The organism is Rhodococcus sp. 06-156-4, from assembly GCF_002259345.1.
Classification (GTDB): domain Bacteria; phylum Actinomycetota; class Actinomycetes; order Mycobacteriales; family Mycobacteriaceae; genus Rhodococcoides; species Rhodococcoides fascians_E.
In genome coordinates, this window is sequence record NZ_NPGB01000002.1 from 1 (window position 1) to 54,804 (window position 54,804).

Consider the following 54,804-nt stretch of genomic DNA (forward strand, 5'->3'; position numbering starts at 1 on the left):
CAGACCTCGTCCGACACCGCGACCGCACCTGCCGCCACCCCGGATGCGACGTCCCCGCAGCCGGCTGCGAGATCGACCACGTCATCGCCTTCGACCACCGCAACCCCACCCGCGGCGGCTGGACCATCCTCACCAACCTCCACTGCCTCTGCAGATACCACCACTCCCTCAAGACCATGGGCGCCTGGACACCCACCATGCTCGCCGGAGCCGCCGAACACTGGCAATCGAACTCCGGCACCACCGCAGTCACCCTCCCCGGAAACACCTACGGAACAACCGACTTCGCCGCACAATCACTCATCCCCCACATACCCCGCAAACGCAGACCCATCACCACCACCAACAACAACACGGCAAACAACACCCACACCCCACCGACTAATGACACCGACGACCCTGCACCGTTCTGAACGGTGCAGGGGTTCGGATGAATCGGCGTCCATGGACTGTCGGTCAGCCTGTGTATCCGCTCATGTCGTACACGGTGACGCCATCGACGGTGGTGGCGGTGAAGTTCGCTGCGACCCACTCCGCGATGTCGGACGATGTGGACTGCGAGTCACCACCACCGGGCATGCCGCCGCCCATTCCGCCGCCTCGGCCACCGGAAATGTAGTACTTGACTTCGTGATTCGAGACGTAGGAGATGAACTGATCGAGAGTCGGCGCGGGATCACTGCTCCACCCTCCGATAGCGATGACCGCTGTGTCCGTAGCCAACTCGTAGGTCGCGGCTGTCTGCGATCCGTTCACCGCAGCGGACCACCTGGTGTCGGCCGACTCGAGCAGAGCGTTCACCTGATCACTGGAAGCGGAACCGCCACCCATACCGGGGCCACCACCAGCCATGACACCTGCTTCGTCTCCGGCCACCGGACTGTCCGGGACTTGGCCGGCGGCACCTGCACCATCGGTTGTTGCGGCAGCACCGGGCATACCACCCTCTGGGATCCCACCCGAGGGAACCGCGCCGTCAGACATACCGCCACCCGGCATACCTCCACCCGGGGTACCGCCGCCCATGCCGGAGTCCGAGACGGCACCGACGGGACCCGCGGTGGGGATGGATCCGCTGTGGACGGTGGACGAGGTGGCGATGGCATACGACGCACCGCCGCCGAGACCTGCGATCGAGCCGACGAGGGCAGCGATGACGGCGAGTACACGGAACCGACCCGCACCGAGGATCGCGACAGCGGCGACGACAGTTCCGAGCAACAGGATCCACTTCAGAGCGGGCAGCCAGTCAGCGTTGCGGTGCAACAGAACCCAGGCCCATCCGCCTGCCGCGAGCATCATCGACGCCAGACCGAGCCGCGCCCACACGGATTCGCGTGCGATCCACAACGCATAGCCGCCGGTCCCGACCATGCCTGCGACAGCCGGCGCGAGGGCCACCGTGTAGTACGGGTGGATGGTTCCGGACATGTAACTGAAGATCGAACCCGTCACCAGGAACCAACCACCCCACAGAACGAGCGAAGCGCGCAGCAGATCGGTGCGCGGTGCGCGTCCCCGAGCAATGAGCCCGAACACCAGTGCCACCAACGCGGCGGGGATCAGCCACGAGATCTGGATGCCCATCTCACTACCGAACAGCCGGTCCAGTCCCGTGCTGCCGCCGAAACTGGAACCCGCGGCCCCTCCCATTCCACCGCCGCCCATTCCGCCACCGGCATTGCCGTCGGATCCGAAGATGCGGCCGAGTCCGTTGTAGCCGAGCACCAGATCCATGACGGTGTTGTCCGTCGAACCTCCGATGTACGGGCGCGCATCGGCGGGCCAGAGCGCAACGGTCAGAACCCACCACCCGGCTCCGGCGACGAGCGCGGCGAACGCACCGACGAGATGCAGCAACCGAGCACCCAGACGCGCCTGCCCTGCAACCAGGTACGTCAACCCGAAGGCCGGGAGCACCAGCAGACCCTGGAGCATCTTGGTCAGGAACGCGAAACCCAGCGCGACGCCGGCGAACGCGAGCCACATCGCCGCTCGTCGACCGACAGACGTCTGCAGGGCGCGCACGACGAAGTATCCGCCGATCGACATCAGCAACACCAGCAGTGCATCGGGATTGTCGAACTGGAACATCAACGCCGCCGCCGGCGTCGACGCCAAGACCGCACCCGCCAGGAGCCCTGCCGTGGGCGCGGCGACCCGCTTGACTGCGGCGTAGACGACAGCGACCGCACCCACACCCATCAATGCCTGCGGCACCAGAAGGCTGGCGCTGGAGAACCCGAAGATCCGAGCCGACAATCCCATCACCCACAGCGATGCGGGCGGCTTGTCGACGGTGATGAAGTTCTCCGAGTCGAGCGAACCGAAGAACCACGCAGTCCAGTCCTTCGAACCAGCCTGCGCCGCAGCGGCATAGAAGGTGTTGGCGTATCCGCTGGCGGTCAGGTTCCACAGGTACAGCACGGCGGTCGCCGCAAGGAGCACGCCCAGCACTACGTGGTGGCGGTTCGGCGCATACCTCGCAGCCTTACGATGCCGAGGTTGCGGTTCCGCTGGTGTCGGCGGCAGAAGTGTTGTGGTCACGAAAAGGTCCTCCGTCGGTGGTGTCGAGGACCAGAGTGACCGGGCCGGGTTCGTCCCCGCTGGGAACAACCTCGAGAAATGCTGTGAAGGACCGCAGACAAGGTCGAACGCGTCAGACACCGTCCAGAGGGGTGGTGACCGCGATACGGCGAGCTCCATCGGCGTCGAGCACGATCTGGTAGGCGTTGCGCTCCACGCCGACGGAGTTGCCGTCGGAATCGAGGTTCTCGAGCAGCAGATGTCCCACCCAGATCCCGTTGCCCTCGATGTCGGTCACGATGTCCTTCGCTCGGACGCCCTGGATTCCGCGGGATCGGTAGAACTGCTGCCCCTGGCTGAAGAAGTCACGCGTCTGCTGTGGATCGGTGACGGCGAGGCAGCCGCGAGGCGACACCGCGAGAGCTGGATAGTGGTAGATGTCCGCGAGGGCGTCGATGTCGCCCGAGGACAGGCAACCGGTGTAGCGGTCGAAGAAGTCCTCTATCGATTCGGTGCTGGTGGAGGTCATGAACGGAGAACCTACGGTTGATTACCGCCACGCCGGTGACGGTAATCGGAAAGAATCTCCGATTGTGCCCCGCGAAACGAGCTCCGACTCACGCGACAACCACCTGACGCTGCGACGCGTGGTGCGTCAGCAACGTCTCATCGAAATCCTCGCCGACTCGCCACTGCCCGTACCGACGGAAGATCTGGCCGAGAAACTACAGGTCAGCGCCAGAACCGTGGAACGCGACCGCCGCCGTCTCGTCGAATCCGGCGTCCCGATCGTGTCGGTACCGGGAACAGGCGGCGGCAGCCGACTTCCCAGCCACGACAAGCCTGCTCCCCTGCATTTGTCGTTCGAGGAGATCGCCGCGTTGATCGCGGCCCTCGCCGCGCTCGGGCCGACGGAAACCGACAGCGCACAGTCCGCGATGACCGCCCTCGTCGCAGCAATCACCCCGTCGCAGCCTCGGGGACTGCGGTGACCGCCCGGCAAGCCCGACGTGTCGCCGTCAAGTACGGGGCATCGCTGATCGCATTGAACATCGCCGCTGCGGTGCAGGTGATCTTCGTCGTGGCGTTGCTCGCGAGATCCGAGACCGCGACGGTCGGCAGCATTCTGACCGACCCCGCATTCAGCGCATTCCGATGGATCGTCCCGCTCGGCATCACGGTCGGAGCCCTCGCAGGCATCGTGCTGATCCTGCCCACCCTGCGGTGGTTCGCACACGAGGACATCCCGACGGTCGAGCAATCGAAACGTGCGACACGGATTCCGCTGCACCACACCGCGTCGCACCTCGCGCTGTGGCTGGCATTCGGGTTCTCCATGGCAGCGTTGACGCACGACGCGGAACACGACGTGACGGTACTCATCGTCATCGGCACCGTGTTCGGTGCGGTCACCACCGCCGGAACCGGATACCTGTTGACCGAGAGGTCACTGCGTCCCGTCACCGTGCTGGCGTCGACGGGCACCCCGGCGCGACGTGAGCTGAGCGTGCTCGCACGACTGATCCTCACCTGGTTGGTGTGCACGGCCATTCCGGTGGCAGCGATCACGCTGATCGTCATCGTGCACTCGACCGGAAAGCCCGTCGCAATCCCCGCCCCGATCGAACTGCCCATCCTCATCGTCTCCGCAATCGCACTCGGCACCGGACTCCGCGGAACCATCCTCGTCGCACGATCGGTGTCCGAGCCGGTGCGAGAAGTAAGCCAAGGGATGACGGAGATCGAGAAGGGACGGACCGACGTAGCCGTCCCGGTCTACGACTCCTCGGAGATCGGGAACCTGCAACGCGGGTTCAACAGCATGTCGCGCGGACTCACCGAGCGTGAACGACTACGAGACCTCTTCGGCCGACACGTCGGCACCCAGGTCGCCTCGAGAGCACTCGAACAATCCGACTTCCCCCGCGGCGACGTCCAGTACGCCGCTGTCCTGTTCATCGATCTCGTCGGGTCGACGGCCTTTGCCGTCGACCATCCGCCCGAACGCGTCGCCGAAGTACTCAACGAATTCCTCGCCATCGTCGTCGACACCGTCGACGACAACCTCGGCTTCATCAACAAATTCGAAGGCGACGCCGCACTCGCCGTCTTCGGCGCGCCCCAACCCATCGACAACCCGGCTGCCGCCGCCTTGAAAGCTGCCCGACGCCTACGCCTCGCGCTCGGATCCCTCGACACCCGCAACTCCGCCGAAAACCCAGCCGGCTCCGCTCCCGCCACTTCTGGTCACTCCGCCGGCTCCGCTCCTGCCACCCCTGGTCACTCCGCCGGCTCCGCTCCTGCCACCCCTGGTCACTCCGCCGGCTCCGCTCCCGCCACCCCTGGTCACTCCGCCGGCTCCGCTCCTATGGACTTCGGGATCGGCGTTGCTGCAGGTGATGTGTTCGCCGGGGACATCGGAGCACTGCAGCGATACGAGTACACCGTCATCGGAGAGCCGGTGAACTGTGCAGCGAGGTTGTCCGATCTCGCCAAACTCGCGCCGGGCAGAGTGCTGGTCAGCAGCCGACTCGTCGACGACGCAGGCGCGGACGAAGCGCGTCACTGGCAGTCGACCGGGCCGGTGGAGCTGCGCGGATATCAGACGCCGGTCGAGGTCTCGGCGGTCTCCGACGCTTAGCGGTCCCGGCGGCTCCGCGGCTCAGCGGTCCCGGAAGCGCTGGAGGATTTCGCGCATCGTGTGCGGGTAGATACCCTCGTCGGCGAGCTGCCTGCGGGTCTTGCGACGGGTCAGCACGACGCCGGTGATCGCGACGATCCACACCGGGTACTGGACGAGGAACGCGACCCGGAAGCCCTCGAACGTGTAGCCACCGAACGCGTCGAGGATCCATCCGATCGATGCGATGACCAGAAGCGACGCGGTGAATCCGCCGATGTTGACCATGCCCTGCGCGGTGCCGAGGTTGGCGCTCGGATTGAAGGTACGTGCGTAGTCGAATCCGATGACCGAACCGGGTCCGCCGACGGAGATCACGACCACCAGGACGACCAGCAGCCACAGCGGAGCAGGACCGGGAAGTGCCAGCACGACTGCCCACATCGCCGCATTGCTGATCATGATGGCGAGCACCATCCACGACCGTCGCATCGGATACCGCCCGGTGAGGATGCCGAGCCCGACGCCGGAGAACACTGCTGCCACCACCGAGATCGACAGCAGCGCGCCGGCCGTCGACGACGACAACCCCTGCGCCGACGTCAGGTACGGGATACCCCACAACAACGCGAACACGGTGATCGAGAACTGCGTACCGGTGTGGGAGAAGAACCCGAGCCGCGTCCCGGGGCGCTTCCACACCTGCGCGATGGTCGCGAACGTCTCACGCACCGACGTCGCCTTCTCGGTGATCTCGGTGCCGGGAGGTGAATCACGAACCAGGGCGAGCGTCAGGACCAAGGCGACGAGTCCCAGCGACGCAGCGCTGCCGAACGCGACCGTCCACCCCGGACCGTTGAGCAGTACGAGGAACGGCACCGCGGACAGGATCTGTCCCATCTGGCCGAGCAGACCCGTCAGCTGGGACACGATGGGAACCTGCCTCGGCGGGAACCACTGCGGGACCAGACGCAACACCGAGATGAACGTCAGAGCATCCCCGACTCCGACGAACGCACGCGCCGTCACAGCCAGGGGAAGCGAATCGGTGAATGCCAGTACCAGTTGCGCGACGGTCATCAGCAGCGCGCCGAGTGCGATCATCTTCCGAGACCCGACGCGATCCAGCACCACACCAGCGGGTATCTGCATCGCCGCGTAGACGACGACCTGAAGAACGACGAACGACGACAGCAGTGACGGACTGATCACGAACCTGTCGGCGGCGTCGAGCCCTGCGACACCGAAGGCGGTGCGGTGCAGCACGGCGACGATGTATGCGAAGACACCGACACCCCAGACCACCCACACGCTTCTCACTGCCCACATTCTGCCCGGTGCCCTGTGCAAGGATCGAATCCGACAGGACGCGACGAAGACGAAAGTGAGCAAGCCCATGGCCGACCCCATCCTGGTGTTGAACGGACCGAACCTGAACATGCTCGGAACGCGTCAGCCAGAGGTGTACGGCCACGAGACGATTGCCGACGTCGTCGCACTGTGCGAGAAGACCGCCGCCGCGCACGGACGAACCGTCCGAGCCGAGCAGTCCAACCACGAGGGCCACCTGATCGACTGGATCCACGAAGCACGGGGGCGCGTGTCGGGAATCGTCATCAACCCCGGTGGCCTCACCCACACTTCCGTCGCCCTCCGCGACGCTCTGGTGATCCCGGAAGTACCGATCATCGAGGTCCACATCAGCAACGTTCACGCGCGAGAAGAGTTCCGTCACCACTCGTTCGTCTCCCCCATCGCATCCGGGGTCATCGCCGGACTCGGAATTGCGGGCTACGGATTCGCCATCGAACGGCTCGTCTCTCTCACCTAGTCCTCAGGTTCACCTGCATATGCTGGGTCGAGCATTTCGGCTGAACGAGGGATATCGGTGAGCAAAGACAGGGCGAGCAACAACAGCAAGAAGAAGGCACAGGCAGCTGCGGCGGCACTGCAGGGCAAGAAGGACAAACAGCGCCGCACCCTGATCCAGGTCGGCGTCGCCGTCGTTCTCGTGGCGCTGATCGCCGTCATCGGCTTCAACATCGCGTCGAAGAATTCCGACGACACCACCGCAACCCCGGCTGCCACGCCGTCGGTCGTCACCGAGGACGGTGCGATCCGCATCGGTGACCCGAATGCCTCCGTCGTCGTCACCGCCGTCGAGGATTTCCAGTGCCCAGCCTGCAAGCAGTTCGAGGCGATCTCCGGCGACACCCTCTCCGAGCTCGTGGCCGACAACACCATTGCCGTCGACTACAAGCCGATCGCAATCCTGGACCGAATGTCGTCGACGAACTACTCGACGCGCGCAGCCAATGCGGGCATGTGCGTCGCGCAGGCCGACATCTCCAAGTGGCCTGCATGGCACAAGGCCATGTTCGAGCAGCAGCCCGCCGAGGGCGGCGCAGGCCTCAGCGACGACGACCTGAACGGAATCGCCCGGACACTTCAGGTCGACGTCGGCAGCTGCATCACCGACGGCACCTACACCGATTACGTCGCCAGCCAGACGCAGAACGTCATCGACTCCGGCGTCACCGGGACCCCGACCGTCTCGGTCAACGGCACCGTCGTCGACGTCCCGACGCCGGACAACCTGCGGGCCGCGATCACCGCGGCACAGTAGAGCAGTGCCCACCAGCAAGGTCACCGCCTGGGTCCTCACGGTCGGCGGCGTACTCGGACTCCTCGCGGCACTGACCCTGACGATCGAACGATTCAAACTGCTCGAGGATTCGTCCTACGTGCCGTCGTGCAGCTTGAATCCGGTGTTGTCGTGCGGTTCGGTGATGACCACCGATCAGGCCGCACTGTTCGGGTTTCCCAATCCCATCATCGGGATCGTCGCCTTCACGGTGGTACTCGTCACCGGAATCCTGACCCTCGCGAAGGTCGCACTACCGCACTGGTACTGGCTCGGACTGTCGCTGGGCACCCTGCTCGGCGAGGTGTTCATCCACTGGTTGATCGACCAGAGCCTCTACGAGATCGGCGCACTGTGCCCCTACTGCATGGTCGTCTGGGCAGTCACGATGCCGATATTCGTCGTCACGCTGTCCCAACTCGTCGACCGCGAGCGCGCAGGCACCGTCCCGAGGCTGCTGCTCGAATGGCGTTGGACGATCCTCGCGCTCTGGTACGCCGTGGTGATCGCCCTCGTCGGCATCAGGTTCTCGGACTACTGGTCGACGCTCGTCTAAAGGGCCGCGACGGCGTCGATCTCGATCAGCAACTCCGGCATCGCAAGCCGAACGATTTCGACGACGGTCTGAGCGGGCCTGGTCTCGGGAAACAACTCACCGAGAACCGCGGTGTAGGTGTCGAGGTGTGCCATGTCGACGAAGTACACGGTCAGCTTGACCACGTTCTCCAAGGCTCCACCGGCTGCATCGACGATCAGGCGAATGTTCTCGAACGCCAGACGAATCTGCGCCTCGACATCCCCGATTCCCGCGAACTGACCGTCCGCCGTGATCGCCGTCTGGCCCGACAGATACAGCGTCGTCGACGCGTTCTCCACCGCAACACACTGAGACAACAACTGAGCGCCGGGATCCCACACGCTCACGGGTGACACCACTCGCTTGTCCATTCGTGTCTCCTCTCGTCCGCACCGCCAACCTACGCACCGCCAACCTACGCACCGATGCCGCAATGGAAGATGCGACGCGTAGGTTGCGTCCGCGCATTCCGAACCACGGAGCGCCGTCGCAGGGCATGATGATGTGAGCCACCTCACGCGGGGATGAGTGGGCATGGAAGCATTTTGGGGAGAGACGCACAGCACCAGGAGTTGTTACATGGCAGGCGATCCGATCGCAGTCATCGTGGCCGTCATCGTGTCCGCAGCGGGGGCGGCAGCAGGGACCGACCTTCCCCCACCGATCCAGGACGGAGCTGCGGGCGTCGCCGAATCCGCGGAGAACGCCGCACCCGGTCTGCAACAGCAACTCGACGACCTTCTCGGGGCCCTTCCCGACGATCAGCGCGACGACGCCTCCGCCATGCTCGACGATGCCGCGGCCGCGATCGAATCCGCGGCCGACCCGATGCTTCCGGACGAGCCGGACACCGAAAAGACCGAGGAGACCGAACCGGCGGACGCGGGCGCCGCGACGGACGCACCGCCCACACCGCCTCTGGCGCAGGTGCCCGTCGCCTCGGTGACGAGCTCGCCCATCACATCGCTCGGAGCCCTGATACCGAGCGCGAGCGGCGCCCTGCAGTTCGGTACGTCGACGTATTCACTGGGCGATCTGGTGTCCCAGACTGCGTTCATGCCCGCCGCCGAGGCACTTCGGCGTGCGCTGTTCCCCGGGGTACCCGCCACGTTCACCGGAGTGTCCGCGTCGCCTATCGGTGCGATCACCGCGTTCGTTCCCTGGCTCATGAAGGCCGGGGCCATCTGCGACGGCGTGGGGGCACCCGTCATTGCCGCGCTGTACGCCGCGGAGAACGGGTTCCGGCACGGTCCGACGGCCCCGGTGTCCTCGAGTGGGGCACGTGGCCCCGGGCAGTTCATGCCGGGAACGTGGGCGACCTACGGCAAGGACGCCGACGGTGACGGTGTGGCCGACATCAACGGAATCGCGGATTCGGTGATGGCGTCGGGAAACATGTTGTGCGACATCCACAGTCAGGTCTCGCAGTGGAAGTCCGAGGGCAGGGTCAGTGGTGACACCCTCGACTTGACCATCGCCGGGTACAACGCGGGTGCGGGCGCAGTCCTTCGTTCCGGCGGGATGCCCTCCGGTACACCGGATTACGAGAACCAGACGAAGCCGTACGTCGCGAAGATCCGGGCGACGGAAATGCAGTTCTCCGCGATACTGAACCCGTTCTCCGCCCTGGACATTGCCGGTGCAGGCGCGAACGCCGTACGGTCCGCCATGAACTATCTCGGCCTGCCGTACGTGTGGGGCGGCGGCAACATCAACGGACCGTCGGGCGGCGGGTTCGACTGCTCCGGTCTGACGTCCTACGCCATCTTCAAGGCGTCCGGCGGCAAGGTGACCCTCCCGCGGACGTCGGAGACGCAGTGGAACGTCGGCACCGAAATCCCGCTCGGGCTGGCTCAGCCCGGCGACCTGCTGTTCGGCAACTGGCAGGCGGGTGGTCCCGGGCACGTCGCAATTTACGTCGGCAACGGGCAGATGGTGCACGCGCCCACCTTCGGCGACGTCGTCAAGATCGGGCCGGTGTTCGACGGAATGAAGGCGCGCCGGGTCCTGTGACACGCTCGGCCGGGTAGGTTCGTTCACCATGACCGACGGAACCAGCGCAACGCAGCGGAGCCCCGAACCTGTCGGCTTCGACGACCCTCTTGCTCCGGCGCCGGCCGACGGCGAGGGCTTCGAGACCAACTGGACCGTCCGCACCGGAGACGTCGACCCGAACAACCGCCTGCGGTTCGACGGTATGGCCCGCTACCTGCAGGACATCGGGTCGGACAATCTCGATGCCACCTCGCTCGGCGTCACGGACCCGTTCTGGATCGTGCGGCGCACGGTCATCGACGTGCACACCCCGGTCGAGTTCCCGGACCGAGTGCACATGAGACGGTGGTGCTCGTCGATGTCGACGAGGTGGTCGAACATGCGCGTGAACATCACCACCGACAAGGGCGCGTCCATCGAGACCGAGGGATTCTGGATCAACATCAGTGCCAGTACCGGTATGCCCACCCGGATCAGCGACGAGGCCTTGGCCCTGCTGGCACGCACCACCGACGAGCATCGGTTGCGGTGGAAGGCCTGGCTGACCGAGCCGGTGCCGTCACCCGCGCACACCGACGTGCAGTTTCCCTTGCGCGCCACCGACATCGACCCGTTCAACCACGTCAACAACGCCGCGTACTGGCACGCCGTCGAGGAACTGTTGGTCGATCACGCCGATCTGTTGCACGCCCCGCACCGGGCCGTCATCGAGTATCTCTCCCCCATTCTGGCGGGCGACCACGTGACCATTCGTCACCGCTTCGAGGGCGGCGCGCTCACCGTGTGGTTCGTCGTCGACGATGCGGTGCGCTCCGTCGCGAAGGTCGCCCCGAGGGCCTGACGGTCCAGCTTGCCGCGCGGTGTGCGGGGCAGGGCGGGCACCACGAGGATCCGCGTCGGCACACTGGGGGCGGGCAGGGCCTCACGCAACGACCGACGGATGCGCTCGACGGGCGGTGCGCCCGCGCTCACGACGAGTGCGAGCGCGGGTACCTCACCGAATCGTGCGTCGGGAATCGCAACGACTCCCGCTTCGAGAACACCGGAGATGCTCAGGGCTGCATGCTCGATCGGCGCGAGCTCGACATTGAGCCCTCCCCGGATCAGCGTCTCGGAATCACGACCGAACAGAGTCAGCGACGACCCGTCCACACTTCCTCTGTCTCCCACCGTCATCCAGCCGTCGACCGGTCCGCCTGCGAGTCCCCCGTCGGTCAGGTACCCGTCGAACACCATGTCACTGCGCACGTGAACGACACCGTCGACGATCCGCGCCTCGACACCGTCGAACAGTGTGCCCGCACCGGGATTCACGCCGCGATCGTAGGACACGAAGCTCAGCTCCGAGGCGCCGTAGAAGTGAACGAGCGACGCGTTCGGCAGCACGTTCTGCAGTGTTCGACGCCCCGACTCCGGCCAGCGGGCCGCACTGGAGAGCACTTCACGCACACTCCCTACCGGGCCGACATCGGCGCGCACGACGTCCCACGCGATCGTCGGCACCGAATAGAGATGCGTCGCGCCACTGTTCAGTGCGTCGACCACGGGCCGGACGTCGACGGCCGCACCCCGTGTCAGCCCGTGCAGCGCGCCGTACAGGAAATGCGTGTGGTCCAGCACCCCCGGCGTCGACACGCGATCTCCCCGCCGAACGTCGAACACGGCGTCGCTGCGGTCCAGCGTCCTGGCCCACGAACGCTGGTTCCGTACGAAGAGCTTGGGCTCACCGGTGCTTCCCGACGTGATCCCGACCAGGAGTTCACCGCCCTCGGTGGGACTCCCGTGCGGCCCCCGCCCGTCCAGACCGACGACCGGGTCGGGCCAGCCGAGCGATGCCACCCGTCGATGCTGTTGCTGCGCAGCGATCACCACGTCCGGGGCGGCGAGCTCGACGACCCTGCCGAACTGACCGGGCAGCAAGTGCCTGTGCAACAACACCACACCGATTCCCGACGCCATCGCCGCGGTCACCGCGACGAGCGAGCCGACGTCCGACGTCGGAAGAACCGCGACGCGTCGCATGCCGTTCATCCCGGCACCGGTGCGGCGGACCCGTTCCCAGAAATCGCCGTACGTCACCGATTCCCGACGGTCGACGACGGCGATCGCCTCGGGATTCTCGCGTGCGTGACCGGCGATGCGGTCGGTGAGTAGCGGGCTCACGCGCTGATCGCCCCGCTAATCGTCGACGCCACGAGCGACGAGGGCATCGCCCATCGCGTCGGCGGTGCGGAGTGCGCGAACCAGGACGGGCGTGGCGAGTGCAGTCATGGACCACTGCAATCCGCGCGCTTTGCGCGCCTCGGACACCTCGTGCACGATGGTGGCCAGCACCGGGATGCACCTGATGGCGAGGGCGAGCATCAGACCGATGCGGTCGGGGTCGACACCGAACCGCCGAAGTGGCCCGAGCGCGCGAGTGACGGTGTCCAGCATGTCCGTCACTCGGGTCGTCAACGTGACGAGTGCGGCGAGGGCAACGGAGATCACGAGCACTCCGCACACCACCACCGCGCGTTTCCAGTCGGTGATGATCACCTGGAAGACACCGATGATCAGCACCATCCACAGCACGGGACGTAGCTGCGCCGTAGCAAGTTTCAGCGGAATACGTGCCACGCCGAACAACCCGGCCACGACGAGTGCGATCACCCCGACGTCCACGGGGGTGCGCGCGAAGATCGTGGCGAGGATGATCGACGCCAGCAGGAGCAGCAGCTTGGTACCCGCAGGCAACCGATGCAGCAGAGAGTTCCCCGGCCGGTACAGCCCGATCACAGGACCAACTCCCGATATGCCGGAACCGCCGCGTCGGGGGTGCCGTCGAACGCAACAACACCGTCGTCGACGACGATGACGCGCTCGAACGACTCGAGAAGAGCGAGCTGGTGAGTGACGACGATGACCTGCTGATCGATGGAGTCCAACGCGTCGGCGACGACTCGGGCGTTGCGGAGATCGAGCAGAGTGGTCGGCTCGTCGGCGACGACGACCTCCGGCCTGCGGATCAGGACGGCTCCGATTGCCAGGAGCTGTTTCTGACCGCCGGACAGTAGATGCGCGGGGTGCTCGGCGTGTCCGTCGAGGCGGAACCTCGTCAGTATGTCCTGGACTCGCTCGGCGATCTCGGGCTTGCTCAGTCCCGATCTGCGGAGCGAGAACGCGAGATCCTCCGCGACCGTGGGCATGACGATCTGCGTGTCCGGGTCGGTGAAGACGAACCCCACCTTCTTACGGACCTGGGCGCCCTTCTTCGCTGCGTCGATGCCGTCGACGGTCACTGTCCCGGACGTCGGCGCGAGCAACCCGTTGATCGTCCGCGCCAGCGTCGACTTGCCGGATCCGTTGGACCCGATGATGCCCACACGGCGCTCGGTGATGGTGAGATCGACGCCCCGCAACACTTCTCGCTCACCGAAGGCGTGACGAACCTGCTCGAACACGATCTCGCTCATTGCACACGCTCCACGATCATTGCTACTCCCTGGCCGCCGCCGATGGCGCACGCGGCCAATCCCAGTTCCGGCCCGTCCGACGCGAACATCCGAGTCGCCAACCGCACGAGCAGGATTGCGCCCGACGCACCCCACGGGTGCCCCATCGCAATGGCACCGCCCTGCGGGCACAGCAGATCCTCGTCGATGTCCAGTTCGTCGGCGACTGCGAGTACGACGGATGCGAACGCCTCGGTGATCTCGACGACCCCGACATCGGACAGCGCAACTCCGCTACGGCGCAACACTTTCTCGATGGCGGGAACCGGGCCGAGACCGGGCAGCGACGGATCCGACCCCGCCACCGCGGATCCGAGAACACGCAGCGCTGGTAAGCCGTGTGCACCCGCCTGCGTCGCCACGGCGAGAACGGCTGCGCCGTCGGAGATTCCGCACGAGTTGCCCGCGGTCGCGGTGCCGTCCGGCGTGAATGCCGGACGGAGTCGGCTCAACCTGGCCTCGGTCATGTTCGATCGAATTCGTTGATCGCGGTCGACGCCTGCTATCGGAACGATCTCGGACGAGAACTCCGTCTGCGCGGCCAGCGCATGCGAACGTGCCGCATAGGCGTCCTGACGTTCTCGGCTGATCCCTCGAATCCTGGCGAGATCGTCCGCCGCGACTCCCATGTCGGGGTCGGGGAAACCGGGAGGAGCAAACGGGGCACGGGTGTAGCGCTCGCGCGTCTCCGGCCAGAGTCTCCACGGTGCGGTGCTGGCGGATTCGACGCCGCCGGCCAGGATCAGGTCGTCCTCGCCGCTGCGGATTCGGGCGGCGGCGAGTGCGACCGCGTCGAGGCCGGAACCGCACTGCCGGTCCACGGTCACGCCGGGCACGTCGACGCCGAGCCCGGCGGCCAGGGATGCGATTCGCGCCGGGTCGCCGCCGGGGCCGAGGCAGTTGCCGAGGACGACGTCGTCCACCTGGTCCGGTGCCCCGGCGTCGCGCAGCGTATCGAGCACGGCGGTGAGGACCGGTGCCGCGAGATCCGTCGTGGTCAGCCGGGAGAATCCGTGGCCGGCGTTGCCGATCGGTGTTCGACGTGGGGCAACGAGGACCGGCGCAGCAGCCTTGTACGCAGACCGACTCATGGCAACGAGTCTCTCACTCGGGCGCGGGCGATCTTTCCGCTGCCGGTGCGAGGTAGACGGTCGACGACAACCCATCGCCTCGGGACTGCTTCCTTCTGGAGTGCGGCGCGAGCACGGGCCTTGACGGAATCGAGGACGACCGGGTCGTCCAGTTCGAGGACGGCAGTCACCGTCGCCCCGAGGACCGTATGTGGTGTCCCGACGACCGCCGACGCGCGCACTCCGTCGATCGCGTCGAGCAGTCTTTCGACGTCCTCGGCGATGACCGTCGTGCCACCGACGTCGACGGCGGCGTCCCCTCGGCCGTGAACGACGAGTTCGCCGTCCGACCCGAGATCGGCCAGGTCCCCGACGCCGACCCATTCGTCGGCACCGAGAACGCGGTACGGCGACCTGACGTACAGCAGGCCGTCGCGGATCTCCGCGTCCACACCTGGAAGCAACCGCAGCGGCTCCGGGACCACGCGGGTAGCGACGAGCGACAGTTCGGCCGCCCCGTAGTACTCGACCACACGGAGATGTCGTCGATCGAATCGGTCGTTCCTGCCGGCTCCACTCCAGCCCTCGGCTGCCCCGGAATCGAAAGTCGTGCCTGCTACGACTGCGAGGCGCAGTTCCGGGGCGGTCTCGACGAGAGTTCGGAGGACCGCGGGCACTGCGTGAGCGACCGTCGCGCCACGCGGATCGTCGGTGACGCACGCACCGACCCACAGGGCGTGGACGGCGGCGAACAAGTGCATGGTCGCGTGCAACGGACCGGTGACGAGCACCCGGTCGGACTCGACGATTCCGGTGACGGATGTGAACTCGTCGAAGCTGTCCGTCCAGGACCGCACGGTGCGAGCAAGCGGCCGAGGCCTACCCGTCGACCCGGACGTGCCGATCAGCAACCAGGCGTCCGCAGGCACGGACTGTCGATCGGGCCTGGCTGCAGGGTCCTCGACGTGCACCGCTCGGCCCTGCCTGGCTGCCGCGAACACGCAGATCAACGCATCGGGAACAGCGAGTTCCGACGCGTCGTGTGCCGAGTGTTCGTGAAGCGGAGGTGCGGGCCAGGCTTCGACCGCGGCGTCGAACTGCGCGTAGGTCAGCCGGGTGCCTGCCCAGTCGATCGCAAGAGCGTCCGCGGAATGCGGCAACTTCACGTGTGGACGATGCCCGGGTACGCCCGGTGAACACTCTTCGCGACGACGGTGGCGATGACGACCTTGACGAGGTCGCCGGGAACGAAGGCGAAGTTGGTGGAGACCGCGGCCCACACACTCAGGTCCGTGCGCAGCAGCAAACCGATGGTTCCGAAGATGTAGACCACGACGATGCCGCCGATCGCGTTGGCGAGCAGTCCGAGCACGACGGGGTACTTCGGCAGGATCCGTACGGTCAGCAACCCGATCACGAAGACGGCAGGGATCCAGCCGACGAGGTAGCCGGCGCTCGGCCCCGCCAGCGCGGTGAGCCCGGTACGGCCGCCCGAGAGCAGCGGCAGCCCGATCAGGGTCAACGCGATGAACACCGCGACCGCGATGACGCCTTTGCGTGGTCCGAGAACGGCGCCCGCCAGGATGACACCGAGGGTCTGCAGCGTGATCGGAACACCACTGAAGCCGACCGTGATGGCCCCGGCGAGTCCGAGAGCTGCGATGAGCGCGGCGAACACGGCGACCTGCGCCATGTCTCTCGCGGAGACGTGAAACCTCGAACCCGCCACCGGTGACTCCTGTACGCCTTCGGAACCTGACATGACCACTCCTCGTGATGCAAACTTGAACGGCGTTCAAGGTAGCAGGTCCGCTTCACTGCGTGTGTCCCGATACGGTGGTATCCATGACGCGCACCCTCGTCCTGATGCGACACGGCAAGTCCGGCTACCCCGACGGTGTTCCCGACCACGATCGCCCGCTCGCCGAGCGTGGACAGCGTGAAGCGGCGCTCGGTGGTCAGTGGATCGTCTCGGACGTCGGCACGGTCGACGCAGTTCTGTGCTCGACGGCCACCCGCACCCGCGAGACCCTCGTCGCGACGGCAATCGAGGCCCCCGTGACCTTCGAGGAGCGTATCTACGGCGCATCACCGGACGAGATCATCGACGAGATCGCGCTGACCGACGACGCGGTGCACACACTCCTCGTCGTCGGGCATGCGCCTGGAATACCGTTCACTGCACTGGAATTGGCCGAAGCCGATGGTTCGGAAGCCGCCATCGAGATCGGCAGGAAGTTCCCGACGTCGGCGATCGCCGTTCTGACATTCGACACGTCGTGGGCCGAGATCGGACGTGGCACCGGGCTACTGACCCGCTACCACGTACCCCGCTAGCGCGCGTCAGCTCTTGAGCTTGGCGGCCACGAACCCGACGACGCCGAGAGCGATCAGCAACAGCAGCGCAGTGCCGAAGCCTGCCAGCCACCACACCACGGCAAACACCATGAGCGCCGGAGCTGCGGCGATCAGGGCGATGCCCGGGTTCTCGCGAACCGTCTCGAGTGCCGTCTGCGCATGAACGCGATCGATCTTCTTGCCAGCCATGGGGAACCTCCCTGTGTCGCGGACGTCCGAGGCGAGTCCGTTATGCCGTGTTCTCCACAGTAGCGCGCATCGGCTGTGCGCCGCCGCAGCACAGAAAGACCTAGCGGGACAGCGAACGCACCAGGTGGATCAGCGCCGCGTCGGCCTGCCACAGTGCATCCCTGTCGTACGTCGACGTCGACGCGAGGATCTCGTCGGCGCCCGTCCGGTCGATCAGCTTGTCCAGCTGGGACGCAACCTCGTCCGGAGTTCCGTGGACACCTGACGCGATGGACCGCTCGACGCGCTCTCGCGTCCGTGGCGGCGCCGAATCCACATCGATGTCCGACGGCGACATCAACGGTGGGAATTCTCCGGTCCGCCGGGACTGCGCCATGGCCCATGCCTCGGGCAGCACCAGTTCACGCGCCCGCTCGGCACTGTCGGCGATGGTGATGTCCAGCGAAACAACCACTGACGGTTCGGGATTGGACTCGGTCGGCCGGAAGCGACGTCGGTACACCTCGATCGCCGACGCGTCGCCCTTCAGTATCGGTCCACCCACCACCACCGGTAACCCCGCGCGAGCCGCGATCGCCAACCCCTGCCCCGTCGCGAGCACGAACACCGGAGGCGACGCGGTCGCCGGCCGTACCGTCACCGGACCCGACCCGTCGAGATATCGCCGTAGCTCGCCCAGATCGTCCTCGAACGTATCCGCAGCGCTCGTACGAAGGGCCTCGCGCACGGGACCGGTGAATCCCAACGACCGCCCGACCCCGGCGTCGACACGACCCGGATACAACGCTTCGAGCACGGCGAACTGCTCGGCCACGACGAACGGCTGATGGTTGGGCAACATCACCCCGCCCGACCCGAGTCGAATGGTCGACGTCCTGGCTCCGATCGCCGCGAGCAACACCGGAGGAGCTCCGCTCGCGATACCGGGGACACCGTGGTGCTCGGCGACCCAGAATCGGTGGAAGCCGAGCTGCTCCGCGTGGACAGCACGTTCGATCGTCGCCGTCAGCGCAGCAGCGTCCGGCGACCCCAGACGGGTTCGAGAACGATCGAGAACGGAGACGCGCACACTCACACCAACCAGTATCGCGTCGGGCATATTTCGTACGGGATTTCAGTCACCGAAGAGGACCGTTTCTGTCCGCGATCGGGTTCAGAATGATCGGCATGGACATCAAACTCGAACTCGTCATCATTCCCGTCTCCGACGTCGACCGCGCGAAGGACTTCTACGTGAAGATCGGATTCAACGCCGATCACGACTCGAGTCCCACCGAGGACATCAGGTTCGTGCAGCTGACTCCCCCGGGATCCGCCTGCTCCATCGCCGTCGGACGCGGCATCACCGACGCCGCCCCCGGCAGCGTCGAAGGACTCCAGGTGGTCGTCGCCGACGCGGAGGAAGCTCGAGCACACCTCATCGACGCCGGACTCGACATCGACCCCGTCGTCGACATGGGCTGGGGCAAGTTCGTGTTCTTCGCGGACCCCGACGGAAACAAGTGGGCCGTCCAGCAGCTGCCACAGTATTGAGGCCCCCGGCACGGCCGATCTGGAAATATCCCAAGGTCACGGACATCCGGTCGCTTTTCGGTGTCCGAATGAGGAACAATGGCCGGTGGTCGGGACGAACAGGGTTCAAGAACTGCAGGGGGCTACACACGTGAAGCGACGTCAACTGCTGCAACTGGCGGCAGCTGGAATCGCCGGATTGGCAGTACCGCCGCTCGCCTCGGCAGGTCGAGCCGGTGCCATTCCCATCGGGGTCGGGTCCATCCGTGGCCTCGTTCCCGAACTCTTCGCCGACCCCCCTCGCCCACCGGACCACTCCCCCGTCATCGTGATCGGATCCGGCTTCGGCGCCAGTGCTGCGGCGCTGCGCCTCGCCCAGTCCGGCACCAAGGTCACCGTCCTCGAACGTGGCCTGCGGTGGCCGCGAGACCCGTGGCGGGACATCTTCACCTCCGACATGACCGCCGACGGACGCGGCCTGTGGCGTCAGAGCTCGTTCACCAACATCACCGGACTACCCGTCGGGCCCGTCGATCACTTCGGTGGTGTCCTCGACACCACTCGCTTCGAGAACCTGTCGGTCTGGCGCGCCGCCGCAGTCGGCGGAGGTTCCGTCGTCTACACCGGCGTCACCATCGCACCGGATCGCCGATTCTTCGACATGTCCTTCGGTGGACGCCTGTCCTACGACGAGATGGCAGGCACCTGGTACCCGAAAGCCCGGTCGATGCTGCTGCCGTCGCCGATCCCTGCCGACATCCTGGGCAGTCCCAACTTCGCGCACTCGCGCACATGGGACGACCATGCCCGACGAGCAGGCTTCACTCCCGAGGCCGTCGACGGCAACTGGAACTGGAACGTCGTCCGCGACGAGATCGCCGGCCGATCCCGCCCGTCGGCAACCGTCGGCGCCAGCACGTTCGGCAACTCCAACGGCGCCAAGCACGACCTCACCCAGAACTACATCCCGCAGGCCGAAGCCACCGGCAATGCACTCGTCGCTCACAGCCACGAGGTCGCGTCCATCGGCACCGAATCCGGTGGCCGATACCGCGTCGAGGTACGCCGAGTCGATCCCGAGGGCAACGTACTCGAAACGCGCACCCTGACATGCGACAAGCTGGTACTCGGCGCCGGATCCATCGGCACCACCGAACTGTTGCTGCGCGCACAGGCCACCGGCGCACTGGGCAACCTCAACGAATTCGTCGGACGCGGGTGGGGGACCAACGGCGACGCCTCCATGACCCGATCTCTCGGCCCCGCGGCCGGAGTCCCCCAGGCCGCGCCGTGCGCGTCACGCATCGTCGACGATTCCGGCCTACCCCTGACCGTCGAGAACTGGTACGTGCCCGGAGTCCCGTGGGATCTCGGGTTCATCGGATCCCTCGGGATGACGATCGACCCGCTGCGCGCCAACTTCAGTTACAACTCGGCCACCGACTCGATGTCTCTGTCCTGGCCCAAGGGCGGCAGCCGAGACACCGTGGAAGCACTACGCGCAGTACAGAACCGGATGGCCGAAGCAGGCGGCACCGTCGTCTCCGCCGAGCCGTTCACCCGCGATGTCGACGACACCTTCACCGCCCACCCCCTCGGCGGCGCAGTCATCGGCGACGTCACCGACTCCTACGGCCGCGTCAAGGGACACGACGGCGTGTACGTCGTCGACGGCGCCCTCATCCCGGGCAGCACGGGCGCCGCCAACCCTTCGCTGACCATCACGGCGTTGGCCGAGCGCAACATCGCCCGGATCATCGCCGACGGGCGGTAGAGCGGCTCCGCCGCCCGTGCCGCTCAACCCAGTTGGATCTCCGGGCGACCGTCCGGAACGGTGACCGTCGTCGCCGTCCGGACGGACGCCCCCGGCGTCGACACCGCGTCGAGAACCCTTACCTCCGAACGCCATTCACCCGGAGTGAGCGTCGACCGCAGGTAACCGCGACGCGCATTGCCGTACTTCACGTGGGGCGAGCCGTTCGCGATCGCCGCACCCGTCGTGTCCACGTCGGCGCCGTCCTTGCCCGACGCGATCGACGTCGTCGCGATCTCGACACCCACCACCGGAGACGCCTGATCCTGGTAGTCCCGCCGGAGTTCCGACACGATCGTGCGATGGATGTCGCCGACGATCGACGCGACATTCGTCGTCCCGCGCTCCCGTGCGCCGTCGAGAATCCGATGACGGGACGCCTCGTATCCGCTCCACGGATCCATTCCGACCTTGCGATCGCCGTCCAAGCCCTGTGCTAGATCCGAGATGACCGTTTGGTGCGCAAGGAAATTCCACTTCGACGGCGACGCGAAACCGTCGAGAATCCACTTCTCCTGCTCGGCGCCGGTGATGGTGCGCGACGGATCGGCCGTCTCCGCGTTCTGCGCGTGTTCCTTGTCTCCGTTGGCCTGGTCGCTGCGGTACTGCCTCGTGTCCAGCACCGAGAAGTCCACGAGGTCACCGAAACTCAGACGGCGGTAGACCTTCATGTCCGGGCCCTGCGGCTTCAGATTGGCACGCACCGGAGTGTTCTCCCACCATGCCTTGAACGCATCGGCCCTCCTGTTCAGGAACAGCACCGGATCGTCGTCGTCCTGACTGATCTGCGAAGCCCAGTTGTTGTCCACTTCGTGATCGTCGAACGCCGACACGAACGGCGCCGACGCATGCGCTGCCGCCAAGTTCTCGTCGGCCTTGTACATCGCGTACCGGTCACGATAGTCGCTGAGCTGCATGGTTTCTCGGCTCGCGGACTCCGGCCTCGGTCGACCGGCCCGGGCACCCTCGTCCTTGACCGCGTACTCGTAGATGTAATCCCCGAGGAAGAACACGACGTCGAGGTTCGACGCCGCCAGATCCGCGTAGGCACCGAAGTACCCGTCCTCCCACTTCTGGCACGACGCCCACCCGAAATCGAGCCTGCTCAGCGGCTGCCCGGCGGCCGGCGCAGTCTTCGTCCGACCGACCGCACTGGCGTGCGGGCCGACCAGGAACCGGTAGAAGTACTCGCGTGCAGGCTCGAGGCCACGCACATCCACGTGGACGGACCACCCGTCGAACTCCGTCGCGAGTTCGACGCCCTGCGCCGTCACCCGGGTGAAGCGTTCGTCGGCCGCGATCTGCCACTGCACCGGCACCACACCCGGCGTCATACCACCGGCAGGCGCGAACGGATCCGTGGCGAGTCTCGTCCACAGCACCACCGAATCCGGCAGAGGATCACCGGACGCGACCCCGAGGCGGAACGGATAGCTGCTGGGCGTTCCCGACTGCGCACTCGCCGTGGCGGGGTTCAGTTCCGGAGCGAACGCCAACGCCCCGACCAGCGCACTCCACGTCAGAAACTGTCGCCTCGTCGCCCCTCCTCGCAGAGAGATGTCCCGTCCGATGTTCACGTCTCGTTGCCCCATCCTCCGAGGCTCTCTCGTGGGCACGAACTGGACTTGTCGGGCGTCCGACATTTCGATGAACGCGGACTGTCGGTGTCCGCAATACCGTGCATTCTGGACTCATGACATCACTCGATCGCACAGGATCCCAGATCGACCACTTGAACTTCGGCGTCCACGATCTCGCGGCCAGCGCGGAGTTCTACAGTGCAGCCCTCGAACCGTTGGGCATCACCGAGATCATGCGAGTGCCGGTCGGACCCGATCAGCTCGCGATGATCGCGTTCGGTTGGGCCGCGGTGAAACCGTTCTTCTGGATCGTCGACGCACCAGGCTCACGGATCGGTCCGCACACACACATGGCCTTCAGTGCACCGGACCGGGCGACGGTCGACGCGTTTCACGTGGCCGCACTCGCGGCCGGTGCCACCGAACTCAGGGCTCCCGGGTTGCAGCCGGAGTACCACGCGACCTACTACGGTTCGTTCGTACGCGATCTCAATGGCATCGATCTCGAAGCCGTCTGCCACCACGGCTGAGAACTCGGCTGGGAACTCGGCTGGGAACACGCAAAAGCCCCGCACCCAATCGGATGCGGGGCTCTTGCTGTGAGTCCTAGCGGTATTCGTTGGAGAAACCGTAGTCGTCGAGCGGCACTGCGGCGCCGGTGTTCTGGCCGAAGCCGTCCGGGCTGTAGTACTGATCGTCGTACGACGGCACTGCGTATGCCGCAGCGCGTGCCTCCTCGGTGGGCTGCACCTGAATGTTCCGGTACCGGTTGATGCCGGTACCAGCCGGGATGAGCTTACCGATGATGACGTTCTCCTTGAGACCGATGAGCTTGTCGCTGCGGGTGTTGATAGCCGCATCGGTGAGCACACGAGTGGTCTCCTGGAAGGACGCTGCCGACAGCCACGAGTCGGTGGCCAGCGACGCCTTGGTGATACCCATCAGAACCGGACGTCCGGCTGCGGGCTCGCCACCCTCGGCGACGACACGACGGTTCGACGCCTCGAACTCGCTGCGCTCGGTCAGAGAACCGGGCAGGAATTCGGTGGAGCCGGAGTCGATGATCGTCACGCGACGGAGCATCTGGCGCACGATCGTCTCGACGTGCTTGTCGTGGATCGACACGCCCTGACTGCGGTAGACCTCCTGGACCTCGTTCACCAAGTGAATCTGGACCTGGCGAGGACCCATCACGCGCAGCACCTCGTGCGGATCGGCAGCACCTTCCATGAGCTGCTGGCCGACCTCGACGTGGTCACCGTCCGCCAGAAGGCGCTCGGTGCCGTCGTCGTGCTTGAAGACGCGCAGACGCTGACGCTTGGAGAGCTTGTCGTAGACAACCTCTTCGCCGCCGTCGTCCGGGATGATGGTGATCTTGTAGAAACGATCGCCGTCCTCGAGCTGGATGCGTCCCGACACGTCCGCGATAGGAGCCTTGCCCTTCGGCACACGTGCCTCGAACAGCTCCGTCACACGAGGCAGACCACCGGTGATGTCATCTCCGGCGACACCACCCTGGTGGAAGGTACGCATGGTCAGCTGGGTACCGGGCTCACCGATCGACTGTGCGGCGACGATACCGACGGCCTCACCGATGTCGACGAGCTTGCCGGTGGCCATCGAACGGCCGTAGCAGGTAGCGCAGACGCCGGTGCCGGTGGTGCAGGTGAGCACCGAACGGACCTTGACCTCGGTGATGCCGGCCTCGATCAGAGCATCGATGGCAGGATCGCCGACGTCGTGTCCACGAGCGACGATGATGTTGCCGTTCTCGTCGACCGCATCCGTGGCCAGCGTGCGAGCACGTGTGCTGGTCTCCACGTGTGCGTCGCGGATCATCGTGCCGTCGGCGAGCTTCTCGGCGATGGTCGTGACGATTCCGCGCTCGGTGCCACAGTCGACCTCGCGAACGATGACGTCCTGCGACACGTCGACGAGACGACGCGTCAGGTAACCCGAGTCGGCGGTACGAAGCGCCGTGTCGGCCAGACCCTTACGAGCACCGTGCGTGTTGATGAAGTACTCGAGGACCGTCAGGCCTTCCTTGAAGGAAGACTTGATCGGACGCGGGATGAACTCACCCTTCGGGTTGGTCACCAGACCCTTCATGCCGGCGAGCGACCGCACCTGAGTCATGTTTCCGGCTGCGCCGGACTTCACGATCATCGGGATGGGGTTGTCGTCGGGGAAGTGCGCCTCCATGGCCTTACCGACCTGCTCGGTCGCGTCCTGCCAGATCTTGACCAACGCAGAGTTGCGCTCGACCTTGTCGAGTGCGCCACGCTGGTACTTCTTCTCGATCTGATCGGCCTGAGCCTCGAAGGTCTCCATGATCTGCGGCTTCTCCGGCGGCACGAGGACGTCGGAGATCGAGATGGTGACACCCGAACGCGTGGCCCAGTAGAAGCCTGCGTCCTTCAGCTTGTCGACAGTCTGTGCGACGACGATCATCGGGTAACGCTCGGCGAGATCGTTGATGATGGTCGACTGACGCTTCTTCGGCATCTGCTCGTTGACGAACGGGTAGTCCGCCGGGAGCAGCTCGTTGAAGATGACGCGTCCCAGAGTGGTTTCCGCGGTCCATGCATCGCCGCGGTTCCAGCCGTTCGGGAACAGCTCGGCCTCGAGGTCCAGCGGCGGACGCTGGTTCGTCAGACGAACCTTGATCTGCGACTGCACCCGAAGAGCGCCACGGTCCACTGCCATCTGAGCCTCGGCAGGCGACGAGTACGCACCGAACTCCGGCTCGTCGGTCTTGGCATCGACGCGCTCGCCCACGGCACCCGCGTCGAGACGCGTGAGGTGGTACAGACCCGTCACCATGTCCAGACGCGGCATGGCGAGCGGACGGCCCGAGGCCGGCGAGAGGATGTTGTTCGAGGACAGCATCAGGATGCGTGCCTCGGCCTGAGCCTCGGCCGACAGCGGAAGGTGGACAGCCATCTGGTCACCGTCGAAGTCGGCGTTGAACGCCTCACACACGAGCGGGTGGAGCTGGATGGCCTTGCCCTCGACGAGCTGCGGCTCGAACGCCTGGATGCCCAACCGGTGCAGGGTAGGTGCACGGTTCAGCAGCACGGGGTGCTCGCCGATGACCTCTTCGAGAACGTCCCACACCTGCGGACGCTGACGCTCGACCATGCGCTTGGCCGACTTGATGTTCTGCGCGTGGTTGAGATCCACCAGACGCTTCATCACGAACGGCTTGAACAGCTCGAGAGCCATGAGCTTCGGCAGACCACACTGGTGCAGCTTCAGCTGCGGGCCGACGACGATGACCGAACGGCCCGAGTAGTCGACACGCTTACCGAGGAGGTTCTGGCGGAAACGACCCTGCTTGCCCTTGAGCAGATCGGACAGCGACTTCAGCGGACGGTTACCCGGTCCGGTGACCGGACGTCCACGACGGCCGTTGTCGAACAGGGCGTCGACCGACTCCTGCAGCATCCGCTTCTCGTTGTTGACGATGATCTCGGGAGCACCGAGGTCGATCAGTCGCTTGAGTCGGTTGTTGCGGTTGATGACACGGCGGTACAGGTCGTTGAGGTCGGACGTCGCGAAACGTCCACCGTCGAGCTGCACCATCGGACGAAGCTCCGGCGGGATGACCGGGACGGCGTCGAGAACCATGCCCATCGGCGAGTTGCGGCCGGCCTGGAACGCGGCGACGACCTTCAGACGCTTCAGAGCGCGCAACTTCTTCTGGCCCTTGCCGCTGCGGATGGTCTCGCGCAGGTTCTCGGCCTCGGCGTCGACGTCGAAGTTCTGCATGAGCTTCTGGATCGACTCGGCACCCATGGCACCGGTGAAGTACTCGCCGTACCGGTCGATGAGCTCGCGGTAGATGAGCTCGTCGACGATCAGCTGCTTCGGAGCCAGCTTGGTGAAGGTGTTCCAGATCTCCTCGAGACGATCCAGCTCACGCTGCGCGCGGTCACGGAGCTGACGCATCTCGCGCTCGCCGCCGTCCTTGACCTTGCGACGGACGTCGGACTTGGCGCCCTCCGCCTCGAGCTCGGCGATGTCGGCTTCGAGCTTCTGAGCGCGTGCCTCGAGGTCGGCGTCACGCTGATCGGCGACAGCCTTCTTCTCGACCTCCATCTCGGCCTCGAGCGTCGAGAGCTCGTTGTGGCGGAGCTCGTCGTCGACCGTGGTGATGACGTAGGCAGCGAAGTAGATGATCTTCTCGAGATCCTTCGGTGCCAGGTCGAGCAGGTAACCGAGGCGTGACGGAACACCCTTGAAGTACCAGATGTGGGTGACCGGAGCGGCCAGTTCGATGTGGCCCATGCGCTCACGACGCACCTTGGCGCGAGTGACCTCGACGCCGCAGCGCTCACAGATGATGCCCTTGAAGCGGACGCGCTTGTACTTGCCGCAGTAGCACTCCCAGTCCCGGGTGGGGCCGAAGATCTTCTCGCAGAAGAGGCCGTCCTTCTCGGGCTTGAGCGTGCGGTAGTTGATGGTCTCCGGCTTCTTGACCTCGCCGTAGGACCAATTGCGGATGTCCTCCGCGGTCGCGAGACCGATGCGGAGTTCATCGAAGAAGTTGACGTCGAGCACGTAACTTCCTTTCCCCGTGATGGGTGTTGTGCTGTGCGAATCAGATCAAGTCGATCGCCCCGTGGGCCCACCTGCTGCGTGTCGGCAGTGCGGTGAGGCCCACGGGACCGAGAAATCTACTGCGCGAGGTCGTCGACGGTGGCAGCTTCGTTGCGGGAGAGGTTGATTCCCAGGTTGGCTGCGGCACGCTCGAGGTCCTCGTCGTCACCGTCGGCCATCGTGATGGCTGCGCCGTCCGAGGACAGCACCTCCACGTTGAGGCACAGCGACTGGAGCTCCTTGAGGAGCACCTTGAAGGACTCGGGAATACCGGGCTCCGGGATGTTCTCGCCCTTGACGATGGCCTCGTACACCTTCACGCGGCCGACGACGTCGTCCGACTTGATGGTGAGGAGCTCCTGCAGCGTGTAGGCAGCGCCGTACGCCTGCATTGCCCAGCACTCCATCTCACCGAAGCGCTGACCACCGAACTGAGCCTTACCACCGAGGGGCTGCTGCGTGATCATCGAGTACGGCCCGGTCGAACGAGCGTGGATCTTGTCGTCGACCAAGTGGTGCAGCTTGATGATGTACATGTAGCCCACCGACACCGGGTACGGGAACGGCTCGCCGGAACGACCGTCGAACAACGTGGCCTTTCCGTCCGGTCCGACCATCTGTACGCCGTCACGGTTGGGGATGGTGCTCTCGAGCAGACCAGCGAGCTGATGCTCCTTGGCGCCGTCGAACACCGGGGTGGCGATGTTGCTGTCGGCAGGAGCAGCCAGCATCTCCTCCGGCAGACGCTCGGCCCAATCGGGCTTCGTGCCGTCGGTGGCGACCTGGACGTTCCATCCGGTCTTCCCGATCCATCCCAGGTGCGTCTCGAGAACCTGACCGATGTTCATACGACGCGGAACACCGTGGGTGTTCAGGATGATGTCGATCGGGGTGCCGTCGGGCAGGAACGGCATGTCCTCCTGCGGGAGGATCTTGCCGATGACGCCCTTGTTTCCGTGGCGGCCGGCGAGCTTGTCGCCGTCCTGGATCTTGCGCTTCTGCGCGACGTACACGCGAACGAGCTCGTTGACGCCGGGAGGCAGATCGTCGTCGTCCTCGCGTGAGAACACGCGAATGCCGATGACCTTTCCGCTCTCGCCGTGAGGAACCTTGAGCGACGTGTCGCGAACCTCGCGCGCCTTCTCACCGAAGATCGCGCGCAGCAGGCGCTCTTCCGGGGTCAGCTCGGTCTCGCCCTTCGGCGTGACCTTTCCGACGAGGACGTCACCGTCACGAACCTCGGCACCGATACGGATGATGCCGCGCTCGTCGAGGTCGGCGAGGACCTCGTCGGAGACGTTGGGGATGTCGCGAGTGATCTCCTCGGCACCGAGCTTGGTGTCGCGGGCATCGATCTCGTGCTCCTCGATGTGGATCGAGGTGAGGACGTCCTCTTCCACGAGGCGCTGCGACAGGATGATCGCGTCCTCGTAGTTGTGGCCTTCCCACGGCATGATCGCGAGCAGCAGGTTCTTGCCGAGCGCCATCTCACCGTTCTCGGTGCACGGGCCGTCGGCGAGGACCTGACCGGACTCGACGCGCTGACCCTCGTCCACGATCGGACGCTGGTTGGCGCACGTGCCCTGGTTGGAGCGCGCGAACTTACGCATGCGGTAGGTCTTGCGGCTTCCGTCGTCGGCCATGACCGTGACGTAGTCCGCGGAGACCTCTTCGACGACACCGGTCTTCTCGGTGATGACGACGTCACCGGCGTCGACGGCAGCACGCAGTTCCATGCCCGTTCCGACGATCGGCGACTCGCTCCGCACCAGCGGAACAGCCTGACGCTGCATGTTCGCGCCCATCAGGGCACGGTTGGCGTCGTCGTGCTCGAGGAACGGAATCATCGCGGTCGCGACCGACACCATCTGACGAGGCGACACGTCCATGTAGTCGATGTCCGAGGACGAGACGAACTCGACCTCTCCACCCTTACGACGGACCAGAATCTTGTCCTCGGTGAAGTGGCCGCCTGCATCGACAGGCGAGTTGGCCTGCGCGAGCGTGTGGCGATCCTCTTCGTCCGCGGTCAGGTAGTCGACCTCGTCGGTGACCTGTCCGTCGACGACCTTGCGGTACGGCGTCTCGATGAAACCGAACGGGTTGACCCGTGCGTACACCGACAGCGAACCGATCAGGCCGATGTTCGGGCCTTCAGGGGTCTCGATGGGGCACATACGGCCGTAGTGCGACGGGTGAACGTCACGAACCTCGAGGCCTGCGCGCTCTCGCGAGAGACCACCGGGGCCGAGGGCCGACAGACGACGCTTGTGCGTCAGACCCGACAGCGGGTTGTTCTGGTCCATGAACTGCGACAGCTGGGAGGTTCCGAAGAACTCCTTGATCGCGGCGACGACGGGACGAATGTTGATCAGGGTCTGCGGCGTGATCGCCTCGACGTCCTGAGTGGTCATACGTTCACGAACGACGCGCTCCATGCGGGACAGGCCCACGCGGATCTGGTTCTGGATCAGCTCGCCGACGGTACGGAGACGACGGTTGCCGAAGTGGTCGATGTCGTCGACCTCGACGGGAACCTCGACGCCGTCCGGCGCCGTCATCGAGGTGTCACCTGCGTGCAGACGCACCAGGTACTCGATGGTGGCGACGATGTCTTCCTCGGTGAGGGTCGACGCAACGATCGGCTGGCCCGAGTTCAGGCCCAGCTTCTTGTTGATCTTGTAGCGGCCCACGCGAGCGAGGTCGTAGCGCTTGTCCTTGAAGAACAAGTTCTCCAGCAGAGTCTGCGCCGACTCCTTCGTGGGCGGCTCGCCCGGACGCAACTTGCGGTAGATGTCGAGGAGAGCCTCGTCGGTACCGGCGGTGTTGTCCTTCTCGAGCGTCGCCATGAGGATCTCGGAGAAGCCGAAGCGCTCCGTGATCTGCTCGGTGGACCAGCCGAGAGCCTTCAGCAGCACCGTGACGGGCTGGCGACGCTTGCGGTCGATACGAACACCGACCGTGTCGCGCTTGTCGACGTCGAACTCGAGCCATGCACCGCGGCCAGGAATGACCTTGACGCTGTGCAGGTCCTTCTCCGTCGTCTTGTCGATCGAGTGATCGAAGTAGACGCCGGGCGAACGGACGAGCTGCGAGACGACGACGCGCTCGGTTCCGTTGATGATGAAGGTGCCCTTGTCGGTCATCATGGGGAAATCACCCATGAACACCGTCTGGCTCTTGATCTCGCCGGTGTTGTTGTTGATGAACTCGGCAGTGACGAACAGCGGAGCCGCGTACGTCATGTCCTTGTCTTTGCACTCGTCCTGCGAGGCCTTGACCTCGTCGAACCGTGGGTCGGAGAAGGAAAGAGACATCGAACCCGAGAAATCCTCGATCGGAGAAAGTTCGGTGAGGATGTCTTCGAGACCACCGGAGACATTGCTGTCCCCGCGCGCGGCGGCACGGTCACGCCAACTCTGCGCGCCTACCAGCCATTCGAAAGAGTCCGTCTGTACATCGAGGAGACCGGGTACCTCCAACGGTTCGCGAATGTTCGCGAACGAAACCCTCCTCGGGGCTCCCGGTGTTCCGACAACTGCCTTGGTCTGGCTAGAGACTGCCAAGATGCGTCCTTCCAGCACCTCACGCGGGCCGCTCGTGCAGTGCGACCGCCGCTGTATCTGCTTGCTTCAATGTGGGGCGAATTCGCTGGTCACAACCAGACCGAATCCCCACTGCAATCTCTTCGAAGTAACACTTCGCAGACACGGCAATCGAGAGGTGGACAGGAGGCAGCCAGCGCAACGTCCAAAGGTACCCCAAATGTGCGCAGGGCGCAACAGGGGCATCAAAAGTAGCACCCGAGCCAAGAACCGGCGTCGCCTTCGAACACGGCGTGTCGCGGTCGAGCAACCGTCTTCCACGATCGCTTCGGGGTGCCTTCGTCAGGACAAGAGTGACCCCTGCACGCCCCGGCGTCAAGAGGAACAACCGTCGACTTTCGTACCCACTGCCCGTTTCACAACCATCCCGATCGGTCCGTTCACACCCTCGCCCGCCCCGCCCGCCGACGTCTGACCGAACGTGACGTTCGGTCACTCCAAGTGACCGAACGCCACGTTCGCTCCCCCGGGGGCACGAGTCGGACTCGTCGGAAATGCCGACCCGGCCGCCTGCCGCCGACACATGCACACCATCCGACCGACACTCCCCGCTCGATCACGCGGCACATGTGCACCCTCGGAGTGACCGAACGTGCCGTTCAGTCACTCCAAGTGACCGAACGCCACGTTCGGTCCGGAAAACCAGGGCGCCGGGGCACGCGGAGGGGAAAGCTGGAAATCCACTGAACGACAGATGGTTCCGCGCCTAGTTATCGAAAAATGCTCACCATCACAAGTTTTCGTCGTTCGCGACCGTAGAACACTCCCGACCGGGGTTCGGGACACACTGTTGAAAACTGGACCTTGTCATCGGTCATTGAGACAGCGAAGACCGCGCGCTCGCAATTGATTTCCCTATGGCGGTTGTCGGTGGAGTCTGCTTATATTTCACCCAGCACGGAGATCGGACCGCACATCGACGGCGTTCTCCGTGCTCGACGGCGTTTCGGGGGGCGTCTGTTCGGGGGTGCGGGTGTTGTCCGTGCGCTCTCGGGAGCCGTCCATGGTCTGGTCGACACTGTATCGGGGGAGAATCATGGTCGAGATTGCGATTGTCGGTATCGGTTGCAGGTTCCCGGGCGGAGTTCACGATGGGCAGAGTTTCTGGGACTTCATGGTCTCCAAGGGCGACGGCATCGTGGACATTCCTGCGGACAGGTGGAATGCGGACAGGTTCTACGACCCCGATCCGGATGCTCCAGGCCGCATGTACACGCGCAAGGGCGGTTTTCTGACGCAGTCGCTGTGGGATTTCGATCCGGAGTTCTTCGGCATCTCTCCGCGTGAGGCTGCGGTCACCGATCCGCAGCAACGGTTGCTGCTCGAGGTCGCGTGGGAGGCTCTCGACGACGCCGGCCATGCCGGACGGGTGTCGGGTGAATCGATCGGTGTGTACGTCGGCGGTTTCACCAACGACTCTGCGGGACTGCGGGGTTCGCAGATGGGCAGGGCCTTCATCAATGCACACAGCGCGACCAGTTCGTCGCACACGCTGTTGTCCAACCGTATTTCCTACGCGCTGGATCTGGTGGGACCGTCGATGACGATCGACACCGCGTGTTCGTCGTCGCTGGTCGCGGTGCACGAGGCCGTGCGCGCGCTCGACCGTGGTGAATGCACGATGGCTCTCGTCGGCGGCGCCAACACGATGATCAGGCCGGAAACGTTCATTTCGATGTGCAAGGGCAGATTCCTCGCGTTCGACGGCCGTTCCAAATCGTTCGACGCCGCCGCGGACGGTTACGGCCGCGGCGAGGGCGCGGGCATGGTGCTGCTCCGCCCGCTCGCCGACGCGATCGCCGACGGCGACCGAATCTACTCGGTCATTCGGGGATCGGGCGTCAACCAGGACGGTCGCACCATCGCCATTCCCGTCCCCAATCCCGTGTCCCAGCGGGCACTGGCCGAGCGGGTCTGCGCCGAAGCAGGCATCGACCCAGCACAGGTCGGATACGTCGAGGCGCACGGAACCGGCACGTCCGTCGGTGATCCGCTCGAGATCGAAGCACTCGGTGGTGCGTACGGGTCGGTTCCCGGTCGGACGACGCCACTGGTCGTCGGGTCCGTCAAGGCGTCGATCGGGCACACGGAGGCCGCAGCGGGCATCGCCGGTCTCATCAAGAGTGCACTGTCCCTGCACCACGGCACCATCGTTCCTCAAGCGTGGCTGGACACACTGAATCCGGCAATTCCGTTCGACGAACTGGCAATTCGTATCCCCACCGAGGCCGAGCCGTTTCCCGAGGAGTACGACCGCCGCATCGTCGCGATCAACGGTTTCGGCTACGGCGGGACCAATGCTCACGTGCTGATGGACGCCGCTCCCGCCGCCCCGTCGGCCGCCCCATCGACCCGGACCGCGTCTCGCCCGGTCCGGATCTTTCCGCTCTCGGCGCGCACCGATGCCGCAGTCCGTGCCGTCGCGGCCTCCCTCGCCGACGCTCTGGACCGACGCGACGGCTCCGACGACGCGCTCGAGGCGTTCACCGCGGCTGCCTGGACCAGGCGTGCCCACCATCCCGTCCGCACCTCGGTGCACTACACCGACGCGCAGGATCTGACGACGAAGCTTCGGGACGTCGCGTCCGGGACCGGGCAGACGTCCCACGTCGTGGATGCCGGCGGACGCGCGCCGGTCTTCGTGTTCAGCGGTATGGGTCCGCAGTGGTGGGGCATGGCTCGTGAACTACTGCTGGCAGGCGGAGAGTTCGCCCGCACGGCGAGCATCGTCGACGACGCGTTCATCGAGATCGCGGGGTGGTCGATCATCGAGGAGCTGAGCCGCGACGAGGAACACTCACGGGTGGCCAACACCGAGGTAGCGCAGCCCGCCAACTTCCTCGTCCAGGTGTCTCTGGTCGCGGAGCTGAGAGCGTCGGGTATCGAACCGGAGACGGTCGTCGGGCACAGCGTGGGCGAGGTGAGTGCGGCATACGTCAGCGGTGCCCTCAGCCTGCACGACGCGTTGCTGGTCAGCTGCCATCGCGCCAGGCTGCAGGCGACGACCGCAGGGACGGGGTCGATGTTGGCGGTCGGCCTGTCCGAGGCCGACGCGTTGGCCTACCTCGCCGAAGCAGGCAAGGACATGGTGGAGCACGTGTCGATCGCAGCGATCAACAGTCCTACCGCGGTGACGTTGGCCGGTGACGCCGAGCACCTGACCGAGTTGGCCGAAAGCCTCACCGAGGGAGGGTTCTTCGCCAAACGTCTGCAGGTCGAGGTGCCGTACCACAGTCATCTGATGGATCCGATTCTCGACGACGTCGCCGGCAGCCTGGCGTCGATCGACCCGCGGCAACCCGACCTGACGCTGTTCTCCACCGTCACTGCCGGCGAGGTCACCGACGCGAGCTGGGACGCCGGGTACTGGGTGGACAACGTGCGCAAGCCGGTGCGGTTCGCCGACACAGTAACTGCGTTGATCGGTCGGGGCCACCGGGTGTTCCTCGAGGTCGGTCCGCATCCAGTCCTGTCCGGCAACATCCGCGAGATCCTGATCCGCACCGGTGATCCCGGCACGTCCATCGGCACGCTCGTTCGCAAGCAGAGCGACGCCGAGTCGATGATCACGGCGGTGTCCGCGCTGTACGCGGCCGGCTCGTTCGTCGGCGGCAGGACCGAACCGTCGCCGCACGTGCCGCTTCCCGCCTACCCGTGGCAGAAGTCGCGCGTCTGGCACGAGGACGAGAAGACCGTCGCGGACCGGATGGGAACCGACACTCTGTATCCGATGCTCGGTGACCGGACCTCGGCACTGTCGTCGGAATGGCACGCGGAACTCGCCGTGTCGCAACTGCCGTGGCTACAGGACCACGTCGTCGACGGACTCGTGCTTCTCCCGGGTACCGCCTACCTCGACGCGGCGATGAGCGCCGCCGCAGTCCGGTCCGGGCGTCAGGAAGTCGGCCTCGAACACGTCGAGTTCGTCGCGCCACTCGTCGTCGACAAGCACGACGTGCCCGTGCTCGAAGTGGCCGTCGAGAACAGCACGAGGCGCTTCGTCATTCGGTCCAGGTCGGCGACGGACTCGGCGTGGACGATCAACGCAACCGGGCGGCTCGTCGAAGGACACTTCGACGCTCCGTTCGTGGCGTCGGAGATCGAGGAGACCGCTACCGAGATCACCGGCGACGTGCTGTATCCGCTGCTTGCGTCGGCGGGGCTGCGGTACGGGCCGGCATTCCAGGGCATAAGGTCCGCGCGCATCGGCAAGGACACCGTCGTCGCCTCCATCGACGCCGGGCGCCACGCAGGCTCGGGCCACCTCGTGCATCCTGCCGTCCTGGACACCGCGCTGCAGTGCGTCGCGACCCTGTCCGCCGGGCCGTCGGGGGCCGTCGTCCCCTTCTCGGTGGGAACGGTCAGGCGATACGGGCCGGTTCCGGACGACGCGACCGTCGTCGTCACGAGGACCAGCGCGGAGCCCATGTGTGCCGACATCGCCGTGACCGACTCCGAGGGACGCGCGGCCGTCACCCTCGGCAACATCGAGTTCCGGCCCATCGCTCCCCCGCAGTCGCTGCATGCTCGCCTGTCGAAGGTGTTCTACGAGCCGGTGTGGGAGTTGCGTGACAACCGGGACTCGGCGGCGATCCGCGCCGAGGCGGCGCGCGATTTCGCCCTCGTCCTCACCCTCGGTGACGCCACCGAGACAACCCGCACGCGGGCCGACGCGATCGCCGCATCCCGACCGTCGTCGATCGTTCTCGACGCCGCTGTGACGCCGGTGGATGACATCGTGGCCGCTCTCCGCGCAGGGTTGGCCACACCGGGCGTGGACCGGGCCACCGTCGTCGCGGTCGCGGGGGCGTTCACCGATCCGGCGTCCGCCGTCGGCTCGGCACTCGTCGCGGCTCGCGCCGTGCACGTCGCCATCTACGGCGACGAGACCGGTCCTGCGACGGATCCCGGATCGGTGTCGGCCGTCATCGTCACCGAGCGAGCGTTCTGCATGCCGGGCGACACCGAGGGTGCCGATCTCGCGCACGCGGGACTCGTCGGGGCACGCAGGTCGCTGCGCAACGAACAATCGCCGGCAGCATGGCGTTTCGTCGACACCGAGCCGTCGACACCGTTGTCGGACATCACGACCGAGACGTTCGCGTTCGGTCCGTTCCAGAACGACGTCGTCGACGAGGTTGCTCTCCGGCAAGGGTCACGATGGGTGGTGACTCTGAAGAGCAACGCCGACGAGCATCTCGCAGTTCGCGATCAGCCGACGGTCGTGCGCGATCCGGAGCAATCGTTCGCAATCGAGGTGCCTGCGTCGAAACTGCTGTCCGACCTCACTTTCCGTGCCCATGCTCGTCGCGATCCCGGTCCAGGTGAGATCGAGGTCAGGATGGAAGCGGTCGGGGTGAACTACAAGGATCCGCTGAAGGTCATGGGCGTCCTCACCGACAAGGAACTGGCCGGAACGTACTTCGGGACCACGCTCGGGCTCGAAGGCGCAGGCATCGTCACCCGGGTCGGGCCTGGAGTCACCGAGGTGTCCCCGGGCGACCACATGGGTGTGTGCGCTCGAAACATGATGCGTCGGTACGTCACCGTCGGCATCGACGAAGGCGGGACGATGCCCATTCCGTCGGACTGGGAAACCGGCTGGTGCTCGTCGATACTGCCGTTCCTGTGCGCACAATACGGATTGGTGCACCTTGCACGCGTTCTGCCCGGTGAGACGGTGCTCGTCCACGGCGCGTCGGGCGGAATGGGGCTCGCCGCCGTCCAGGTCGCGAAACTGATGGGAGCCCGCGTGATCGCCACGGCGGGCACCGAGGAGCGCCGCGCGGTCGCACGGGATGCCGGCGCCGACGACGTGTTGGCGTCGAGATCCCTGAACTATTCGGACGAGGTCATGGCCCTCACCGACGGCCGGGGTGTCGACGTGGTCTTCAACTCCTCCCCCGGCGAGATCATGGCGCAGAACCTGAACGTGGCAGGTGAATTCGCCCGGATCGTGGAGATCGGCAAGGCCGACATCTACTTCGGTGGCGTCATGGATCTGAAACCGTTCGACCGGAACCTGACCTTCTACGCCGTCGACATGGACCGGATGTTCGAGCACAAACCCGACCTGGCCCGGCAGGTGACCCGCGAGGTTCTGGACAAGATGTCGGCCGGTGACTACGCACCGTTGCCGTACACGACGTTCCCGATGGACCGAGTCGGCGACGCCTTCGAGTCGGTCGTCCGGTCCTCGCACACCGGACGTGTGGTGTTGTCGCTGGACGACGATGCGCCCGTCGTACGGCCGCAGATCCCCACCGTCGACATCGATCCGGCGGCGTCGTACGTGATCACCGGCGGCTTCGGAGCCTTCGGAACCGCCGTGGCCAGATGGCTCGTCGCCGAGGGCGCACGTGATCTGGTGCTCGTCGGCCGCAGCGGTGCCACCACCGACCGCGCCAAGCAGACGCTCGCCGAGTTCGCCGCGCAGGGCGTGACGGTCGGGGAAGAACTGCTCGACATCTCCGACTACGCCTCGGTTCTCGGACTGATCGAACGAGTACACGCACGCGGTGTCGCGATCGCGGGTGTCTTCCACACGGCAGGCCTCGTCGACAACTACGCCGTCAACGACATCACCGACGACTCCCTGCGCAGCATCTTCCTGCCCAAGGTGACCGGCGCCGTGAACCTCGACCGCGCACTGGACGAGGCAGGCGCCGACCCGTCGGTGTTCGTCATGTTCTCGTCGATGAGCAGCCTCACCGGTGGTGCGCCGCAGGTGTCGTACTCGGCCGCCAACTCGGTGCTCGACGCGTTGGCGTGGACTCGGCGCCGGCGCGGAAAGGCGGCGTTCACCGTCAGCTGGGGATCGATGGCGGGCGGTGGCATGGCCGAGGCCAAACAGGAAGTGGTGCGGTATCTGGACATGCTGGGCTTCAAGAACATCGACATGGACGACGCGACGCTCCTGCTACGCGAGGCTCTGACGTTCGACGTTCCGCACGTCGCTCTCGTCGGAATCGACTGGGAGCAGTGGGGAATCGCCAATCCGGCGTCGGTGACCATTCCGCGTTTCGCGGCGCACATCGCCGCAGCGAGCACCGGCGGGTCGGGCATCACCGCGCTGCACGCCGAAATTCTCGCGCTACCCGAGGACCAACGCGCCGACGTGCTGACGTTCATCCTGGCCGAGCAACTGGCGTTGGTGATGGGCATCGACGCCGAGGCAGTCGACGTGCAGACACCGTTGCCCGAGCTCGGGCTCGATTCGCTGATGGCCGTCGAGTTCGCGGCCCGCGTGGGCAAGACCGTCGGGCTGGAACTGTCGGTACTGGAGTTCGGTCGTGGGCTCGGCCTCGCCGCCATCGGAGGAAAGCTCGCCGCAGGACTGACCGCACGAGCCCACGGCGAGGACCGGACTGTTGCACACCCGGTTGCAACAGCCCCTGCCGAGGCGGACCCCACCGTCGTCCAAGTAGGCGTCCCGGACCACGCACGCGGAACGGACACGGTGGTCACCGACGTGATCCCCGCGCCTGCCGATGCCGAACCCGTACTGGCCACGACCGACACGTCCGGAGCCGTCTGACATGACCGAAGAAGCACGGGAGATTGCACGTCAACTTCTCTCTCGCAGTGGGTATTCGACGGTCCAGGTCGACGACGCCTCCAGCCCGGCTCCCCCGCAGCGACCGACGGCGCCACGTCCTGCCACGCCGGCACCGAAGGTTCGTGGACGCGGATTGCTCGACCATCCGGACATCGTGTCCACGGTTGCGCAGTTCGACGGAGTGGACTCGATGTTCGAGTCGTTGGGTGTCACCAATCCGCTGTACCTGGAACACCACGGCAAGAGCGGCGCGACCATTCGGCAGCAGGGTCGCGACATGATCAACTTCGGAGCGTTCAATTACCTGGGCCTCGGAAACGACGACCGAGTGGCGGAGGCGGCGAAGGCCGCGATCGACGAGTACGGCACGTCGGTGTCCGCCAGCCGGATCGTGTCCGGCCAGATCCCGCTGTACGCGGACTTCGAGTCGAGGATCGCGAACATCTACGACGTCGACGACGCGGTGATCACCACCAGCGGATACCTGACGAACGCGGCAGCGGTGGGGTATTTGCTCGGGAAGGGCGACCTGGCCGTGTGCGATGCCCTCGTGCACAGCAGCATCGTCTCCGGCACCGAGTGGGCAGGAACCCGACGGATAACGTTCCGCCACAACGATCCAGCGGCGCTCGAAGCGATCCTGAAGATGTCGAGGAACAGCTTCGAGCGTGCCCTGGTGATTCTCGAAAGTCACTACAGCATGGACGGTGACGTCGCGCTTCTTCCGCAACTCGTCGACGTCGCGCGCAAATACGACTGCGGGGTCATGATCGACGAGGCACACGCATTCGGTGTGCTCGGGGAGCACGGTCACGGCATCCGGGACCTGTACGGTTTGCCGGGCGACGCCGTCGACGTGTGGATGGGGACGATGTCCAAGGCGCTCGGCAGCGTCGGCGGGTTCCTCGCCGGCAGCCGAGAACTGATCCGCGCATTCAAGTACTCGGCCCCCGGGCTGAGCATGTTCGCCACGGCACCAGCCCCGGCCTCGATTGCCGCGGCGTCCGCGGCCCTCGACGTCATCGATGCCGAACCCGAACGCATTGCTCGCCTGCATGCGCGCGCACGGTATGCCTTCGATCACGCACAGCGCCTGGGTCTTCGCACCGGGCTCGCCGAGGGAACGCCGATTCTGCCGATCATCGTCGGAGACACTCAGAAGGCAGTTCTGGCCGGAGTGTCGCTTCTCGAGGCAGGAGTCAACGTCAACTCGATCACGTACCCATCGGTGCCGCTGGGAGAGGAGAGGCTGCGTCTGTTCGTCTCCAGCGAGCACACCGAGCAGCAGATCGACACCGCGTTGACAACGGTGGCGTCCGTACTCGACAGGATGTGACCGAAGCAGCTCAGTGGACGACGACCATCGCACCCCAGATGAACCCGGCCCCGATCGTCGCGATGACGGTCGTGTGGCCGGGTAGCGTCCGTCCCTCCCGCTCGAGATACGCCAGCACGGTGAAAATACTGGCGGCACCGGTGTTTCCGAGCCGATCAAGTGTGATCGGCGCGCGTGATCGGTCGACCCCGAGGGTGTCCATGACGTCGTGCACGATGTTCCGATTCGCTTGATGAAAGCAAAAATTGTCGATGTCGGACAACGGCATTCCCGCGTCGGACACTGCCTGCCGCACCACCTCGGGTAGCAGTGTCGTGGCCAGTTTCCAGACCCGGGGCCCGTCCATGTAGATGTACTGCTCACCGCGCATCATTGCACCGGCGTCGGCCGGACGGCGCGAACCACCCGCGCGTATCCCGACGGACATGTCGAGTTCGGACGACAGAACCACCGACCTGATACCGCGTTCCGACGCCGGGGCCGCGGTCACCACGGCAGCTCCGGCGGCGTCGCCGAAGAATATTCGGGTGGTTCGGTCGTTCGGGTCGGTCTGCCGGGAGAACACCTCCACGGCGAGCACGAGGATGGTGCGGTAGCGGAGTCCGATCATCGACGACGCGACTTCGATGGCCAGCAGTCCACCGGAGCACGCGGCTGCGGTGAGGTCGATCGGCACGGCCCGAGTTGCTCCCAGTGCCTGCGCGACGGTCAGGGCCGTGGAGGGGAACGGTTGATCCGGGTTGGCGGTCGCCAGCACGATTGCGTCGATGTCTGCGGCCGCCGATCCGCTGGAGCGCAGCGCCTTTCGGGCAGCATCGAGGGCGAGATCGGATGCGGCGAGCGAGGAGTCGAGGAATCGCCTGGACAGGATTCCGGTGCGCTCTTCGATCCACCCCGCGTCGGTGTCGAGCGTGGCGCACAGTTCGGCATTGTCGACGATGCGCGGCGGCACTGCGTCGGCGAAATGACCGACGGTGACGCTGACGACTGGGTGCATGTTCACGAGTGTCCGTTCGCTCGACAGAAGTTGAATTCTTGACCAGAGATGGCGCCGAAAATACAAGCGGGGGAACGACTTCAGCGGCTCCCATGCGCCGAAGAGTCGAGCGGTATCCTAACCTCGCGTGCGTCGATCCGACAGTCTCGACGGAGCAGAACTATCGGTGTAGGGTCACGGCAACATCGAAGAAGATCCTCTGCTGTGATCGAACACGTCTTTCATCCATTCGCTTCGCGTTCTCGCATCGAACAGGACGGCCGTTGACCCAGGATTCATCGAACCGTGAGAGCCCGCGAAGCGCCCCTTCGGCTCGTAAACCTTTGCTGGAGTTCGTTATCGGTCACGCCAGAGCAGTGGTTGCCACGTGTGTCGTCGTGATCGTCGCCGCCGGCGTCTGGGGTATCGGCGTCATCGAGGACCTCAGCCTCGGTGGATACTCGGATCCGTCGAGCGAGGCGGCCCGCGTCGACGGCATCGTGGACGCGCAGTTCGGACGAACGATTCCCGACGTCGTCGTTCTGTACACCCCACGAGACGGGCGGTCGATCGACGAGATCGGCGACGACGTCGCGGCCGACCTCGCCGCCATCGACCCGGCTCTGCTGACACGCCCTCCCACGACGTACTGGAACATCGCGCCGGCCTTCCAGCAGGGCCTGAGGTCGTTCGACCGAAACTCGGCAATCGCCGTGCTGACGCTGAACGGCAGCGAGGATCACCGCGTCAAGACGTACCTGAGCATCAAGGATGAACGCGCGATCGACGGCGTGGAGATTCAGTTCGGCGGCTTCTCGACCATCATCGACGCCTACAACGCCGAGGCTCGCGCCGACCTCATCCGTGCCGAGCTCATCACTTTCCCGGTGCTGATGGTGCTGTTGTTGATCATCTTCGGCGGGGTGACGGCGGCGGCTGTTCCGCTGTGCATCGGCGGTCTGGGCATCCTCGCATCGCTGGCCGCGATGCGCATTCTGACGTCCTTCACCGAGGTGAGCGTGTTCGCCACCAACATCGCCACCCTCGTGAGTCTGGGTATGGCGGTGGACTACAGCCTGTTCGTACTCACTCGCTTCCGGGAAGAGCTGCGGCGCGGGTCGACCACCCCGGACGCGGTCCGAGCGACCATGTCCACCGCCGGTCGGACCGTCGCCTTCTCCGGTTTGCTGCTGGTGTGTGGATTCGTCGGGATGCTGATATTTCCGCAGGCGATGATCAGGTCGCTCGGTTTCGGAGGCATGGCAGCCGTGGCCGCCGCTGCGTTCGTCTCGCTCACCGCACTTCCTGCCGCGCTTGCGCTTCTCGGTCCTCGGATCGACTCGTTGAGTTGGCGGACGGGTGCCGTCGAACGCGGAGACGAACGCGCCGAACGGTTCTGGGGCGCGGTGGCGACCTCGGTCATGAAGCGGCCGGTGATCGTCGCCGGCACCATCCTCGCGTTGCTCGCCCTGCTCAGCGCGCCGGTCTTCGGTGTCGCCCTGGGCGATCTCGACCACCGGGGGCTTCCGTCGGATTCACCGGCGCGGATCGCGACCGACGCTCTGTTCACGGAATTCCCGCTCGCCAACTCCGGGGTCACCGTGATGGTCCGGTCCACCGACGGCGGCGCGCCCGACCCTCGTGCGGTCCAACGGATCACGAACGACATCGGCGCGCTCGACGGATTCGCGGCCGCGGCCCCAGGGGGTTCGACCGGAGACTACGCAGTCGTGCGAGCCATCCTGTCCTCCCCCGACCGAACGGAGGGTGCACTCGCCGCGGTGGAGTCACTGCGCGACCTTCCCGTGCCGGACGGTACCCGAATATTCCTCGGCGGCCCCACCGCGCTGAGTCAGGACGGTATCGCCGCCATCGAGGACACGATCCCCTGGATGTTCGCGATCATGATCGCGTCGACCTTCGTCGTCACCACCGCCGCGTTCCGCTCGATCGTACTGTCCGTCAAAGCGATCGCCATGGCGATGGTCAGCCTTGCCGCGACGTTCGGTGTCCTGACCTGGATCTTCCACGACGGTCACGGCGCAGAACTTCTCGGCGTCACACCAGGACCCCTGCAGGCAACGATGAGCATTCTCGTTCTCGCAGTCGTCTTCGGGCTCTCGACAGACTACGAGATATTTCTGCTCTCCCGCATGGTCGAAGCACACGATCGAGGCGAGTCCACCCGTGACGCGGTCCGTATCGGCACTGCACGCACCGGCCGAGTGGTCACGGCCGCCGCCCTGCTGCTCATCACCGTCACCGCGGCGTTCTCGCTGTCGGAACTGTCGATGATGCGACTGCTCGGAATAGGCGTCATCGTCGGGCTGATCATCGATGCGACGGTCGTTCGCATGCTCCTGGTCCCCGCCCTCGTTGCGTTGATGGGTGAGGCGAACTGGTGGCTGCACCCGAAACCTCGTCCGCGCGACACTCCCCCGGACACACCACTGGAAAGGGACATCGAACATGCCCGTTGAATTCAGCACGGTCGAGATCAGAGCCGCACAGAGCCCCGACATTCGCGAGATGTCCGACCTGATGGCACGCGCCTTCCAATCCGACGACCCTGTGAGCAGTTACTTCTTCCCGAAGGACGCTCGGCGGCCGAAGATGCAGCGACGGATGATGTCGACGCTGATCAGGCACCGCTACCTACCCTCGGGGGGTGCAGAGCTTGCAGTGCTCGGCGGGAAGATAGTCGGCGTCAGCTTGTGGCATCCGCACGACGCGTCGCCCGAGTGGTGGCGAATCCTGATTGCCGGTCCACAATTGTTGTGGGCCATGCGCAGTGGTGTCCGAGCAGGAATGCACATGGACAAGATGCTCGACGCCGGGGCGCCCGACGACGAGGCGGTGCTGTGGGTGTATCTCGGGGTCGAGCCGACGCTCCACCGATCCGGGGTGGGCGCGGCACTGTCGCGATCCTTCTTCGAGCGGGTCGACCGCGAGGGCCGAACGACATTCGGGATCTGCAAACAGGGCAACATCCCCTTCTGGACCGCGATGGGGTTCGAGGAAGTCGGAACGAACACCATCGGTCCGGGCGGGCCTGAAGTCCACCGCATGAATCGCCGTCCGAGCGCACGGCCGTAGCCGCGTCCGCCGTGACGCCGCCAGGGCCTGCGGAACTCCGTCACCGGGTTCCGCAGGCTCCTGCCGGGACGTCAGTACCGCGTCCGGTGCCAGTGCCCGGTCACTGCCCTTCGCGCCACCGCGTGGACTCCGCGAGTTCGAACCCGTACCGATCCGCCAGCACGCCCAGACGTCGAACGTTCGCGCCGTTCAACGCTGTTCCGATACTTCGCAGTTCGAATTCGCCGGACAACGACAGCAGCATCGTCTCCGCCATGCACGCGTAGGTCAGCCCCGGCGCGAGGCCGAACGTCAGACCGAAATCCGACCCCGCGGGCATCGAGACGATGCCACCGTCGAAGACCGTCACATCGGGCCGAGTGAGGCCGACGTCGTGCGGGATGTTCGGGGGCTGCGCCACATCGCAGACGATGGCGTCGGGTCCCAGATCGGCGGCGTCGATCAACGAGTGCGGCGCCGACGTCGCAGCGATGACCACCTGCGCGCGAGCAACCCCGGCGGCCGGATCGTCGAAGAACTCGATGTTCCCGCCGGCCACGAGGTCGTCCACACTCCGCCCGTCCGCCGCCGCGGCGAGCGCACCTGCACCACCTCGAGCGGCGTCGACTATCTCCCCCGCTGCGTCCCACAGTTTCGGCGCGACGCGCCCCTGCTCACCGGGCCGCCCGACCAGGGCGATCGCGCCGACATCGGGCGCCAAGGCACGCGCGATGGTCCTACCGATGGCACCGGCCGCCCCCAGAACGGTCACCCGAACCACCCCGAGATCGATTCCGCGTTCCGCGCACACTCGGTGCACCGCACGGATACTGGCTGCCGCCGTGAACGAATTTCCGGTGGTGAGAACGCCCGCCATCGAGCCGAGCGCCAGCCCGTTCGCCGTGACCACCGACGAGTATCCGCCCAGCCCGACGACGGTGGCACCTCGCTCGAACGCGAGATTCGCCGCAGCACCGACTGCTGCTACCGCAGCGTGTGGCGGCAGCGTCAGCAGGCCCTTCGACGTGAAGGGAAGCCCGATCAAGTTGCCGTGGGCTGCGCCGTCGTGCTCGGTCACGATCCTCCCGCTACCGATGATGTACGACGCAGGCTTCAGTTCCGATGTCGCCGAGGAGAACCTCTCCAGGAGCTCCGCACGTTCGGGGTGCGAGAACTCGGCGAGCGACGGATCGAAGGCCTCGAAGATGCTCAGATCCAGCGGATGAGCGACGAACCCGAACCGGCTGTCACCGGACTGCACCGGGGTGTGCGGGAGCCGTGCGCCCACGGTACTTCCGGAGCGACCCGCTTCGGTCCGTGCCACAGAACCACCGGACCGATTCCGTCCGACCAGATGACCGATCAGACCGGCGAGGTCCCCTGCCGCCGCGAACGCGCACGCGCGACCGAGTGCCTCGACCAGACGCATGCATTCGGACTCGGTGACCGTCAGCGGCGGTTCCACCCGCAGCACCCGCGCCCCGAACATCGTGGGCGCCAGCCGAATACCCTCCACCTGCGACAGGTACGAGGACATCATCACCGCCAGGTTCTCCTGATCCGCAACCGAACCCAGAATGGATTGCCTCCCCACGAAGTTGATGTCGTCGGTGAGCTCGACACCCAACAACAAGCCACGACCACGCACATCCGACACCACCGTCGGATACTCGGCAGCGAGCCTCCTCAGTTCACGAGCAAGCAGATCCCCCACTTCCTGCACTCGCGAGATCACAGCACCGCCGTCCGCGGCGAGCTCGTCGAGCACCGCGATGCCGACCCTCGCCGTCAACGCGTTGCCCGCGAACGTCGACGTGTGCCGCAGAGCGAAGCTTTCCCCCATCCACTCGGGCTTGCTCAACACCGCCCCGCTCGGCAGCACTCCACCCCCCAGCGCTTTGGCCAGAGCGAGAACATCGGGTACGACGCCTTCTCGCTCACACGCGAACATCGTGCCCGTACGGCCCAAACCGGTCTGCACCTCGTCGAGTGCCAGTAGAACCCCGTGCTCGGTGCAGATCTCGCGCACACGCGTCAGGTAACCGTCGGGAGGCACGACGACGCCGCCCTCACCTTGAATGGGCTCGACGACGAACGCCGCGAACTGCCCTGGTGCAGCGACCAGTGCGGCCTCGAGCGCGTCCGCGTCACCGAACGGAACGGAGTCGAATCCCTGGACCGGAGCACCGAATCCAGCCTGGTACTTGATGTTTCCCGTGGCGGACAGTGCGCCGAGCGTCTTACCGTGGAGGCTGTTCGTCGTGCTGAGGATACCCAGGCGTCCCGTCGCGGCGCGCGCGATCTTGATGACCACCTCCATCGCCTCGGCGCCGCTGTTGACGAACGTCACCCGCGTCAGACCGGCGGGTGCGACGGAGACGAGGCGGCGGGCGAGTTCGCCCGCTGGATACAACACCGACGGTTGGACGAACACTGCTTCCCCGGAATGTCGCACGGCATCCATTGCTCGCCAGATGTTCTCGGGGTTGTGCCCGAACGGGAGGGCTCCGTACGCGCCGGCGAAATCGAGGTGCGTACGACCCGACGCGTCGAGCAGCTCGGTCCCTTTACCGGACACGTACTCGATGTCCACGTCCACCGCCGACAGGAGTCGGTACAACTCGGGGTTGACGTTCTCCGCAAACCCGTCGCGGCCGGTCGCCTGACGCGTGGTGGACGGACGAAAAGAAAGGTCGGTCATGTGAGCTCCGTGTTCTCGCGAAACCGCCTCCGGTGGCACGAGCTGCCGGGAGGCGTTCTCGCGCAACCAGAGCTCGCCCCGTGGTGGGACGCAAGCGCGATGGTAGCTGCCGAGAGGACCGAAGTTAGCCTGTGAAAATACCCTTACTACTGATTCGAAACGAAAAACCGCATCTACAGTCGGTTTATCCGCGTGGCCGACTCAGCGTCGTGTCGGCCAAATCACACCAGATCACTTGTCCTGCGTCGCCGACAACAGCCACTGCCCGTCGATCTTCTCCATATTGGCGATGAGCGGGAACACGACGTTCCCCGACGCGACACCGGCACTCGTCGCACTCACGTTGACGTTGGCGAAGAGCTCGGCCTTGTCGTCCTGCAGACGCACGACACCGATGTCGAGAACGTCGACGTCCGTTGCCGTCTGCGTCTCGTTCGCCGTCGACTTGATCTCCTCGATGAACTTCTGCGACTCCTCGCGGAACGCTGGCGTCATCTTCTCGAGCCCGGCCGCGATATCGGCGTCGATCGTCGCGAAGTTGTACCTGTACAACCCGACCAGAGCGTCCGACGCCGCTCGCGTCACCTCGGATGTCTCGCCCTGATCGACCCACGCGGCGTTGTCCACCTCGGTACCGGGCTTCAGCGCGGCAACCGCCGCGAACGCAACCAACAACGCAGCAACAGCACCGACCACGATCGTCGGCACCCAGTTGGTCCGACCGGCCGGCTGTCCCCCGGGTGAGCCTGCCTGGGGTGAGCCTTCCTCGGATACCTCAGCTCCAGGCGCCTTCGATGATTCGGGCGTCTCGGCTACAGGAGTATCAGCTACGGAAGCCTTCTGCTTCGACGGCTTCGAGATGGAGACCGCGGTTGCAGGCTCAGCAGACGAGGGGCCTTCGGGATGCGCAGTGTCGGGCGCACTCGAATCCACCGCACTCGAATCCACAGCACCCGAGTCGACAGCACTCGAGTCCGGTGCGCTGGAATCGGCGGGCATGCGGTTGGTTCCCGCAACCTTCTTACGGACCTTGCTGGTGGTGACGGGTGGGACTATCTTGCGACGTTGTGGGGGCACTGAAGTACTCCTGACTCGAACATGTGCGGGCGGGCGGAAGGTGCAGCCTCGGCTACGGACCTTCGGACGCGCCTGAATCAGCGGGCGCGGGCTCGCCGGAGGGAGGCGTCGCGCTCGGGTCTGTGGTTCCGGCATCGGGAGCGGGAGTGCCTGCCTCCGGGCTACCTGAGTCCGGGGTACCTGCGTTCGGTGCGGGCTGCTGCGCGCCCGGATCGGTCGGTGCATCGACGGGGTTGAGCGGCACTCGGTCTCCGACGGGCAGAAGGTTGTTGACCTTCCACGTTCCGTCGACGTCCTCGAGGTACATCCGCATGACGCTGCGAGTGCGTTCGGTGAATCCGTCCGGCCCCGACGTGTTGTTCGCGACGATCGCGATCGCGGTAGCCGTCCGGTCGTCGACGTTCAGTTCCGTGATGGTCGCGTCGAGTACCTCGGCAGTGATCTTCCGGCCGGAATTGCGCTGCTCGTCCGTGACGGCCTTCTTGGTCTCCTCGAGATAGCTGGTCATCTGATCGCCCGTCACCGAGGTGAGCATCAGATCCAGCGACCCGTCCATGTCGGCGGAGTCGACGGTACTGAGATTGATCGCGGCCTGACGTGCGTCGTTCAGCGCCGAATCGCGAGTGTCCGCGATCGCCTTCTCGTCCCACGCGTTCTTCCATCCGATCCCGAACCATACGCAGGCCGCCAGGGCCACCACGGCGACGATGGACAGGGCTACGAGGACCGGCCGGGACTTGTTCTTCGGCCGCGGTGTCTTCTTCGGCTGCGGTGGTGCAGCTTCGGTGTTTGACGTCACACTTCAACCTTACTCTTCGGTAACACCGGCATCGACGACGCCGGTGAAACCGTGGAACACGAAACGGCGGTGAATCTGCTCGGTTTCCGCAGATCCACCGCCGACGACCACGATACGACTGTGCACAGTTACTTCGGAGTGACTCCGATCAGGGGAGCGAGCTGTGAGGCGATCGGATTCAGGTTGAGCTTGTCCGGATCCACCTTGGGCTTGCTGTCCCACGGCTGCGGGGTTTCGGGGTCCGCGAACACGATCCGGTTGGCACTACGAACGCCGGTGACGCTGCCCTGCGGTGTCGTGCAGTTCGCGTCGAGATTCAGCGGGTAGTTCTCCTCGGTCAGGTCGAAGTTGGGATTCTTCGCCTTCTCCTCGTCCAGAATCGCCTGCGATCCTTCGTAACCCAACGTGCACGGAGGCGGATTGTTCGTCTCGAGAAGCAGACCCTGGTGAATCGTGCCGTCGCCCGGGACAAGCGTCTGCGCACCGGACGCCAGTGCAGGCAGGAAGATCAGCAGAGGCTTGAGCGCCAGAGTGCGAGGAGCAGCCAGCTCGAACACGTTGCGCAGGTTGGTCAGATCCGTCGTCAAGGACCCACCGCCTTCGTTGATCAATGCACCGACCTGATCGCTCGCTGCGGTCCCGGTGTTGATCAATCTCCGGATGTCCGGATCGTTGCTGCGCAGCTGCGCGGTCACCGACGCCAGATCCGTGCTGAACTGCCGGATGGCCGACGACTGCTCGGACTGCGTGTCCAACACGGTACGGCTGTCCCGAATCAGAGCGAGTGTCTGCGGCAGTGCTTCGTTGCCTGTCTCGGACAACGCACCGAGCGAGTCGACGAGCACCTGCAGATCGTCGCCCTTTCCGTCGAACGCCGCCCCGAGCTCTCGGACGACCGTCGTCAGGTTCTCCAGCGGCACGGTCTTGACGAGCTGATCCGTGCTGGCGAGGACGTTCTCGACGGGCACCGGTGTCTGCGTGTCCGCCGTCGCGATGGTCGAACCGTTCTCGAGATACGGACCTTCGTCGCTCGTCGGCTGTAGATCGACGTACTGCTCACCGATGGCCGAGCGGTTGGCCACGACCGCGCGCGCCGACGACGGAATCTGCGGACCGCCGTTGTCAAGCAACAGTTCCACGTCGATGCCGTCGTTGGTCAACGACAGCGCGCCGACGGTGCCGACCGGCACGCCGCGGTACGTGACCTCGGCGTTGGTGAAGATACCGCCGGAATCAGCGAACTGACCGGTCACGCTGTACTGGCCGAAGCCGAGCAGATTGTCGAGCCGCACGTATTTTCCACCGACGTAGACAACGCCCACGACAGCGACGATGACGAAGAAGATGAGCTGCACCTTCACCAGCCGCGATCTCACAGCCCACCTCCGAGTTGTTCGAGCAGATCGTTCAAGGGCTCGAACGGAGTGAGCGGCGCGCCGGTCTCACCCTCGTCCGGTTCGGCCCCGGGCGCTACCGGTACCCCGGGAGGAGGCGACGGGTTGGGAATGATCGGGGGCAACGGCAGCAGCGAGATCGTGGGCCACCCCGGTCGTGGACCGTTTCCGTTGTAGTACGGGTTCGACGGATCCACGAGTGGGAGCGTGTCGCCGTACTTCGGCGGGATGTAGACCGGATCTCCCTCTCCGACACCGAAGTTGCGCAGAGCGGTGCCGATCGACAGATCGAGCGAGAGGTACAGGTTGGCCGAGTTGCCCTGGGTGATCTCCTCGATACCGTCGGGGAACGGCAGCGTCGGGATCAGCGGCAGCGTGGTCACGATGTCGTCACCCGACGCCGCGAGCGCCTGCAATGTCGGACGCAACGCACGCAGGTCCGCGATCAAGTTGTCCTTGGACTGATCGATCACGTCCGTCCCGACGCTGCCGAGCCTGTCGAGCTGGCCGAGCATCTGCGTCAGCTGCGGACGCTGCTGCTCGAGGACCTCCGTCGCGATCGGCAGGTCCTGCAGGACTCGGTCGATCTTCTCGGTCTGACCGCTGACCTGCGTGGTCAGAAGATCGAGACCGTCGAGTGCACGGGTGATGTCGTCGCGCTGCTCCTCGAGCCCACCGATCAGTGTGTTCGCTTCCTGGAGAAGACTCTTCGTGGTGCCCTCGCGACCGGAGAAGGCCGCGTTGAGCTCCTTCACGATCGGAGCGAGTTGCCCGACGCCACCGCCGTTGAGGACCAACGACAGGGCACCGAGGACCTGTTCGATGTTCGTCGTCACGCGGGTCCGGTCCAGCGGGATGGTGTCGCCGTCCTTCAGCTTCTGCGGATCCGCGTCACCGGCGGGTACCGACAGCTGAATGAACTTCTCGCCGAGGATCGACGTCTGCTCCACCGCCGCAGTCGCGTTGGCAGGCAGGTCCGTCGAATCGTTGACGATGACGCCGACGTTCGCGGTCCACTCACCGTCCGGAACGCTGATCGAGTCGACTCGACCGACCTCGACACCGTCGACCTTCACGGTCGACTGGGGAACCAGATCGAGAACGTCCTGGAACTGAATGGTCAGACGGATCGGATTGCTGCCGACATCCGCACCACCGGGCAGTGGAATTCCGTAGACGCCCTGCGAGCACGCCGTGGCCGACATGACCACGACAGCTGCACCGACGACGGACGTCAACGACCGTTTCGACGAAATCCACGTTCTCATCGACGCGCTCACTGTCCCCCTCCAAGCGATTCCTGCAGTCCTGGCAGAGTGTTGTTCTCGCCGAGCCTCGGCGACACGACACCGGGCACCGTTCCCGGCACGACGTCGCCCTGTTGGGTGTCGTTGGTCAGTACGCCGAACGGCAGCACCAGCCCGGAATCGCGAACCGGCCCCTGGATCAACGTCGTGATCTCGCCACACCGGTCGATGATCGGTTGTATCTGGGCACCGAGCTGTTCGAATCTCGGGTCGCCCGGAACCAGCTTGCCGAGGTCGATCAGACGGCACACCGTTCCGAGCGGGTCCTGGGTCTCGTTCTGCAGGTTGGCACGTGAGGCCAGAGTGCCCGACTCGGCATCGTAGGAGTTGACGAGATTGCTGATCGCGAGCGGCAGAATCGTCAATGTCTCCACCAACTGCTCGCGATTGTCCGACAGTGCCTGAGTGGGCTGCACCAGTCCGTCGGCCGCCCGCACCAACTGATCCCGGTTGTCCGCCACGAATCCCGCCACGTCGCCCAGGGCGATCGACAGCTGATTCAGTGCCGCCCCAAGATTCTCCCGCTCCCCGTCGAGGAATCCGGTGAGATCGGACAGCTGGTCGTTGAACTCGCGTACCTGGGCGTCGTTGGCCGCGAGGGCCGAGACGAACGTCTGCAGGTTCTTGACCGTGTCGAACAGGTCGCCGCGGGAGTCGCTGAGTGTCCGCGACGCCTCGGAGAGCTGAGTGATGGTGTTGCCCAGCGCTTCGCCGTTGCCGTCGAGGTTCGCGGCGCCGGTGTCGACCAGATCGGTCAGCGCCCCGTTCGCGTTGGCACCGTTGGGTCCGAGTGCGTTGGACAGCTCGTCGATGCTGGCGTAGATCTGGTCCACCTCGACCGGGGTTGCGGTCCGGTCACGCGGAATCACCGCGTCGCCCGACATCTTCTCCCCACCCGAGTAGGCGGGTGCGAGCTGAACGTAGCGATCCGACACCAAGGACGGCGTGATCTGCGCCGCTCTCACATCGGCCGGAATGTCGACGCCGCGCTCGACGCGCATCTTCACCTCGACCTGGTCGCCCTGCGGCACGACCGAGGTGACTTCGCCGACTGCGACACCGAGGACACGGACGTCGGAACCTTCGTAGATACCGACGGACTTGTCGAAGTACGCCGTGATGTCGGTCGAACCCGCACGGGTGAACAGCCACCAGAGGCCGCCCGCGATCACCAGCGCTGCGATGACGACGCCTGCGATGACTGCGCGGGAGCCACCGGTCTTCTTGGTGTTCTCCGTGGTTCCGTCAGCTGTGCTGTCGGTCATCAGTTGCCTCCCAGATCACGCGCGGGCTGACGGTAGCCGGGGATCAACGGCAGACCAGGAGGCGTGAGGTTCGCCAAGGTGATGTCGAGCCAGCGGCCGTTACCGACCACGTTCGCGTACAGGCGCACGAACGGTGAGTACAGCTGCAGACCGCGCTCGACGGCCTCGTTGTTCTCGTTGAGGATGTCGATCACGCCGTTCAGTTGTTCGAGCATCGGAGTGATCTGCTCTTCGTTGTCGCGGACCAAGCCGGTCAGTTCCGTCGACAGCCGCCTGGTTCCGCTGAGCAGCTGAGAGATCGCCTGCTGGCGGTTGTTCAGCTCTTCCAGCAAAGGCCCTGCATCGGCGATGAGCCTGGTGAACTGTTCGTTCCTGTCCGCCAGCACCTTCGAAGTCTGACCCGTCGCCTCGAACAGCCTCTGCAGTTCGGCGTCGCGGCTCGCAATGGTCTGCGACAACCGGCTGACACCGTCGAGCGAGGCACGGATGTCTGCCGGCGTCTCGGAGAACGCCTGCGACAACGTTTCGAAGCTCGACGCCAACTGCGTGGTGTCGATGTCCTCGATCGTGGACGCAGCATCGGAGAACGCGTCGATCACGTCGTACGGAGAAGTTGTGCGCTCCAACGGAATCGGGTCCTTCGGTTTGAGCACGTCGTCACCGCGAGGATCGATGGCCAGGTACTTCTGTCCGAGGACGGTCTTGATCTGGATGGACGCCGACGAGTTGTTGCCCACCCACGCGTCCTGCACACGGAAGTCGACGTTGACTCTGTCGCCGTCGAGCTCGACGGAATCGACCTGCCCTACTTTGACACCCGCGATTCTCACTTCGTTGCCGGGCTTGAGCCCGGCGGCTTCCTTGAACTGCGCCGTGTACGTCGAACCGGCTCCCAGGATCGGCAGCTTGTCCAGAAAGAACACCGACACGGTAGCCAGAAGCACGATCATGATGCCGAGCGCGCCGGCCACGAGCGGGCTACGCTTTTTCATTCCTTGATCCCCCCAGCTTTGCAACGCTCGGCCGCGTTGGTGTAGAGCGGTTGATTCACCGTCGGAAGCCCTGTCGGCAAGTTCAGGTTGGGTGACGTTCCAGGCCCCGCCTGAATGTCGATGCCGCACAGGTAGAACGTGAACCACGAACCCTGCTGGGCCGTCCTGATCAGTTTGTCGAGTTTCTTCGGCAGGGTCTGGATGACCGCGGTGACCTCCGCTTCACGATTGTTCAGCGTGGTCGCCAAAGTGTTCAACGCGGCGATCGAGCCCTGGATGGACGGCCTCGTCGGTTCGAGCAGATCCGCGGTGGCATCCGTCAGACCGGCGAGTGACGTGACGGCGGATCCGACGACGTCGCGGTCGGAGGACAGTCCCGACACCAGCGCCTGCGTGTTGGTGATCAGAGAATCCAACTGGTCGTCGTTCTGGTTGACCGTCTGCAGCACCGTGTTCAGGTTGGTGATGACGGCGCCGATCACCGCGTCCTTGTCCGCGACCGTGTTGGTCAAGCTCGCGGTACTGCGAACGAGTTCGCTGATCGTTCCGGACTCACCCTGGAACACCTGGATGATCTGGTAGGACAGCTTGTTCACGTCGTCGGCACTCAAGGTCTGGAACAGCGGCCGGAAGCCGTCGAACAGCGTCGTGAGGTTGACGGCGGGCTTGGTCTGGCTCAACGGGATGGTCTCACCGGGGTTGATCTTGCCGCCCTGGTCGCCCGCACCCTGTTCGATGGCGATGTACCGCTGCCCGACGAGGTTTCGGTAACGGAGGTTGGCCGTCGCCGAGGCAGGCAGGTAATCCCGGCCGTCGACCGAGAACTCGACCTTGGCCTCGCGCTCGTTGACGATCTCGATGTTCTTGACGTCACCGACGCGCACACCGGCGATGCGTACCTCGTCGCCCTTGTTGAGCGATGCGACGTCACTGAAGATCGCGCTGAACGTCTGTCCTCCGCCCCCGGAGATGTTCGCAATCGAGAACGCCAGCGTGCCTGTTGCCAGAATCGTGACGACAGCGAACACGATCAGTTTGACGAGCGGTGCGAGTAGCCCCCTCATTTGATGGTCACCTCCACACCCCTCAAAGCCGGCGCCCCCGCCGAAGTCACCCAGGAAGGAACGTCCTCCGGAGCGGTTCCCGTTGCCCCGCCGTAGATCACGGCGAGCGTGTCACGTTCGAAATCCGAGCCCGCGTAGGACACCGGCGTCTGCTCGACGATGCCCGGCAGCGGCGAGTACTGCGGCGCAGGCAGTTCCGGAACATCCTGCGGTCCGGGGTTCCTCGACGGCACCTGGTAGGAACCGTCGTTCGCCGATCCGCCTGGGTACTGCGGGAAGAACTCACCGGCAGCAGTGTCCGCCGGGGTGTAGCAGCGCGGTCCGCGATCGTCGAACAGACGCGGCTCGTCCTGGTTGGGAAGGTAGCGGCCCTTCGGGTTGACGAACGCAGCGGAGACGTTGATGCCGCGGTACTCGTCGCCGACGCCGATGACGTCCTGCGCGCGTTGCACCACCGGCACGAAATTGGCGAACGTGCACCCGAACGACGGCGAATACTGCGCCAACAACTCCAGCGCCTCCCGCGAATCCGCCGAGATCCGAATCAGATTGTCCGCGTTGGCCTGCAGAAAATCCGCCGTCGACGCACTCGTCGCCGTCAACGACGAGATCAACGTATCCACCGCCGGACGCTGCTCGACCAACGTGTTCCCCGTGACCGACAGATTGTCGAGC

42 protein-coding genes are annotated in these 54,804 nt (G+C 65.4%); 17 read left to right on the forward strand and 25 right to left on the reverse strand.

Going from position 1 to position 54,804, the window contains the following annotated elements; genetic code table 11:
* On the forward strand, positions 1-413 hold a 413-nt coding region (locus CH290_RS00040), incomplete at its 5' end, for an HNH endonuclease signature motif containing protein (protein ID WP_141216222.1).
* Between the two features lie 43 nt (positions 414-456).
* On the opposite strand, the gene CH290_RS00045 is transcribed toward CH290_RS00040, so the two are convergent.
* Positions 457-2,547, reverse strand: a complete 2,091-nt coding sequence (locus CH290_RS00045; RefSeq protein WP_371828576.1) for a glycosyltransferase family 39 protein — start codon at positions 2,545-2,547, stop codon at positions 457-459.
* Between the two features lie 112 nt (positions 2,548-2,659).
* The gene (locus tag CH290_RS00050) at positions 2,660-3,055 is read right to left on the reverse strand and encodes a DUF6841 family protein (RefSeq protein ID WP_033188622.1); all 396 of its coding nucleotides are present in this window, start codon (positions 3,053-3,055) and stop codon (positions 2,660-2,662) included.
* Between the two features lie 64 nt (positions 3,056-3,119).
* Between CH290_RS00050 and CH290_RS00055 the strand changes: the two genes are divergently transcribed.
* Positions 3,120-3,518, forward strand: a complete 399-nt coding sequence (locus CH290_RS00055; RefSeq protein WP_230594049.1) for a helix-turn-helix transcriptional regulator — start codon at positions 3,120-3,122, stop codon at positions 3,516-3,518.
* Complete coding sequence (locus CH290_RS00060; protein ID WP_033188623.1) at positions 3,515-5,167, forward strand: adenylate/guanylate cyclase domain-containing protein; 1,653 nt, start codon at positions 3,515-3,517, stop codon at positions 5,165-5,167. The genes CH290_RS00055 and CH290_RS00060 overlap by 4 nt, the downstream gene beginning before the upstream one ends.
* 21 nt (positions 5,168-5,188) lie before the next feature.
* Here the strand turns inward: CH290_RS00060 and CH290_RS00065 are convergent, their stop codons facing one another.
* A complete protein-coding gene (locus CH290_RS00065; RefSeq protein WP_020112665.1) occupies positions 5,189-6,475 on the reverse strand; it encodes an MFS transporter in 1,287 nt (428 codons plus the stop codon).
* A 67-nt stretch (positions 6,476-6,542) separates the two neighbouring features.
* Between CH290_RS00065 and aroQ the strand changes: the two genes are divergently transcribed.
* The 3 genes from aroQ to CH290_RS00080 are packed head-to-tail and all read left to right on the forward strand — an operon-like array spanning position 6,543 to position 8,346.
* Positions 6,543-6,977: a type II 3-dehydroquinate dehydratase gene (aroQ, locus tag CH290_RS00070; RefSeq protein WP_170947486.1), complete on the forward strand. Its 435-nt coding sequence runs from the start codon at positions 6,543-6,545 to the stop codon at positions 6,975-6,977.
* Between the two features lie 57 nt (positions 6,978-7,034).
* A complete protein-coding gene (locus tag CH290_RS00075; protein WP_019665517.1) occupies positions 7,035-7,772 on the forward strand; it encodes a DsbA family protein in 738 nt (245 codons plus the stop codon).
* A 4-nt stretch (positions 7,773-7,776) separates the two neighbouring features.
* A complete protein-coding gene (locus CH290_RS00080) occupies positions 7,777-8,346 on the forward strand; it encodes a vitamin K epoxide reductase family protein (RefSeq protein WP_019665518.1) in 570 nt (189 codons plus the stop codon).
* Here CH290_RS00080 and CH290_RS00085 read toward each other — a convergent pair.
* Positions 8,343-8,738, reverse strand: coding sequence for a RidA family protein (locus CH290_RS00085; RefSeq protein ID WP_019665519.1), 396 nt, complete (start codon positions 8,736-8,738; stop codon positions 8,343-8,345). The genes CH290_RS00080 and CH290_RS00085 overlap by 4 nt on opposite strands.
* Before the next feature lie 2 nt (positions 8,739-8,740).
* On the opposite strand from CH290_RS00085, the gene CH290_RS30910 reads away from it, so the two are divergent.
* The 3 genes from CH290_RS30910 to CH290_RS00095 all read left to right on the forward strand — a co-directional run bounded on the left by CH290_RS30910 (position 8,741) and on the right by CH290_RS00095 (position 11,203).
* On the forward strand, positions 8,741-8,875 hold the full coding sequence (locus tag CH290_RS30910) for a hypothetical protein (protein ID WP_254924978.1): 135 nt from the start codon (positions 8,741-8,743) through the stop codon (positions 8,873-8,875).
* Positions 8,876-8,946: 71 nt separating this feature from the next.
* Positions 8,947-10,380 carry a C40 family peptidase gene (locus CH290_RS00090; RefSeq protein ID WP_020112666.1) on the forward strand — a complete coding sequence of 478 codons (1,434 nt, stop codon included), beginning with the start codon at positions 8,947-8,949 and terminating at the stop codon, positions 10,378-10,380.
* Between the two features lie 28 nt (positions 10,381-10,408).
* Complete coding sequence (locus CH290_RS00095; protein ID WP_019665521.1) at positions 10,409-11,203, forward strand: acyl-[acyl-carrier-protein] thioesterase; 795 nt, start codon at positions 10,409-10,411, stop codon at positions 11,201-11,203.
* Here CH290_RS00095 and CH290_RS00100 read toward each other — a convergent pair.
* The 6 genes from CH290_RS00100 to CH290_RS00125 are packed head-to-tail and all read right to left on the reverse strand — an operon-like array spanning position 11,116 to position 16,688.
* The gene (locus tag CH290_RS00100; protein WP_019665522.1) at positions 11,116-12,525 is read right to left on the reverse strand and encodes an AMP-binding protein; all 1,410 of its coding nucleotides are present in this window, start codon (positions 12,523-12,525) and stop codon (positions 11,116-11,118) included. The genes CH290_RS00095 and CH290_RS00100 overlap by 88 nt on opposite strands.
* A 15-nt stretch (positions 12,526-12,540) precedes the next feature.
* Positions 12,541-13,140: an energy-coupling factor transporter transmembrane component T family protein gene (locus tag CH290_RS00105; RefSeq protein WP_019665523.1), complete on the reverse strand. Its 600-nt coding sequence runs from the start codon at positions 13,138-13,140 to the stop codon at positions 12,541-12,543.
* Positions 13,137-13,817, reverse strand: a complete 681-nt coding sequence (locus tag CH290_RS00110; protein ID WP_019665524.1) for an energy-coupling factor ABC transporter ATP-binding protein — start codon at positions 13,815-13,817, stop codon at positions 13,137-13,139. The genes CH290_RS00105 and CH290_RS00110 overlap by 4 nt, the downstream gene beginning before the upstream one ends.
* The gene (locus tag CH290_RS00115; RefSeq protein WP_019665525.1) at positions 13,814-14,947 is read right to left on the reverse strand and encodes a thiolase family protein; all 1,134 of its coding nucleotides are present in this window, start codon (positions 14,945-14,947) and stop codon (positions 13,814-13,816) included. Before CH290_RS00115 ends, CH290_RS00110 begins: the two co-directional genes overlap by 4 nt.
* The gene (locus tag CH290_RS00120; protein ID WP_019665526.1) at positions 14,944-16,092 is read right to left on the reverse strand and encodes an AMP-binding protein; all 1,149 of its coding nucleotides are present in this window, start codon (positions 16,090-16,092) and stop codon (positions 14,944-14,946) included. The genes CH290_RS00115 and CH290_RS00120 overlap by 4 nt, the downstream gene beginning before the upstream one ends.
* On the reverse strand, positions 16,089-16,688 hold the full coding sequence (locus CH290_RS00125; protein ID WP_495677184.1) for a biotin transporter BioY: 600 nt from the start codon (positions 16,686-16,688) through the stop codon (positions 16,089-16,091). The genes CH290_RS00120 and CH290_RS00125 overlap by 4 nt, the downstream gene beginning before the upstream one ends.
* 83 nt (positions 16,689-16,771) lie before the next feature.
* On the opposite strand from CH290_RS00125, the gene CH290_RS00130 reads away from it, so the two are divergent.
* On the forward strand, positions 16,772-17,263 hold the full coding sequence (locus CH290_RS00130; RefSeq protein ID WP_019665528.1) for a SixA phosphatase family protein: 492 nt from the start codon (positions 16,772-16,774) through the stop codon (positions 17,261-17,263).
* A gap of 6 nt (positions 17,264-17,269) precedes the next feature.
* Here the strand turns inward: CH290_RS00130 and CH290_RS00135 are convergent, their stop codons facing one another.
* Positions 17,270-17,473: a hypothetical protein gene (locus tag CH290_RS00135; RefSeq protein WP_019665529.1), complete on the reverse strand. Its 204-nt coding sequence runs from the start codon at positions 17,471-17,473 to the stop codon at positions 17,270-17,272.
* Between the two features lie 100 nt (positions 17,474-17,573).
* On the reverse strand, positions 17,574-18,542 hold the full coding sequence (locus CH290_RS00140) for an MsnO8 family LLM class oxidoreductase (protein ID WP_026347864.1): 969 nt from the start codon (positions 18,540-18,542) through the stop codon (positions 17,574-17,576).
* 98 nt (positions 18,543-18,640) lie between these two features.
* Between CH290_RS00140 and CH290_RS00145 the strand changes: the two genes are divergently transcribed.
* Together CH290_RS00145 and CH290_RS00150 are read left to right on the forward strand one after the other, a co-directional pair.
* The gene (locus CH290_RS00145; protein ID WP_026347865.1) at positions 18,641-19,006 is read left to right on the forward strand and encodes a VOC family protein; all 366 of its coding nucleotides are present in this window, start codon (positions 18,641-18,643) and stop codon (positions 19,004-19,006) included.
* 130 nt (positions 19,007-19,136) lie between these two features.
* Entirely contained in the window at positions 19,137-20,759 is a 1,623-nt protein-coding gene (locus CH290_RS00150; protein WP_019665532.1) for a GMC oxidoreductase, read from the forward strand.
* Positions 20,760-20,782: 23 nt separating this feature from the next.
* Here the strand turns inward: CH290_RS00150 and CH290_RS00155 are convergent, their stop codons facing one another.
* A complete protein-coding gene (locus CH290_RS00155; protein ID WP_020112667.1) occupies positions 20,783-22,390 on the reverse strand; it encodes an alkaline phosphatase D family protein in 1,608 nt (535 codons plus the stop codon).
* 101 nt (positions 22,391-22,491) lie between these two features.
* Between CH290_RS00155 and CH290_RS00160 the strand changes: the two genes are divergently transcribed.
* Positions 22,492-22,908, forward strand: coding sequence for a VOC family protein (locus CH290_RS00160; protein WP_019665534.1), 417 nt, complete (start codon positions 22,492-22,494; stop codon positions 22,906-22,908).
* 76 nt (positions 22,909-22,984) lie between these two features.
* Here the strand turns inward: CH290_RS00160 and CH290_RS00165 are convergent, their stop codons facing one another.
* Together CH290_RS00165 and rpoB are read right to left on the reverse strand one after the other, a co-directional pair.
* A complete protein-coding gene (locus CH290_RS00165) occupies positions 22,985-26,941 on the reverse strand; it encodes a DNA-directed RNA polymerase subunit beta' (protein WP_019665535.1) in 3,957 nt (1,318 codons plus the stop codon).
* Between the two features lie 116 nt (positions 26,942-27,057).
* Positions 27,058-30,564, reverse strand: a complete 3,507-nt coding sequence (gene rpoB / locus CH290_RS00170; RefSeq protein WP_019665536.1) for a DNA-directed RNA polymerase subunit beta — start codon at positions 30,562-30,564, stop codon at positions 27,058-27,060.
* 1,057 nt (positions 30,565-31,621) lie between these two features.
* Between rpoB and CH290_RS00175 the strand changes: the two genes are divergently transcribed.
* Positions 31,622-38,122 carry a type I polyketide synthase gene (locus CH290_RS00175; protein ID WP_033188624.1) on the forward strand — a complete coding sequence of 2,167 codons (6,501 nt, stop codon included), beginning with the start codon at positions 31,622-31,624 and terminating at the stop codon, positions 38,120-38,122.
* A gap of 1 nt (position 38,123) precedes the next feature.
* Positions 38,124-39,479 (forward strand): aminotransferase class I/II-fold pyridoxal phosphate-dependent enzyme, encoded by a 1,356-nt coding sequence (locus tag CH290_RS00180; protein ID WP_019665539.1) that lies wholly within the window; start codon positions 38,124-38,126, stop codon positions 39,477-39,479.
* Between the two features lie 10 nt (positions 39,480-39,489).
* Here CH290_RS00180 and CH290_RS00185 read toward each other — a convergent pair whose 3' ends face one another.
* Positions 39,490-40,476, reverse strand: a complete 987-nt coding sequence (locus tag CH290_RS00185) for a 3-oxoacyl-ACP synthase III family protein (RefSeq protein ID WP_230620900.1) — start codon at positions 40,474-40,476, stop codon at positions 39,490-39,492.
* A gap of 356 nt (positions 40,477-40,832) precedes the next feature.
* Between CH290_RS00185 and CH290_RS00190 the strand changes: the two genes are divergently transcribed.
* Together CH290_RS00190 and CH290_RS00195 are read left to right on the forward strand one after the other, a co-directional pair.
* Positions 40,833-42,935, forward strand: coding sequence for an MMPL family transporter (locus CH290_RS00190; RefSeq protein ID WP_033188625.1), 2,103 nt, complete (start codon positions 40,833-40,835; stop codon positions 42,933-42,935).
* Positions 42,925-43,551 (forward strand): GNAT family N-acetyltransferase, encoded by a 627-nt coding sequence (locus CH290_RS00195; RefSeq protein WP_033188626.1) that lies wholly within the window; start codon positions 42,925-42,927, stop codon positions 43,549-43,551. Before CH290_RS00190 ends, CH290_RS00195 begins: the two co-directional genes overlap by 11 nt.
* A 100-nt stretch (positions 43,552-43,651) precedes the next feature.
* Here CH290_RS00195 and CH290_RS00200 read toward each other — a convergent pair whose 3' ends face one another.
* From CH290_RS00200 to CH290_RS00240, 9 genes are all read right to left on the reverse strand, one after another.
* On the reverse strand, positions 43,652-46,231 hold the full coding sequence (locus CH290_RS00200) for an aminotransferase class III-fold pyridoxal phosphate-dependent enzyme (protein ID WP_033188627.1): 2,580 nt from the start codon (positions 46,229-46,231) through the stop codon (positions 43,652-43,654).
* Positions 46,232-46,462: 231 nt separating this feature from the next.
* On the reverse strand, positions 46,463-47,308 hold the full coding sequence (locus tag CH290_RS00205; RefSeq protein ID WP_033188628.1) for a hypothetical protein: 846 nt from the start codon (positions 47,306-47,308) through the stop codon (positions 46,463-46,465).
* Between the two features lie 52 nt (positions 47,309-47,360).
* A complete protein-coding gene (locus CH290_RS00210; protein WP_033188629.1) occupies positions 47,361-48,107 on the reverse strand; it encodes a hypothetical protein in 747 nt (248 codons plus the stop codon).
* A 128-nt stretch (positions 48,108-48,235) separates the two neighbouring features.
* Positions 48,236-49,483, reverse strand: a complete 1,248-nt coding sequence (locus CH290_RS00215; protein WP_019665547.1) for an MCE family protein — start codon at positions 49,481-49,483, stop codon at positions 48,236-48,238.
* On the reverse strand, positions 49,480-50,769 hold the full coding sequence (locus CH290_RS00220; RefSeq protein WP_170947485.1) for an MCE family protein: 1,290 nt from the start codon (positions 50,767-50,769) through the stop codon (positions 49,480-49,482). Before CH290_RS00220 ends, CH290_RS00215 begins: the two co-directional genes overlap by 4 nt.
* A gap of 8 nt (positions 50,770-50,777) precedes the next feature.
* On the reverse strand, positions 50,778-52,073 hold the full coding sequence (locus tag CH290_RS00225; protein WP_019665549.1) for an MCE family protein: 1,296 nt from the start codon (positions 52,071-52,073) through the stop codon (positions 50,778-50,780).
* Entirely contained in the window at positions 52,073-53,065 is a 993-nt protein-coding gene (locus CH290_RS00230; RefSeq protein WP_019665550.1) for an MCE family protein, read from the reverse strand. Before CH290_RS00230 ends, CH290_RS00225 begins: the two co-directional genes overlap by 1 nt.
* Positions 53,062-54,129: an MCE family protein gene (locus CH290_RS00235; RefSeq protein ID WP_019665551.1), complete on the reverse strand. Its 1,068-nt coding sequence runs from the start codon at positions 54,127-54,129 to the stop codon at positions 53,062-53,064. Before CH290_RS00235 ends, CH290_RS00230 begins: the two co-directional genes overlap by 4 nt.
* On the reverse strand, positions 54,126-54,804 hold a 679-nt coding region (locus CH290_RS00240; protein WP_170947647.1), incomplete at its 5' end, for an MCE family protein. The genes CH290_RS00235 and CH290_RS00240, both read right to left, overlap by 4 nt.

Excerpts from the sequence above, each read along its gene's own strand:
- CH290_RS00230 (WP_019665550.1), bottom strand. The coding sequence starts at position 53,065 with ATGAAAAAGCGTAGCCCGCTCGTGGCCGGCGCGCTCGGCATCATGATC.
- CH290_RS00200 (WP_033188627.1), bottom strand. The coding sequence starts at position 46,231 with ATGACCGACCTTTCTTTTCGTCCGTCCACCACGCGTCAGGCGACCGGC.
- CH290_RS00180 (WP_019665539.1), top strand. The coding sequence starts at position 38,124 with ATGACCGAAGAAGCACGGGAGATTGCACGTCAACTTCTCTCTCGCAGT.
- CH290_RS00085 (WP_019665519.1), bottom strand. The coding sequence starts at position 8,738 with ATGGACAAGCGAGTGGTGTCACCCGTGAGCGTGTGGGATCCCGGCGCT.
- CH290_RS00115 (WP_019665525.1), bottom strand. The coding sequence starts at position 14,947 with ATGAGTCGGTCTGCGTACAAGGCTGCTGCGCCGGTCCTCGTTGCCCCA.
- CH290_RS00195 (WP_033188626.1), top strand. The coding sequence starts at position 42,925 with ATGCCCGTTGAATTCAGCACGGTCGAGATCAGAGCCGCACAGAGCCCC.
- CH290_RS00225 (WP_019665549.1), bottom strand. The coding sequence starts at position 52,073 with ATGACCGACAGCACAGCTGACGGAACCACGGAGAACACCAAGAAGACC.
- CH290_RS00095 (WP_019665521.1), top strand. The coding sequence starts at position 10,409 with ATGACCGACGGAACCAGCGCAACGCAGCGGAGCCCCGAACCTGTCGGC.
- aroQ (WP_170947486.1), top strand. The coding sequence starts at position 6,543 with ATGGCCGACCCCATCCTGGTGTTGAACGGACCGAACCTGAACATGCTC.
- CH290_RS00185 (WP_230620900.1), bottom strand. The coding sequence starts at position 40,476 with ATGCACCCAGTCGTCAGCGTCACCGTCGGTCATTTCGCCGACGCAGTG.
- CH290_RS00235 (WP_019665551.1), bottom strand. The coding sequence starts at position 54,129 with ATGAGGGGGCTACTCGCACCGCTCGTCAAACTGATCGTGTTCGCTGTC.
- CH290_RS00145 (WP_026347865.1), top strand. The coding sequence starts at position 18,641 with ATGGACATCAAACTCGAACTCGTCATCATTCCCGTCTCCGACGTCGAC.
- CH290_RS00155 (WP_020112667.1), bottom strand. The coding sequence starts at position 22,390 with ATGGGGCAACGAGACGTGAACATCGGACGGGACATCTCTCTGCGAGGA.
- CH290_RS00065 (WP_020112665.1), bottom strand. The coding sequence starts at position 6,475 with ATGTGGGCAGTGAGAAGCGTGTGGGTGGTCTGGGGTGTCGGTGTCTTC.
- CH290_RS00220 (WP_170947485.1), bottom strand. The coding sequence starts at position 50,769 with ATGAGAACGTGGATTTCGTCGAAACGGTCGTTGACGTCCGTCGTCGGT.
- CH290_RS00125 (WP_495677184.1), bottom strand. The coding sequence starts at position 16,688 with ATGTCAGGTTCCGAAGGCGTACAGGAGTCACCGGTGGCGGGTTCGAGG.
- CH290_RS00110 (WP_019665524.1), bottom strand. The coding sequence starts at position 13,817 with ATGAGCGAGATCGTGTTCGAGCAGGTTCGTCACGCCTTCGGTGAGCGA.
- CH290_RS00160 (WP_019665534.1), top strand. The coding sequence starts at position 22,492 with ATGACATCACTCGATCGCACAGGATCCCAGATCGACCACTTGAACTTC.
- CH290_RS00050 (WP_033188622.1), bottom strand. The coding sequence starts at position 3,055 with ATGACCTCCACCAGCACCGAATCGATAGAGGACTTCTTCGACCGCTAC.
- CH290_RS00090 (WP_020112666.1), top strand. The coding sequence starts at position 8,947 with ATGGCAGGCGATCCGATCGCAGTCATCGTGGCCGTCATCGTGTCCGCA.
- CH290_RS00175 (WP_033188624.1), top strand. The coding sequence starts at position 31,622 with ATGGTCGAGATTGCGATTGTCGGTATCGGTTGCAGGTTCCCGGGCGGA.
- CH290_RS00135 (WP_019665529.1), bottom strand. The coding sequence starts at position 17,473 with ATGGCTGGCAAGAAGATCGATCGCGTTCATGCGCAGACGGCACTCGAG.
- CH290_RS00130 (WP_019665528.1), top strand. The coding sequence starts at position 16,772 with ATGACGCGCACCCTCGTCCTGATGCGACACGGCAAGTCCGGCTACCCC.